This window comes from Streptomyces sp. NPDC001513, from assembly GCF_042894695.1.
GTDB lineage: Bacteria > Actinomycetota > Actinomycetes > Streptomycetales > Streptomycetaceae > Streptomyces.
The window spans coordinates 443,340-501,010 of the sequence record NZ_JBIAVU010000005.1; the positions used below are offsets into that span (position 1 = coordinate 443,340).

44 protein-coding genes and 1 tRNA gene (2 of these 45 cut by a window edge) are annotated in these 57,671 nt (G+C 72.9%); 28 read left to right on the forward strand and 17 right to left on the reverse strand.

What is annotated here, in order from left to right; translation table 11 throughout:
- The 11 genes from ACFYZ4_RS13985 to ACFYZ4_RS14035 all read left to right on the forward strand — a co-directional run.
- Positions 1–505 carry the 3' portion of a TatD family hydrolase gene (locus ACFYZ4_RS13985; RefSeq protein WP_390783986.1) on the forward strand. The gene continues 377 nt to the left of window position 1, outside the view, so the window shows 505 of its 882 coding nt (coding positions 378–882); its start codon lies beyond the left edge, outside the window; it ends in the stop codon at positions 503–505.
- Between the two features lie 507 nt (positions 506–1,012).
- Positions 1,013–2,248, forward strand: coding sequence for a ubiquitin-like domain-containing protein (locus ACFYZ4_RS13990; RefSeq protein WP_390784023.1), 1,236 nt, complete (start codon positions 1,013–1,015; stop codon positions 2,246–2,248).
- Entirely contained in the window at positions 2,245–3,165 is a 921-nt protein-coding gene (gene rsmA, locus ACFYZ4_RS13995; protein ID WP_390783987.1) for a 16S rRNA (adenine(1518)-N(6)/adenine(1519)-N(6))-dimethyltransferase RsmA, read from the forward strand. The genes ACFYZ4_RS13990 and rsmA overlap by 4 nt, the downstream gene beginning before the upstream one ends.
- Complete coding sequence (locus ACFYZ4_RS14000; protein ID WP_390783988.1) at positions 3,162–4,073, forward strand: 4-(cytidine 5'-diphospho)-2-C-methyl-D-erythritol kinase; 912 nt, start codon at positions 3,162–3,164, stop codon at positions 4,071–4,073. Before rsmA ends, ACFYZ4_RS14000 begins: the two co-directional genes overlap by 4 nt.
- A gap of 343 nt (positions 4,074–4,416) precedes the next feature.
- A complete protein-coding gene (locus tag ACFYZ4_RS14005) occupies positions 4,417–5,781 on the forward strand; it encodes an acyltransferase family protein (RefSeq protein WP_390783989.1) in 1,365 nt (454 codons plus the stop codon).
- Positions 5,782–5,834: 53 nt separating this feature from the next.
- Positions 5,835–7,643, forward strand: a complete 1,809-nt coding sequence (locus tag ACFYZ4_RS14010) for an ABC-F family ATP-binding cassette domain-containing protein (protein ID WP_351298834.1) — start codon at positions 5,835–5,837, stop codon at positions 7,641–7,643.
- Positions 7,644–7,798: 155 nt separating this feature from the next.
- On the forward strand, positions 7,799–9,466 hold the full coding sequence (locus ACFYZ4_RS14015; protein WP_390783990.1) for a PQQ-binding-like beta-propeller repeat protein: 1,668 nt from the start codon (positions 7,799–7,801) through the stop codon (positions 9,464–9,466).
- A gap of 43 nt (positions 9,467–9,509) precedes the next feature.
- Positions 9,510–11,291, forward strand: coding sequence for a PQQ-binding-like beta-propeller repeat protein (locus tag ACFYZ4_RS14020; RefSeq protein WP_390783991.1), 1,782 nt, complete (start codon positions 9,510–9,512; stop codon positions 11,289–11,291).
- A gap of 153 nt (positions 11,292–11,444) precedes the next feature.
- Entirely contained in the window at positions 11,445–12,170 is a 726-nt protein-coding gene (locus ACFYZ4_RS14025; RefSeq protein WP_351298841.1) for a LuxR C-terminal-related transcriptional regulator, read from the forward strand.
- Between the two features lie 47 nt (positions 12,171–12,217).
- Positions 12,218–13,177, forward strand: coding sequence for a UDP-glucose 4-epimerase GalE (gene galE / locus ACFYZ4_RS14030; protein ID WP_390783992.1), 960 nt, complete (start codon positions 12,218–12,220; stop codon positions 13,175–13,177).
- 480 nt (positions 13,178–13,657) lie between these two features.
- The gene (locus tag ACFYZ4_RS14035; protein WP_351298822.1) at positions 13,658–14,425 is read left to right on the forward strand and encodes a response regulator transcription factor; all 768 of its coding nucleotides are present in this window, start codon (positions 13,658–13,660) and stop codon (positions 14,423–14,425) included.
- Here the strand turns inward: ACFYZ4_RS14035 and ACFYZ4_RS14040 are convergent.
- The gene (locus ACFYZ4_RS14040) at positions 14,384–14,881 is read right to left on the reverse strand and encodes a MarR family winged helix-turn-helix transcriptional regulator (protein WP_030386194.1); all 498 of its coding nucleotides are present in this window, start codon (positions 14,879–14,881) and stop codon (positions 14,384–14,386) included. The genes ACFYZ4_RS14035 and ACFYZ4_RS14040 overlap by 42 nt on opposite strands.
- 161 nt (positions 14,882–15,042) lie before the next feature.
- On the opposite strand from ACFYZ4_RS14040, the gene ACFYZ4_RS14045 reads away from it, so the two are divergent.
- Together ACFYZ4_RS14045 and ACFYZ4_RS14050 are read left to right on the forward strand one after the other, a co-directional pair.
- Positions 15,043–15,900, forward strand: a complete 858-nt coding sequence (locus ACFYZ4_RS14045) for a trans-aconitate 2-methyltransferase (RefSeq protein ID WP_390783993.1) — start codon at positions 15,043–15,045, stop codon at positions 15,898–15,900.
- Positions 15,901–15,902: 2 nt separating this feature from the next.
- On the forward strand, positions 15,903–16,295 hold the full coding sequence (locus ACFYZ4_RS14050) for a VOC family protein (RefSeq protein WP_351298817.1): 393 nt from the start codon (positions 15,903–15,905) through the stop codon (positions 16,293–16,295).
- Positions 16,296–16,372: 77 nt separating this feature from the next.
- Here ACFYZ4_RS14050 and ACFYZ4_RS14055 read toward each other — a convergent pair whose 3' ends face one another.
- Complete coding sequence (locus ACFYZ4_RS14055) at positions 16,373–17,047, reverse strand: TetR/AcrR family transcriptional regulator (protein ID WP_030827526.1); 675 nt, start codon at positions 17,045–17,047, stop codon at positions 16,373–16,375.
- A complete protein-coding gene (locus ACFYZ4_RS14060; protein ID WP_351298814.1) occupies positions 17,044–18,024 on the reverse strand; it encodes a fatty acid desaturase in 981 nt (326 codons plus the stop codon). The genes ACFYZ4_RS14055 and ACFYZ4_RS14060 overlap by 4 nt, the downstream gene beginning before the upstream one ends.
- Positions 18,025–18,382: 358 nt before the next feature.
- On the opposite strand from ACFYZ4_RS14060, the gene ppc reads away from it, so the two are divergent.
- Positions 18,383–21,145 (forward strand): phosphoenolpyruvate carboxylase, encoded by a 2,763-nt coding sequence (gene ppc / locus ACFYZ4_RS14065; protein ID WP_351298811.1) that lies wholly within the window; start codon positions 18,383–18,385, stop codon positions 21,143–21,145.
- Positions 21,146–21,208: 63 nt separating this feature from the next.
- Here ppc and pth read toward each other — a convergent pair whose 3' ends face one another.
- The 5 genes from pth to ACFYZ4_RS14090 form a co-directional block, all read right to left on the reverse strand.
- Positions 21,209–21,799: an aminoacyl-tRNA hydrolase gene (pth, locus tag ACFYZ4_RS14070; protein WP_319729251.1), complete on the reverse strand. Its 591-nt coding sequence runs from the start codon at positions 21,797–21,799 to the stop codon at positions 21,209–21,211.
- A 99-nt stretch (positions 21,800–21,898) separates the two neighbouring features.
- Positions 21,899–22,483, reverse strand: a complete 585-nt coding sequence (locus ACFYZ4_RS14075; protein WP_390783994.1) for a 50S ribosomal protein L25/general stress protein Ctc — start codon at positions 22,481–22,483, stop codon at positions 21,899–21,901.
- Positions 22,484–22,664: 181 nt separating this feature from the next.
- Positions 22,665–23,642: a ribose-phosphate diphosphokinase gene (locus ACFYZ4_RS14080; RefSeq protein WP_030723354.1), complete on the reverse strand. Its 978-nt coding sequence runs from the start codon at positions 23,640–23,642 to the stop codon at positions 22,665–22,667.
- A 133-nt stretch (positions 23,643–23,775) separates the two neighbouring features.
- Positions 23,776–25,221 carry a bifunctional UDP-N-acetylglucosamine diphosphorylase/glucosamine-1-phosphate N-acetyltransferase GlmU gene (glmU, locus tag ACFYZ4_RS14085; RefSeq protein ID WP_390783995.1) on the reverse strand — a complete coding sequence of 482 codons (1,446 nt, stop codon included), beginning with the start codon at positions 25,219–25,221 and terminating at the stop codon, positions 23,776–23,778.
- Positions 25,222–25,396: 175 nt separating this feature from the next.
- Positions 25,397–25,468 (reverse strand) — tRNA-Gln (locus tag ACFYZ4_RS14090).
- 159 nt (positions 25,469–25,627) lie between these two features.
- Between ACFYZ4_RS14090 and ACFYZ4_RS14095 the strand changes: the two genes are divergently transcribed.
- Positions 25,628–26,944 (forward strand): sensor histidine kinase, encoded by a 1,317-nt coding sequence (locus tag ACFYZ4_RS14095; RefSeq protein ID WP_390783996.1) that lies wholly within the window; start codon positions 25,628–25,630, stop codon positions 26,942–26,944.
- Between the two features lie 700 nt (positions 26,945–27,644).
- Here ACFYZ4_RS14095 and ACFYZ4_RS14100 read toward each other — a convergent pair.
- Positions 27,645–28,154 (reverse strand): SUKH-3 domain-containing protein, encoded by a 510-nt coding sequence (locus ACFYZ4_RS14100; protein ID WP_390783997.1) that lies wholly within the window; start codon positions 28,152–28,154, stop codon positions 27,645–27,647.
- Between the two features lie 3 nt (positions 28,155–28,157).
- On the reverse strand, positions 28,158–28,736 hold the full coding sequence (locus tag ACFYZ4_RS14105) for a YwqJ-related putative deaminase (RefSeq protein WP_351292294.1): 579 nt from the start codon (positions 28,734–28,736) through the stop codon (positions 28,158–28,160).
- 230 nt (positions 28,737–28,966) lie between these two features.
- Here ACFYZ4_RS14105 and ACFYZ4_RS14110 point away from each other — a divergent pair, with 230 nt between their 5' ends.
- From ACFYZ4_RS14110 to ACFYZ4_RS14120, 3 genes are all read left to right on the forward strand, one after another.
- Positions 28,967–29,980, forward strand: coding sequence for an SMI1/KNR4 family protein (locus ACFYZ4_RS14110; RefSeq protein ID WP_351292296.1), 1,014 nt, complete (start codon positions 28,967–28,969; stop codon positions 29,978–29,980).
- Positions 29,981–29,987: 7 nt separating this feature from the next.
- Positions 29,988–32,519 carry an SUKH-4 family immunity protein gene (locus ACFYZ4_RS14115; RefSeq protein WP_390783998.1) on the forward strand — a complete coding sequence of 844 codons (2,532 nt, stop codon included), beginning with the start codon at positions 29,988–29,990 and terminating at the stop codon, positions 32,517–32,519.
- 133 nt (positions 32,520–32,652) lie between these two features.
- The gene (locus tag ACFYZ4_RS14120; protein WP_390783999.1) at positions 32,653–33,525 is read left to right on the forward strand and encodes a cellulose-binding protein; all 873 of its coding nucleotides are present in this window, start codon (positions 32,653–32,655) and stop codon (positions 33,523–33,525) included.
- 211 nt (positions 33,526–33,736) lie between these two features.
- On the opposite strand, the gene ACFYZ4_RS14125 is transcribed toward ACFYZ4_RS14120, so the two are convergent.
- Entirely contained in the window at positions 33,737–34,648 is a 912-nt protein-coding gene (locus ACFYZ4_RS14125) for an alpha/beta fold hydrolase (RefSeq protein ID WP_390784000.1), read from the reverse strand.
- Between the two features lie 81 nt (positions 34,649–34,729).
- Between ACFYZ4_RS14125 and ACFYZ4_RS14130 the strand changes: the two genes are divergently transcribed.
- Positions 34,730–35,293 carry a CGNR zinc finger domain-containing protein gene (locus ACFYZ4_RS14130; protein ID WP_390784001.1) on the forward strand — a complete coding sequence of 188 codons (564 nt, stop codon included), beginning with the start codon at positions 34,730–34,732 and terminating at the stop codon, positions 35,291–35,293.
- A gap of 555 nt (positions 35,294–35,848) precedes the next feature.
- Here ACFYZ4_RS14130 and ACFYZ4_RS14135 read toward each other — a convergent pair.
- Together ACFYZ4_RS14135 and ACFYZ4_RS14140 are read right to left on the reverse strand one after the other, a co-directional pair.
- The gene (locus ACFYZ4_RS14135) at positions 35,849–36,709 is read right to left on the reverse strand and encodes a hypothetical protein (RefSeq protein WP_351292306.1); all 861 of its coding nucleotides are present in this window, start codon (positions 36,707–36,709) and stop codon (positions 35,849–35,851) included.
- 91 nt (positions 36,710–36,800) lie between these two features.
- Complete coding sequence (locus ACFYZ4_RS14140; protein ID WP_351292360.1) at positions 36,801–38,258, reverse strand: MFS transporter; 1,458 nt, start codon at positions 38,256–38,258, stop codon at positions 36,801–36,803.
- A gap of 550 nt (positions 38,259–38,808) precedes the next feature.
- On the opposite strand from ACFYZ4_RS14140, the gene ACFYZ4_RS14145 reads away from it, so the two are divergent.
- Both ACFYZ4_RS14145 and ACFYZ4_RS14150 read left to right on the forward strand, forming a co-directional pair.
- Positions 38,809–39,585, forward strand: a complete 777-nt coding sequence (locus ACFYZ4_RS14145; protein ID WP_376620465.1) for an ABC transporter ATP-binding protein — start codon at positions 38,809–38,811, stop codon at positions 39,583–39,585.
- On the forward strand, positions 39,582–42,164 hold the full coding sequence (locus tag ACFYZ4_RS14150; protein ID WP_351292308.1) for an FtsX-like permease family protein: 2,583 nt from the start codon (positions 39,582–39,584) through the stop codon (positions 42,162–42,164). The genes ACFYZ4_RS14145 and ACFYZ4_RS14150 overlap by 4 nt, the downstream gene beginning before the upstream one ends.
- 94 nt (positions 42,165–42,258) lie before the next feature.
- On the opposite strand, the gene ACFYZ4_RS14155 is transcribed toward ACFYZ4_RS14150, so the two are convergent.
- Positions 42,259–43,698: a DUF2079 domain-containing protein gene (locus tag ACFYZ4_RS14155; RefSeq protein ID WP_351292310.1), complete on the reverse strand. Its 1,440-nt coding sequence runs from the start codon at positions 43,696–43,698 to the stop codon at positions 42,259–42,261.
- A gap of 247 nt (positions 43,699–43,945) precedes the next feature.
- On the opposite strand from ACFYZ4_RS14155, the gene mfd reads away from it, so the two are divergent.
- On the forward strand, positions 43,946–47,500 hold the full coding sequence (gene mfd, locus ACFYZ4_RS14160) for a transcription-repair coupling factor (protein ID WP_351292312.1): 3,555 nt from the start codon (positions 43,946–43,948) through the stop codon (positions 47,498–47,500).
- Between the two features lie 12 nt (positions 47,501–47,512).
- Here mfd and ACFYZ4_RS14165 read toward each other — a convergent pair whose 3' ends face one another.
- Positions 47,513–48,211: a hypothetical protein gene (locus ACFYZ4_RS14165; protein ID WP_351292314.1), complete on the reverse strand. Its 699-nt coding sequence runs from the start codon at positions 48,209–48,211 to the stop codon at positions 47,513–47,515.
- Positions 48,212–48,419: 208 nt separating this feature from the next.
- Here ACFYZ4_RS14165 and ACFYZ4_RS14170 point away from each other — a divergent pair, with 208 nt between their 5' ends.
- On the forward strand, positions 48,420–49,046 hold the full coding sequence (locus tag ACFYZ4_RS14170) for a hypothetical protein (RefSeq protein ID WP_351292316.1): 627 nt from the start codon (positions 48,420–48,422) through the stop codon (positions 49,044–49,046).
- On the forward strand, positions 49,043–50,563 hold the full coding sequence (locus tag ACFYZ4_RS14175) for a serine/threonine-protein kinase (RefSeq protein ID WP_351292318.1): 1,521 nt from the start codon (positions 49,043–49,045) through the stop codon (positions 50,561–50,563). Before ACFYZ4_RS14170 ends, ACFYZ4_RS14175 begins: the two co-directional genes overlap by 4 nt.
- On the opposite strand, the gene ACFYZ4_RS14180 is transcribed toward ACFYZ4_RS14175, so the two are convergent.
- Positions 50,551–52,905 carry a YfhO family protein gene (locus ACFYZ4_RS14180; protein ID WP_351292320.1) on the reverse strand — a complete coding sequence of 785 codons (2,355 nt, stop codon included), beginning with the start codon at positions 52,903–52,905 and terminating at the stop codon, positions 50,551–50,553. The two genes, ACFYZ4_RS14175 and ACFYZ4_RS14180, sit on opposite strands and share 13 nt — an antisense overlap.
- 177 nt (positions 52,906–53,082) lie before the next feature.
- Here ACFYZ4_RS14180 and ACFYZ4_RS14185 point away from each other — a divergent pair, with 177 nt between their 5' ends.
- Complete coding sequence (locus tag ACFYZ4_RS14185; protein ID WP_390784002.1) at positions 53,083–53,706, forward strand: SurA N-terminal domain-containing protein; 624 nt, start codon at positions 53,083–53,085, stop codon at positions 53,704–53,706.
- 28 nt (positions 53,707–53,734) lie between these two features.
- Positions 53,735–54,778 carry a nucleoside triphosphate pyrophosphohydrolase gene (locus tag ACFYZ4_RS14190; RefSeq protein ID WP_351292324.1) on the forward strand — a complete coding sequence of 348 codons (1,044 nt, stop codon included), beginning with the start codon at positions 53,735–53,737 and terminating at the stop codon, positions 54,776–54,778.
- Positions 54,779–54,817: 39 nt separating this feature from the next.
- Here ACFYZ4_RS14190 and ACFYZ4_RS14195 read toward each other — a convergent pair whose 3' ends face one another.
- Positions 54,818–56,038, reverse strand: a complete 1,221-nt coding sequence (locus ACFYZ4_RS14195; protein ID WP_390784003.1) for a globin domain-containing protein — start codon at positions 56,036–56,038, stop codon at positions 54,818–54,820.
- 121 nt (positions 56,039–56,159) lie between these two features.
- Between ACFYZ4_RS14195 and ACFYZ4_RS14200 the strand changes: the two genes are divergently transcribed.
- A complete protein-coding gene (locus tag ACFYZ4_RS14200; RefSeq protein WP_351292328.1) occupies positions 56,160–57,467 on the forward strand; it encodes a cytochrome P450 in 1,308 nt (435 codons plus the stop codon).
- Between the two features lie 70 nt (positions 57,468–57,537).
- Positions 57,538–57,671, forward strand: partial view of a transglycosylase family protein gene (locus ACFYZ4_RS14205; RefSeq protein WP_351292330.1) — the 5' end (the start) only. The gene runs 904 nt beyond the window's last position; 134 of the gene's 1,038 nt are visible here — the first part of the coding sequence; the start codon lies at positions 57,538–57,540; its stop codon lies beyond the right edge, outside the window.

The window sequence follows — 57,671 nt, forward strand, 5'->3', positions numbered from 1 at the left end:
CAAGGCGGTCGGCGAGACCGGCCTCGACTACTTCCGCACCGGCCCGGAGGGCATGGCCGCGCAGGAGCGCTCCTTCCGTGCCCACATCGAGATCGCCAAGCGGCAGGGCAAGGCGCTGGTCATCCACGACCGCGACGCCCACGCGGACGTGCTGCGCGTCCTGCGCGAGGAGGGCGCCCCGGAGCGGACCGTCTTCCACTGCTACTCCGGGGACGCCGACATGGCCCGCGAGTGCGCCGCCGCCGGGTACTACATGTCCTTCGCCGGGACCGTCACCTTCAAGAACGCCGCGCCGTTGCGCGAGGCGCTGGCCGTGGCCCCGCTGGAGCTCGTACTCGTCGAGACGGACGCGCCCTACCTGACCCCGGCGCCGTACCGCGGACGGCCCAACGCGCCGTACCTCATTCCGCTGACGGTACGGGCGATGGCCGCGGTCCGCGGCATCGACGAGGACGCGATGGCCACCGCACTGGCCGCCAACACGGCACGCGCCTTCGCCTACTGAATCCGTCGTTCCCTCGGTGATCCACCGGTGATCCACCGGCGTCCCGCCACCCCGATCCGACACGCTGGGTGTCCGTCCGGCTTTGGAGCGTGACGACTCCTCCGCTAGGGTGCCGTGCCCGAACCGGGGTGCCGGATCACCAGTGGAGCGAGCGTCGTGAGCGATACGCAGGGCAGTCACCGCCGTGGCGGTCCCGTCCCCGAGGTGTACGGGGCCGAACCCCAGGCCTGGACGGCCGGTACGGGGGAACCCGGGGACACGCTCCGGGACCCCGACCCCGACCCCGACCCCGACCCCGGAGTCCCGGCCCCCCGCCCCGGCAGCCGGCGGGCGGGGCGCCGCCGCCGGGCCGACGCCGCGACACCGGCCGAGCTCGCCGAACTGGCCGGGCTGGCCGCACTGGAGGAGCTGGCCGAGCTCGCCGACCTGGCCAGGCGCTCCGAGGCCGACACCCTGGCCGCCCCCGGCTCGGGCCGCCGCCGGGCCGCGAGCCCGGCCGGCGCCGCCGTGGCCCCTGCCCCCGCCGCCCCGGCGGTCCCGGGGACGGGCCGCCGCGCCCGAGGCCGCGGCGCGCCCGCCGACGCCCCGGTCCCGCCGCCCGGCACCGGCACCGGCCGCCGCCGCGCCGCGCGCAGCGCCCCCGCCGCACCCGGTGGGAACTGGCGGCGGATCGTTCCGCAGGCCCTGGTCGTCGCCTTCCTCGCCGGCGGCACGACCGCGTTCGTCGCCGCTGACAAGTCCGTACGGCTCACCGTGGACGGAGTCCCGAGGAACCTGCACACCTTCGCCGACGACGTCGAGGAACTGCTCGCCGCCGAAGGCCTCGGCGTCGGCCCCCACGACCTCGTCGCCCCCGCCCCCGGCGAACCCCTCGAAGACGGCGAGGAGATCGTCGTCCGCTACGGCCGCCCCCTGCGCCTGACCCTCGACGGGCAGCACCGCCAGGTGTGGACCACCGCCCGCACCGTCGAAGGCGCGCTGCGCCAGTTCGGCATCCGCGCCGAGGGCGCCTACCTCTCCGCCCCCCGCACCGCGCCCGTCCCGCGCGCCGGCCTCGCCCTGAGCGTCCGCACCGAACGCAGCGTCACCTTCATGGCAGACGGCCGCGAACGCACCATCCGCACCAACGCCGCCACCGTCCAGGAGGCCCTCGACCAGGCCGGCATCACCCTCCAGGGCCAGGACACCACCTCCGTACCCCTCGCCGCGTTCCCGCGCGACGGCCAGACCGTGACCGTGCTCCGCATCACCGGCACCCGAGAGGTCCGCGAGGAGCGCATCCCGTTCGAGACCGAGAAGGTCGACGACCCCGACCTGTTCGCCGGCACCGAGGTCGTCGAACGCGCCGGCCGGCCCGGGGCGCGCCGGGTCACCTACACCCTGCGTACGGTCAACGGGGTCCGCCAGACCCCCCGCGCCATCGCCGACGAGGTCGTCCGCGAGCCCGTCACCCAGCTCGTCAAGGTCGGCACCAAACCGCTGCCCAGCTCCGTCACCGGCGCCGACGGCCTCAACTGGGCGGCCCTCGCCCAGTGCGAGTCCGGCGGCCGCCCCTCGGCCACCGACGCCTCGGGAACGTACGGCGGCCTCTACCAGTTCGACGTCCGCACCTGGCAGGGCCTCGGCGGCAGCGGCCGCCCCCAGGACGCCTCGGGCACGGAACAGACCTACCGCGCCAAGAAGCTCTACGTGCAGCGGGGGGCGAGCCCCTGGCCCCACTGCGGCCGTAGGCTTTACCGGTGAGCACCGCAGAGCAGCAGCCCGAGAACCCCTCCTCCAGTACCCCCGGCACGCCCGACGCCCTCCTCGGGCCGGCCGACATCCGGGAGCTGGCCGCAGCACTCGGCGTACGCCCGACGAAGCAGAAGGGGCAGAACTTCGTCATCGACGCCAACACGGTCCGCCGGATCGTGCGGACCGCCGAGGTGCGCCCTGACGACGTGGTCGTCGAGGTCGGCCCGGGGCTGGGCTCGCTGACGCTCGCGCTGCTGGAGGCCGCCGACCGGGTCGTCGCCGTCGAGATCGACGACATCCTGGCCGCCGCGCTGCCCGCCACCATCGAGGCCCGCATGCCGGCGAAGATGGACCGGTTCGCGCTGGTCCACTCCGACGCGATGCTCGTGACGGAACTGCCCGGCCCGCCGCCGACCGCGCTCGTCGCGAACCTGCCGTACAACGTGGCCGTGCCCGTCCTGCTGACCATGCTCGACCGTTTCCCCACCATCGAGCGCACGCTCGTGATGGTGCAGGCGGAGGTCGCCGACCGGCTGGCCGCCGAGCCCGGCAACAAGGTCTACGGGGTCCCCTCGGTCAAGGCCAACTGGTACGCGCACGTCAAGCGCGCCGGCGCCATCGGCCGCAAGGTCTTCTGGCCCGCCCCGAACGTCGACTCCGGTCTCGTCTCGCTGGTGCGGCGCACCGAACCGATCAAGACCACCGCCTCCAAGGCGGAGGTCTTCGCGGTCGTCGACGCCGCCTTCGCGCAGCGCCGCAAGACGCTGCGCGCCGCGCTGGCCGGCTGGGCCGGCTCGGCGGCGGGCGCGGAGGCCGCGCTGGTCGCCGCCGGCATCTCGCCGCAGGCACGCGGCGAGTCCCTGACGGTGGAGGAGTTCGCCGCGATCGCCGAGCACAAGCCCGCGGCGGAGAGGCCCGCACTGTGAGCGCGCGCACGACGGGTGTGACCGTTCGGGTCCCCGCGAAGGTCAACGTGCAGCTGGCGGTGGGCGCGGCCCGGCCCGACGGCTTCCACGACCTGGCCAACGTCTTCCTCGCCGTCTCCCTGTTCGACGAGGTCACGGCCACCCCGGCCGACACGCTGACGGTGACCTGCGAGGGGCCCGACGCCGACCAGGTCCCGCTGGACCGCACCAACCTGGCGGCGCGGGCGGCCGAGATCCTCGCGGCCCGCCACGGCATCGAGCCCGCCGTCCACCTCCACATCGCGAAGAACATCCCGGTGGCGGGCGGCATGGCGGGCGGCAGCGCGGACGGTGCGGCGGCCCTGCTGGCCTGCGACACCCTGTGGGGTCTGGACACCCCGCGCGCCGAACTCCTCGACATCTGCGCGGAGCTCGGCAGCGACGTCCCCTTCAGCCTCGTCGGCGGGGCCGCGCTCGGCACGGGCCGCGGTGAGCTGCTGACCCCGGTGGCCGCGGGGGCGTTCCACTGGGTGTTCGCGGTGGCCGACGGGGGGCTGTCCACCCCGGCGGTGTTCCGCGAGTTCGACCGGCTCACCGCCGAGCGGGAGGTCCCGGCCCCCGAAGCCTCGCCGGCGCTGCTCGCGGCCCTGGCGTCGGGTGATCCGGCCGCGCTGGGCGCTGCGCTGACCAATGACCTTCAGGCGGCGGCGCTTTCCCTTCGGCCGTCCCTTGCGGACACGCTGGCGGCGGGCACCGGAGCCGGGGCGCTGGCCGCGCTGGTCTCGGGGTCGGGCCCCACGACGGCGTTCCTGGTCGCGGACCAGGAGTCGGCCGAGAAGGTGGCCGCGGCGCTGGACGCCTCGGGCACCTGCCGGGCCACGCGCGTGGCGAGCTCGCCGGCCCCGGGCGCCACGGTCCTGCCGTCCTGAACCCGCGCCGCCGCGGTCGGGGGCCAGCCCCCGACCCCCCGCGCCTCAATCGCCGGCGAGGCTGAAATACCCGGGGCTCCGCCCCGTACCCCGCGCCTCAAACGCCGGCGGGGCTGGATTTTGCCGGCGTCAGCCTGCAACTTCCGTCCCGCCGCACATTCCAGCCCCGCCGGCGTTTGAGGCGACCTTTCAGCCCCTCCGGCGTTTGAGGAGCGGGGTGCGGGGCGGAGCCCCGGTTTTGGAGCCCGCCGGCGATTGAGGCGCGCGCCGAGCCCCGGTACCTAGGCGGGAGTTGAGTATGCGCACCCTGGTGGAGCCCCGCGCCGGAGGCGACCGTGGTGGCATGACAGCCAGCGCACGCGACCTCGCCCTCGCCACCCCGCCCGGCCGGGACCGGTACGTCGACCTGTTGCGCGTCGCCTCGCTCGGCGCCGTCATCGGCGGGCACTGGCTGATGGCCGCCGTCAGTGGCGACGGGATAGGGAACCTGCTCGCCCTCCTGCCCGGCCTCCAGGTGCTCACCTGGGGGCTGCAGGTCATGCCGGTGTTCTTCTTCGTCGGCGGGTTCTCGCACGCCCTGTCCTACCGCTCCCTCGCCCGCCGCAGCGACCCCGCGGCCTCCGTCTACGCCGCCTTCCTCCGGGCCCGCCTGCGAAGGCTGTTGCGCCCGACCCTTGTCTTCGTCCTGGTGTGGGCCGCCGCCGCGCTCGCCGTGCAGCTCGCCGGGCACGGCGGCGGCCGGCTGACCGGGGCCGCGCTGCGGATGGTCACCCAGCCGTTGTGGTTCATCGGCATCTACCTGGCGATGGTCGCCTTCACCCCGCCCCTGCTGAAGCTGCACGAGCGCCACGGCTGGGCCGCCTTCGCCGCGCTGGCCGGGTCGGCCGCGCTGGTCGACGTACTGCGCTTCGCGCTCGGCGTGCCGTACGTCGAGTTCCTGAACTTCGCCCTCGTCTGGCTCGCCGTGCACCAGCTCGGCTTCCTGCGCGCCGACGGCCGGATCCGCCGGCCCGCCCTCCTCGCCGCCGCGGGTCTGGCCGGGGCCGTCCTCCTGGTGGCGTACGGCCCGTACCCGCTGTCCATGGTGGGGATGCCCGGCGAGAAGGTGTCCAACATGGCGCCGCCCACCCTCGCCCTGCTCGCGCACGGCATGTGGCTCGTCGGCGCCGTCCAGCTGCTCGCCCGGCCCGCCGCCCGCCGGCTGGAGCGCCCCCGCGTCTGGCGCGGTGTGGTCGCCGCCAACGGCGTCGCCATGACCGCCTTCCTGTGGCACCTCACCGCCATGCTCGGCGTGTACGGGGCCCAGCTCGCCCTCGGCCTGGACCTGCCGGCCCCGGCAAGCGCCGCCTGGTGGGCGCAGGTCCCCGTACGGATCCTGGCCGCGATCGCCCTGACGGCCGGCTTCGTCGCGCTGTTCCGCCGCTTCGAGGCCGCGCCGACCGCCCCGGCCGCCCCGGCCGCCCCCGCCGACTCGCGCACCGGCACGGCGGGCGGCGCCGGCGGCCTCGTCGCCGCCCTCGGCATCGCCCTGTCCCTGCTCGGCATCCTGGGCCTGTCCATGACCGGACTCGGCGGTCTGCTCGACGGCCACAGCGCCACCCTGATCGCCTTCCCGGTCACCGCTCCGGTGGCCATCGGGATGGCCCTCGCGGGCGCCCTGCTCGTGGAACGGTCAGCCCCGGCGCGGAGCGTTAGGCTGGGCAGCTGATCCACCCCCTCCCCCAGAGTCCGTCCGGGGGTACCCCACCTGGAGCGCGTCTGATGGCCGTCAATCTGGTCAATGTCGAGGCAGTCAGCAAGGTGTACGGCACACGTACCCTGCTGGACGGCATCTCCCTCGGCGTGTCCGAGGGGGACCGGATCGGCGTGGTCGGCCGCAACGGCGACGGCAAGACCACCCTCATCCGCATGCTGGCCAAGCTGGAGGAGCCCGACACCGGCCGGGTCACCCAGTCCGGTGGCCTGCGCATGGGCGTCCTCACCCAGCACGACTCCCTCGATCCCACGGCCACCATCCGCCACGAGATCATCCGGGACATGGCCGACCACGAGTGGGCCGGCAACGCCAAGATCCGCGACGTCCTCACCGGACTCTTCGGCGGCCTCGACCTGCCCGGCTTCGGCCAGGGCCTCGACACCGTCATCGGCCCGCTCTCCGGCGGCGAGCGCCGCCGCATCGCCCTCGCCAAGCTGCTCATCGCCGACCAGGACCTCCTGATCCTCGACGAGCCCACCAACCACCTCGACGTCGAGGGCATCTCCTGGCTGGCCCAGCACCTCCAGGAGCGCCGCTCCGCGCTCGTCTGCGTCACCCACGACCGCTGGTTCCTCGACCAGGTCTGCACCCGCATGTGGGACGTGCAGCGCGGTGACGTGCACGAGTACGAGGGCGGCTACAGCGACTACGTCTTCGCCCGCGCCGAGCGCGACCGCATCGCCGCCACCGAGGAGTCCAAGCGGCAGAACCTGATGCGCAAGGAGCTGGCCTGGCTGCGCCGCGGCGCCCCCGCCCGGACCTCCAAGCCCCGCTACCGCATCGAGGCCGCCAACGACCTGATCGCCGACGTGCCGCCGCCGCGCGACAAGTCCGAGCTGATGCGGTTCGCCAACGCCCGCCTCGGCAAGACCGTCTTCGACCTGGAAGACGTCGGCGTCCACGCCGGCCCCAAGGAACTGCTCAAGCACCTCACCTGGCACCTGGGCCCCGGCGACCGCGTCGGCCTCGTCGGTGTCAACGGCGCCGGCAAGACCTCCCTGCTGCGCGCGCTCGCCGAGGCCGCCCGCTCCCAGGGCGACGTACAGCCCGCCGCCGGCAAGATCACCGTGGGCAAGACCGTCAAGCTGGCCTACCTCTCGCAGGAGGTCGGCGAACTCGACCCGTCCCTGCGGGTCCTGGAGGCCGTGCAGCGCGTCCGTGACCGCGTCGACCTCGGCCAGGGCCGCGAGATGACGGCGGGCCAGCTGTGCGAGCAGTTCGGCTTCACCAAGGAGAAGCAGTGGACGCCGGTCGGCGACCTCTCCGGCGGTGAGCGGCGCCGGCTGCAGATCCTGCGCCTGCTGATGGACGAGCCCAACGTCCTCTTCCTCGACGAGCCCACCAACGACCTCGACATCGAGACGCTGACCCAGCTGGAGGACCTCCTCGACGGCTGGCCCGGCTCGATGATCGTGATCTCCCACGACCGGTTCTTCATCGAGCGCACCACCGACACGGTGATGGCACTGCTCGGCGACGCGAGCCTGCGGATGCTGCCGCGCGGCCTGGACGAGTACCTGGAGCGCCGCCGGAGGATGATCGACGCGGCCGCTCCGGCTGCCGTCCCGGCCACCGCCGCCGCGGTGGCGAAGACCGCCGCCTCGGTGGACTCCCGTGCCGCGAAGAAGGAACTCCAGAAGATCGAGCGGCAGCTGAACAAGCTCGCCGACCGCGAGGGCAACCTGCACGCCCAGATCGCCGAGAACTCCACCGACTACGACAAGGTGGCCAAGCTCGACGCGGAGCTTCGCGAACTGCTCGCGGACCGCGACGATTTGGAGATGCGCTGGCTGGAGCTGGCCGAGGAGGCCTAGATTCCAGCACCCCGCCGGGCCAACTGGCGGGATAACGACGGCATCACGGGCCGGTCCTCCCTTGGGAACAGGGGGCGGACCGGCCCGGTGTTCGAGCGCCGTCAGTGATAGAAAGGTCATCCTCCCCGACCCGCCGAAGCCGAAAGCGTGCGCTGATGACCGAGCCGCCCCAGCCGCCGAACCAGCCACCGAATCCCTCCGGTTACGGTCACCTGCCCGGCCCGCCGCAGCAGGGGTACGGCTACCCGGCGCAGGGCGAGAACCCGTACGCGCAGCAGGCCCCGTACGCGCAGCAGCCGCCCACCGTCCAGCAGCAGCCGCCGGGTTACGGCTACCCGCCGCCGCCCGGGATGCCCGGCATGCCCGGCATGCCCGGTGTGCCCGGAGCCCCCGGTGGCCCCGGCGTGCCGCCGAAGAAGAAGCGGACCGTGCTGATCGCCGCCTCGGCCGCCGCGGCCGTCCTCGCCGTGTCCGTCGTCGGCTACTTCGCCTTCTCCGGGTCCTCCGACGAGGACCCGAAGCCGCCCGTCGCGCAGGAGTCCACCGACGCCAAGCCCTCCGGCTCGCCCTCCGTGGACAACGGCGACGGCAACGGCAACGGCAACGGCACCGGCGGTGACGGGACCGACCTCAACTCCGGCCGCAAGCAGGGCGAGGACAAGGTCCTCTGGTTCAAGACCGCGAAGGTCGACGGTCCCGGCATGGGCGTCGAGTCCGCGGCCCAGTGGGTCGTCGGCGACACCGTCGTCAAGAGCGTCTGGAAGTCCCTCAACGGCTACGCGGTCACCGACGGCAAGGAGAAGTGGACGCTCTCCTTCCCCGCCGAGATCTGCTCCCTCACCCACCAGATGACCGCCGACGGCAAGACCGTCGTCCTGTTCAAGAACGGCGAGTCCGACCAGGCGGACTGCAACCAGTTGCGCATGGTCGACCTCAAGACGGGCAAGGAGGGCTGGACGAAGGAGGTGCCCAAGGAGAACTCGTTCGACCTCTTCAGCGGCGCCCACCTGAGCCTCACCGGGGACTCCGTCTCCGTCAACCGGATCACCCGCGCCAGCGTTTTCAGGGTCAGCACCGGGGACAAGCTCTTCGCGTCCCCGGCCGAGGGCTGCATGATCGGTGCCTACGTCGGCGGCAACGGCAAGATGATCAGTGTCGGCACCTGCACGGACGCCGACCGCACCGTCGAGGTCAAGGACGCCGACCCGGTCACGGGCAAGTCGACCTGGTCCTTCCGGCTCCCCAAGGGCTTCAACGTCACCAACGTCTACTCGGTGGACCCGATCGTCCTCGACCTCGGCAACGAGGAGAAGAAGCGCTCCATCGTGGTCCTCGGGCCCGACGGCAAGCAGCGCTCCACGATCTCCGGCGAAGGCTCCTTCGCGACCTGCCTCAACTCCTTCAGCCGGTCGCTCCAGAACTGCACCCCGGGCCTCGCGGACTCCGGCACGCTCTACCTGCCCACGTCGCCCGAGGCCGGCACCGGCAACGAGATCGTCGCCTTCGACCTGGCCTCCGGCAAGGTCAGGTGGCGCACCCCGGCCGGCGACAAGCGCACCCTCGTCCCGGTCGAGGTCGCGAACGGGCAGCTGATCGCCTATCGCACGGCGGAGTACGACGCGGGTGGCGAGGTCCTCTCGATCCCGGCCGGCGGCGGCACCCCCACCGCGCTCCTGCGCCACCCGTCGGGCCCGTCCACTTCGATCGAGAGCGGCTTCAGCACACCGAACGCCGACTACGTGGACGGACGGTTCTTCCTCTCCGTCACCCGCCTGCAGGCCAAGGCCACGGACGAGAAGCTCCTGATGGTCTTCGGCAAGTGACAACGCGTCCAACGAGCAGCCCAGTGAGAGGCAAGAGCAACCCATGAGTACCCCGCCGCCCCCCAGCCAGCCGCCGTCCGGCGGCTTCGGCGCGCCGCAGGACCCTCCGCCGGGCGGATTCGGCGCACCCACGCCGCCCGCCGGACCGCCCGCGCCGCCCGCCGGACCCCCCGCCCCGCCGGCCGGCCCGCCCGCGCCCGCGCAGCAGCCGGCCGCGTACGGGTACCCGCAGACCGGCCCCGGCTACGGCTACCCGCAGCAGCCCGGCACCCCGCCGCCGTTCGGCGCTCCCGGCACCCCGCCGCCCTACGGCGCTCCCGGCGCCCCGTCGTCCTTCGGCTCGGCCGGCGCCCCGGCGCCCGCCGCCCAGGGCCCGGCCGGCGGCGGCAACGACAAGCGCACCCAGCTGATGATCGTCGGCGCGGCCCTGCTGGCCATCGTCCTCATCGTCGGCGGCGGCCTCTGGTACACCTCCGGCGACGGCGACGGCGGCGGCAAGACGGACACCGCGGACAGCGGTCCCGACAAGCCGGGGGACGACAAGTCCCAGCCCGGCGCGGGCGGCAGCGAGAAGGTGCCCTCCAACGTCAAGTCGAAGGTGCTGGTCAACCAGCCGAGCCCGACCCCGGACGAGATGGTCCAGGTCCCCGGGTCCTGGCTGACCGACTCCACCTACGTCAAGTCCGACGTGTACAAGATCGTCGGCTACAACGTCGTCGACGGCGGCAAGAAGTGGGAGGTGCCCCTCCCCGGTGAGCTCTGCGGCGCCTCCCGGCACGTCACCGACAACAAGACCGCGGTGATCTTCCGCCCCACGAAGCCCACGCCGGAGGTCAAGTACCCGGCGTGCACCGAGGTCGGCGTCATCGACCTGGCCGCCGGCAAGCTCCTCTGGACCGGCCAGGCCAAGGGCGCCACCAGCGGTGACAAGCCCGTGTCCTACTACGAGGTCACCGTCAGCGGGCAGACGGTCGCCGCCGGCGGTCCCTCGGGCGGCGCGGCCTGGAGCCTCGCCGACGGCAAGTCCCTGTGGCTGCCCAAGGTCGACGGCGAAGGCTGCCGCGACGTCGGCTACGGCGGCGGCGAGGCCCTCGCCGTGATCCGCAGGTGCGGCCAGAGCTCCAACCAGACCCTGTACGCGCAGGCCCTCGACCCGAACACCGGCGCCCCGCAGTACTCGTACAAGCTCTCCGCGGGCATCGAGACCGCCGGCATCGTCTCCACCAAGCCCCTGATCGTCTCCGCCGACGTCGGCAAGACCGCCAAGAACGCCAGCGGCGTCAGCGACCTCTTCGTCATCGACAACGCGGGCCAGCTGAAGACGCACATCTCGCTCTCCTCCGGCACCTTCGGCGGTGAGTGCCACACCGAGGTCGAGCGCTGCTCCGGGATGATCGTCGGCAACGGCAAGCTCTACCTGCCCTCGTACGAGCACCAGGGCAAGGACGCCTACGGCAAGACCAACGAGCTGCTCTCCTTCGACCTGGAGACCGGCAAGCAGACCACCGACCGCGCCGACGCGGGCGAGCGGTACAAGCTGTACCCGCTGCGCATGGACGGGTCGAACGTCATCGCCTACAAGGAGCCCCCGTACGACAAGGGCGGCCAGATCGTCAGCATCGACGGCAAGACGATGAAGGAAACCGTCCTGATGGAGAACCCGTCGGACAAGACGACCCAGCGCATCGAGACGGCCTACTCGCCCAACTACCACGAGTACCGCTACCACAACGGCAAGCTGTTCCTCGCGCGCACCTCGGTCAAGAAGCCGTACTCCGCCACGTCCGACCCGGAGTTCATCTTCACCTCCTTCAGCGCGAGCTGATCCGCCCGCACGACGCACGACGCACGACGGACGGCGAGCCGCCGCAAGCCCCCGGAAGGTCCGCCTTCCGGGGGCTTCTGCGCGGTATCCCCCGCGCACCGTCGAACAAGCGTGTAGCTTGCCGGGTCAGAAGGGTGGGGGGTGGGTTCCGCAATGGGCGTACGGGTCGTGGTGGTCGACGAGCACCGGCTGCTGGCCGAGGCGCTGGCCTCTGCCCTGAAACTGCGCGGCCACCGGGTCCTGGCGGCCGCGGCCCCGGCCGCGGGCGCCGCCGAGCTGGTCATCGGACGCGCCCCCGAGGTCTGCCTGTTCGGGACGGCGAGCCCCGCCGAGGCCGGGGTCTTCGAGCCCGTGGCCCGCATCAAGCGGGAGCGCCCGCAGATCGCCGTCGTCGTCCTCGGCCCGGTGCCGAGCCCGCGCGGGATCGCGGCCGCCTTCGCCGCCGGAGCCTCCGGGTACGTGCGCCACGACGAGCGCATCGAGGGCGTGGAGCGGGCGCTGGCCAAGGCGCGGGCGGGCGAGGTGGCGATCGCCCCGCAGCTGCTGCAGGGGGCCTTCGCGGAGCTCCTGAACCCGGCCGCCCAGCCCGACGACGAGGGCAGCCGGCTGCTGCGGCTGCTGACCCCGCGCGAGGTGGAGGTGCTGGTGCGGGTCGCCGAGGGCGAGGACACCCGGCTGATCGCCGCGGGCATGGAGATCGCGCCGAGCACCGCCCGTACGCACGTGCAGCGGGTGCTGATGAAGCTGGGCGTGGGATCGCGGCTGGAGGCGGCCGCGCTGGCCGCCCGTACCGGCCTGCTGGACCGGGCGCTGCCGGTGCGGCCGTCCGCCGCCGCCGATTTCCCCGCGGGCGTCGAATCGGGTAAGCCAGTGTCCTAGCACGCGCACGCTCCCGCGCGTGCTCCCCCGCGAGAGGCAGTAGGCGAGTGAGCAAGTACCTGGTAACCGGTGGCGCCGGATACGTCGGCAGCGTGGTCGCGGCCCACCTCCTGGAGGCCGGCCACGAGGTGACCGTCCTCGACGACCTCAGCACCGGCTTCCGCGTCGGCGTCCCGGCGGGCGCCGCCTTCATCGAGGGCCGCATCCAGGACGCCGCCCGCCACCTGGACTCCTCCTACGAGGCGGTGCTGCACTTCGCGGCCTCCTCGCAGGTCGGCGAGTCCGTGGTGAACCCGGGCAAGTACTGGGAGAACAACGTCGGCGGCACGCTCGCCCTGCTCGGCGCGATGCGCGGGGCGGGCGTGCGCAAGCTGGTGTTCTCCTCCACCGCCGCCACCTACGGGGAGCCGACGGAGGGCCTGCTCACCGAGGCCTCGGTGACCGCGCCGACCAACCCGTACGGCGCCTCGAAGCTGGCCGTCGACCACATGATCGCGGGGGAGTGCGTGGCGCACGGCCTGGCCGCGGTGTCCCTGCGCTACTTCAACGTGGCCGGGGCCTACAAGGAGTTCGGCGAGCGGCACACGCCCGAGACGCACCTGATCCCGCTGGTCCTCCAGGTCGCGCTGGGCGAGCGCGAGTCGATCTCGGTGTTCGGCGAGGACTACCCGACCCCGGACGGCACCTGCGTGCGCGACTACATCCACGTCGCCGACCTGGCGGAGGCCCACCTGGCCGCTCTCAAGGCCGCCGCCGGCGGGGAGCACCTGATCTGCAACCTGGGCAACGGCAGCGGGTTCTCGGTCCGCGAGGTCGTCGAGACGGTCCGCAAGGTCACCGGCCGGGAGATCCCCGAGGTCGTCGCCCCGCGGCGGGCCGGCGACCCCGCGATGCTGGTCGCCTCCGCCCGCACGGCGCACGAGCGCCTCGGCTGGACCCCGAGCCGCTCGGACCTGACCGGCATCATCACGGACGCGTGGAACTTCGCCCGCACGCACACCGCCTGACCCACGGGTATCCCCCCGGAACACCGCTGTCCTGCGCGCCCCCCGCACCCTGTCCGGTGCGGGGGGCGCGTGCGTGTGGGCCATGCGCTGCCGCCGGGCGCTGTGCGCGGGCGCCCGGCGTGCACACGCCGGGTGAATTACCCCCCGTGCAACTGCCCGTGGCACGCGCCGGTACGGAAGCCGCCATCCGGACCGGTGGTACAGGTGATTTCAAGCCATGACAAAGGCGGTTCGGAACGCCTGCGCCGGAAAATCGCTGGGAAAACTTCTGCTATTCGGCCAACCGTGAGCGGCACCCGGCCCTACGCTGATGCGTGACACCGGTGGGGGCCGGTGTTGATTCAGGGGTCGAGACAAGTCGGGTACGACGTCCGCTCCGGGGTAGTGCAGAGGTGTCACGGCGGCGGCCGGGGCAGCTGCGGATCACCCGGTCCGGGCGCCGTACCCGCCGTCGTCCGTTCCCCTACCCTTGGGGGTTTTGTGGTTCGTATCCGGGTTCTCGTCGTCGACGATCACCGCATCTTCGCCGAATCGCTCGCAGCCGCGCTCGCGGCCGAGCCGGACGTGGACGTGTCCGCGGCCGGCAGCGGCCCCGCCGCCCTGCGCTGCCTCGAACGCGCGGTGGCCGAGGGCCGCCGCTTCGACGTCCTGCTGGTCGACGCCGATCTCGGCGCGGTCGCCGGGGCCGTGCCCGCCCAGCGGGAGTCGGGGACGGGGCCACCGCCGCCCGGCTCGGACGGGATCGCGCTGGTCGCCGGGGTGCGGGTGACCCACCCCGGGGTCCGTACGGTCGTGCTCGCCGAGCGCGACGACCCGCGCCGGGCCGCGCACGCGCTGCAGGCCGGGGCCTCGGGCTGGGTGGCGAAGGACTGCTCGCTCTCGCGGCTGCTGGCCGTGATCCGCGGGGTGCTGCGCGAGGAGACCCACCTGCCGCCCGCGCTGCTGACCGGGGTGCTCCGGGAGTTGACCGCGGCGCGCAAGCACCGGACGGACAGCGAACGGCTCGTGGAGTCGCTCACTCCGCGCGAGCACGAGGTGCTGCGCTGCATGGTGGCGGGGCTGGGACGCAAGGACGTGGCCGCGCGCCTGTTCCTGTCCCCGCACACCGTCCGCACGCACATGCAGAACGTGCTGGGCAAGCTCGGCGTGCACTCCACGCTGGCGGCGGTGGCGCTGGCCCGGCGGGCCGGCGTACGACCGGCCGACCTAGCCGGGGATGTTGTCGAACGGAGCGGTCAACTGGCGTAGCAGCCCGGCGAGATCACCGCGCTGGTTCTGCGAGAGCTGGGCCAGGATCGCCCGCTCCTGCGCCAGCAGCCCGGCGAGGGCCTGGTCCGCACGGTCCCGGCCCTCGGGGGTGAGCCGCACCAGGACCCCGCGGCGGTCGCTGGGGTCCGGGAGCCGCTCGACGAGGCCCTTCTTGGCGAGCCGGTCGATGCGGTTGGTCATGGTGCCGGAGGTGACCAGGGTCTGGGTCAGGAGCTGGCCGGGAGAGAGCTGGTAGGGCGCGCCGGCCCGGCGCAGGGACGTCAGGACGTCGAACTCCCACGGCTCCAGGCCGTGCTCGGAGAAGGCGAGCCGGCGGGCGCGGTCGAGATGGCGCGCGAGCCTGCTGACGCGGCTCAGTACCTCGAGCGGTTCCACGTCGAGGTCAGGGCGCTCCCGCCGCCATGCCGCCACCAGTCGGTCGACCTCGTCCTCCATGCGGATCAGTGTAAGGGGTCTGTCGATGTGAAGTCTCTTCATACCGAGTATCTTGATCACGAGCATCTTGACGTCGAGATATAAATCGCGCGAGCATGGGGCATGGAGGGGGCCGGAACAGATTCCGCTTCCGACCGCCCCGCCAGCAGGGAGGCTCGAACATGTATTCCGATACCGCGCACTCGGGGACCCCCACGTCCACCGCGCCCTCCGCTCCCACTTGGGATCCCCAGCAGTACCTCCGGCACGCAGGCCACCGCACACGGCCCTTCCTCGACCTCCTCAACCGGATACCCGAGCTCCCCAACCGGCCCGCCCGCATCGCCGACCTCGGCTGCGGCCCCGGCAATGTCACCGCGCTCCTCGCCGACCGCTGGCCCGGCGCCCGCATCACCGGCTTCGACCTCTCCCCGGAGATGCTCCACCGGGCCACCCAGGAGCACGCCGGCCCCACCCCCGGCGGCGGCAGCCTCGACTTCCGCCACGGGGACCTCGCCGGCTGGCTCCCCGAGGAGCCCTACGACCTGATCGTCTCCAACGCCGCCCTGCAGTGGGTCCCCGGCCACGCCGGCTCCTTCGGCGCCTGGATCAACGGCCTGCGCCCCGGCGGCACCTTCGCCTTCCAGATCCCCGGCAACTTCACCGCCCCCAGCCACGCCCTGCTCGCCGAACTGTGCGACACCCCGCGCTGGCGGTCCCGGCTCGCCGGCCACGGCGCCCGCTACATCCACCTCCTCGAACCCGCCGAATACCTTGCCCGGTTCACCGCGCTCGGCTGTGCCGCCGACGTCTGGGAGACCACCTACCACCAGCTGCTCCAGGGCCCCGACGCCGTTCTCGACTGGGTCAAGGGCACCGCCCTGCGGCCCGTCCTCACCGCCCTCGGCGACGACCGCGAAGCCGTGGACGCCTTCCTCGCCGAATACCGAGACCGGCTGCGCGTGGCCTATCCGGCCGGGCCCCGCGGCACCGTCTTCCCGTTCCGCCGGATCTTCGCCGTCGCCCGCAAGGAGGCCTGACCGTGCTCACCGCCGTCGACCACGTCCAACTCGCCGCGCCGCCGGACTCGGAGGACCGGCTCCGCGCCTTCTACACCGACGTCCTCGGCATGACCGAGATCCCCAAACCGCCCGTCCTCGCCGCGCGCGGGGGCTGCTGGTTCGCCGCCGGACCGGTCCAGCTGCACCTCGGCATCGAGGAGGACTTCCGGCCCGCCCGCAAGGCCCACCCCGGACTGCGGGTGACGGGGATCGAGGCGTACGCGAACAGACTGGAGGAACGGGGTGCCAAGGTCGTCTGGGACGACGACCTGCCCGGCCACCGCCGCTTCTACTCCGAGGACCCCGTCGGCAACCGGCTCGAATTCCTTGAAGAGCACGCCCTGGAAGCGCAGGCCCTGGAGGAGTGCGGCTGACCAGGCCCGCGCACCACACGACGGCGCCCCGCCACCGAGTGTTCGGTGACGGGGCGCCGTCGTGCGCGCCGCGCCGCTCAGCTCTTGCGGCGGCCCACCAGCTGCGGCTTCGACTCCAGCCCGTCCAGCCCGTGCCAGGCCAGGTTGACCAGGTGCGCGGCCACCTCCGCCTTCTTCGGCTTGCGGACGTCCAGCCACCACTGCCCGGTCAGCGCCACCATCCCGACCAGCGCCTGCGCGTACAGCGGCGCCAGCTTGGGATCGAAGCCCCGCGCCTTGAACTCCAGCCCCAGGATGTCCTCGACCTGCGTGGCGATGTCACTGATCAGCGAGGCGAAGGTGCCCGTCGACTGCGCCACGGGGGAGTCCCGGACCAGGATCCGGAAACCGTCCGTGTACGACTCGATGTAGTCCAGCAGCGCGAACGCCGCCTGCTCCAGCAGCTCGCGCGGATGCCCGGCCGTCAACGCCCCCGTCACCCCGTCCAGGAGCTGGCGCATCTCCCGGTCCACGACCACCGCGTACAGCCCCTCCTTGCCCCCGAAGTGCTCGTACACCACCGGCTTGGACACCCCGGCCTTCGCCGCGATCTCCTCCACCGACGTGCCTTCGAAGCCCTTCTCCGCGAACAGGGTCCGGCCGATGTCCAGCAGTTGCTGGCGCCGCTCCGCGCCGGTCATCCGCACCCGGCGGCCGCGCCGGGGCTTGTCGCTGCTGGAATTACCGCCGTCGATCGCCACGCCCCCCATCATGCCGCTTTCGCGTCGCTTTCCCGGCGCCGGGCATCGATGCGGGCCGCCGACGGCCAGCGCACGTCCGTGGCCCAGCCGAGCTGCTCGCACCAGCGGATCAGCCGCGCGCTGGAGTCGACCTGGCCGCGCAGCACACCGTGGCGCGCCGAGGTCGGATCGGCGTGGTGCAGGTTGTGCCAGGACTCCCCGCAGGAGAGCACCGCCAGCCACCACACGTTGCCGCTGCGGTCCCGGGACTTGAACGGCCGCTTGCCCACCGCGTGACAGATCGAGTTGATCGACCACGTCACGTGGTGCAGCAGCGCGACCCGGACCAGCGAGCCCCAGAAGAACGCCGTGAACGCGCCCCACCAGGACATCGTCACCAGACCGCCCACCAGCGGCGGGATCGCCAGCGACAGCATCGTCCAGAAGATGAAGTCACGCGAGATCCGCCGGATCGCCGGATCCTTGATCAGGTCGGGGGCGTACTTCTGCTGATCGGTCTGCTCCTCGTCGAAGAGCCAGCCGATGTGCGCCCACCACAGCCCCTTCATCAGCGCCGGCAGCGTCTCGCCGAACCGCCACGGCGAATGCGGGTCACCCTCGTGATCCGAGTACTTGTGGTGCTTGCGGTGGTCCGCCACCCAGCGCACCAGCGGCCCCTCCACCGCCATCGAACCCATCACGGCCAGCGCGATCCGCAGCGGCCGCTTCGCCTTGAAGGAACCGTGCGTGAAGTAACGGTGGAAACCGATGGTGATCCCGTGGCAGGCCAGGAAGTACATGAAGACCATCAGGCCCACGTCCAGCCAGCTCACCCCCCAGCCCCACGCCAGCGGGATCGCCGCCAGCAGGGCCACGAAGGGAACGGTGATGAACAGCAGCAGAGCGATCTGCTCGATGGACCGCTTGTTCTCGCCGCCGAGAGTCGCGGACGGCGCAGTTGTCTCGGAGGATGCCGAAGCACCCTCGATCAGATCGGGACTGGTGGTCATGGGTGTCCCCTGGGGGGTGAGAGAAGTCGGCAGGCTCCCTGGTTACGAACCCCGCGAACCCTACGGACCCGTAACCTACGGCATCGTAAGTATGGCAAAGCCGGGTCCCGAGGCAAGAGGAGCGCGGCCGGGGTGAAGACGCGCCCGCCGACAGGGCGCGCGCCGTCTGGTGAGACGTCTGCCCGGGCACACGCGCGGGACACCTATCCTGGTCCCGTCGGACAGCGCGGTCCGCACGGGCAGCCCGAGCTGCGCATCAGGAGCGACGATCCCCCGGACGCAGTCCGCAGGGGCATCGGAGCGCGCGGCCGGCAGCCCACCGCCCAGTAGCGCTCGAACACTGCAAGGAGCCGCACCTGTGAGCAGTGCTGACCAGGCCCCCCAGGGCCAGGCCCCCGTCACCCCGGCCGCCACCGCCAACGCGGAGCTGCGCGCGGACATCCGCCGCCTCGGCGACCTCCTCGGGGAGACCCTCGTACGCCAGGAGGGGCAGGAACTCCTCGACCTCGTCGAAAAGGTGCGCGCCCTCACCCGCACGGACGGCGAGGCCGCCGCCGAGCTGCTCGGCGACACCGACCTGGAGACCGCCGCCAAGCTCGTACGCGCCTTCTCCACCTACTTCCACCTCGCCAACGTCACCGAGCAGGTGCACCGCGGCAAGGAACTGCGCGCCCACCGTGCCGCCGAGGGCGGGCTCCTCGCCCGCACCGCCGACATGCTGAAGGACGCCGACCCCGAACACCTGCGCGAGACGGTCAAGAACCTCAACGTCCGCCCCGTCTTCACCGCGCACCCCACCGAGGCGGCCCGCCGCAGCGTCCTCAACAAGCTGCGCCGCATCGCCGCCCTGCTGGAGGAGCCCGTCACCGGCGCCGGCGACCGCCGCCGCCACGACCTGCGGCTCGCCGAGAACATCGACCTCGTCTGGCAGACCGACGAACTGCGCGTGGTCCGCCCCGAGCCCGCCGACGAGGCCCGCAACGCCATCTACTACCTCGACGAGCTGCACGCCGGCGCCGTCGGCGACGTCCTGGAAGACCTCGCCGCCGAGCTCCAGCGCGTCGGCGTCGAGATCCCCGCCGGCACCCGCCCGCTGACCTTCGGCACGTGGATCGGCGGCGACCGCGACGGCAACCCCAACGTCACCCCCGACGTCACCCGCGACGTGCTGATCCTCCAGCACGAGCACGGCATCACCGACGCCCTGGAACTCATCGACTTCCTGCGCGGCCTGCTGTCCAACTCCATCCGCTACACCGGGGCCACCGAGGAACTCCTCGCCTCCCTCCAGGCCGACCTGGAACGCCTCCCCGAGATCAGCCCGCGCTACAAGCGGCTGAACGCCGAGGAGCCGTACCGCCTGAAGGCCACCTGCGTCCGGCAGAAGCTCCTCAACACCCGCGAGCGCCTCGCCAAGGGCACCCCGCACGAGGAGGGCCGCGACTACCTCGGCACCGCCGAGCTGCTCGTCGACCTCACCCTCATCCAGACCTCCCTGCGCGAACACCGCGGCGCGCTCTTCGCCGACGGCCGCATGGACCGCACCATCCGCACCCTGGCCGCCTTCGGCCTGCAGCTCGCCACCATGGACGTACGCGAGCACGCCGACGCCCACCACCACGCGCTCGGGCAGCTCTTCGACCGCCTCGGCGAGGAGTCCTGGCGCTACGCCGACATGCCGCGCGACTACCGCGGCAAGCTCCTCGCCAAGGAGCTGCGCTCCCGCCGCCCGCTGGCCCCCACCCCGGCGCCCCTCGACGCCGCCGGGCAGAAGACCCTCGGCGTCTTCCTCGCCATCAAGGACGCCTTCGAGAAGTTCGGCCCCGAGGTCATCGAGTCCTACATCATCTCGATGTGCCAGGGCGCCGACGACGTCTTCGCCGCCGCGGTACTGGCCCGCGAGGCCGGACTCGTCGACCTGCACGGCGGCTGGGCCAAGATCGGCATCGTCCCGCTCCTGGAGACCACCGACGAGCTGCGCGCCGCCGACGTCATCCTCGACGAGATGCTCGCCGACCCCTCCTACCGGCGCCTCGTCTCCCTGCGCGGCGACGTCCAGGAGGTCATGCTCGGCTACTCCGACTCCAGCAAGTTCGGCGGCATCACCACCAGCCAGTGGGAGATCCACCGCGCCCAGCGCCGGCTGCGCGACGTGGCCCACCGCTACGGGGTGCGCCTGCGCCTCTTCCACGGCCGCGGCGGCACCGTCGGACGCGGCGGCGGCCCCTCGCACGACGCGATCCTCGCCCAGCCCTGGGGCACCCTGGAGGGCGAGATCAAGGTCACCGAGCAGGGCGAGGTCATCTCCGACAAGTACCTCGTCCCGTCGCTGGCCCGCGAGAACCTCGAACTGACCGTCGCGGCCACCCTGCAGGCCTCCGCCCTGCACACCGCGCCCCGCCAGTCCGACGAGGCCCTCGCCCGCTGGGACGCGGCCATGGACGTCGTCTCCGACGCCGCGCACGCCGCGTACCGCGCGCTCGTCGAGGACCCGGACCTGCCGTCGTACTTCTTCGCGGCGACCCCCGTCGACCAGCTCGCCGACCTCCACCTGGGCTCCCGCCCCTCGCGCCGCCCCGACTCGGGCGCGGGCCTCGACGGCCTGCGCGCCATCCCGTGGGTCTTCGGCTGGACCCAGTCCCGCCAGATCGTCCCCGGCTGGTACGGAGTCGGCTCCGGCCTGAAGGCCCTGCGCGAGGCCGGACAGCAGGACGCCCTCACCGAGATGGGCGAGCGCTGGCACTTCTTCCGCAACTTCCTGTCCAACGTCGAGATGACGCTGGCCAAGACCGACCTGCGGATCGCCCGCCACTACGTCGACACCCTCGTGCCCGACCACCTCAAGCACGTCTTCACCCGCATCGAGGCCGAGCACGAGCTCACCGTCAACGAGGTCCTGCGCATCACCGGCGGCAGCCGCCTGCTGGACTCCAACCCGGTCCTCCAGCAGACCTTCGCCGTCCGCGACGCCTACCTGGACCCCATCTCCTACCTCCAGGTCTCCCTCCTGGCCCGCCAGCGCGCGGCCGCCGCCCGCGGCGAGGAGGCCGACCCGCTCCTCGCCCGCGCCCTGCTGCTCACCGTCAACGGCGTGGCCGCGGGCCTGCGCAACACCGGCTGAGCCCCCGCGCCCGGACACGACGGAGCCCCCGCACCGGCCGGTGCGGGGGCTCCGTCGTGTCCGTCAGGAGTTGTACGTGGACTGCGCGCGCTCCAGGCCCTCCTGGATGAGGCACTCCACCGAGTCGGCGGCCCGGTCCACGAACCAGTCCAGCTCCTTGCGCTCAGTGGAGGAGAAGTCCTTCAGCACGAAGTCCGCGACCTGCATCCGGCCCGGCGGCCGGCCGATGCCGCAGCGGACCCGGTGGTAGTCCGGGCCCATCGACTTCGTCATCGACTTCAGACCGTTGTGGCCGTTGTCCCCGCCGCCCAGCTTCAGGCGCAGCGTCGGGTAGTCGATGTCCAGCTCGTCGTGGATCGCGACGATCCGGTCCAGCGGCACCTTGTAGAAGTCGCGCAGGGCCGTCACCGGGCCGCCGGAGAGGTTCATGTACGTCATCGGCTTCGCCAGCACCACCCGGCGGTTCGCCGGTCCCGGCGCGCCGATGCGGCCCTCGACCACCTGGGCCCGGGCCTTGTGCGCCTTGAACTTCCCGCCGATCCGCTCCGCCAGCAGGTCGGCCACCATGAAGCCGATGTTGTGGCGGTTGCCCGCGTACTCCGGTCCGGGGTTGCCGAGGCCGACGATCAGCCAGGGTGCCGCGTCGTCCGACATCAAAAGCTCCTTAAGGCCTTGAACGAAGACGACCGCCGTCCCGCTCCAGTGGAGCCGGACGGCGGTCGGTCAGCAACTGCTGAGGGGGGAAGGCGAGGCTCAGGCCTCGGTGCCCTCGGTGCCCTCGGCGGCCGGCTCCTCGGCCTGCGGGGCCACGACCTGCAGGACGGCGATGTCGCCGTCGACGGCCAGGGTGGTGCCCGTCGGGAGGACCAGGTCCTTGGCGTGGATGGTGGCGCCGGCCTCGAGGCCCGCGATGGAGACGGTGACCTCGGTCGGGATGTGCGTGGCCTCGGCCTCGACGGAGATGGTGTTTTGGAGGGTCTCCAGCATGTTGCCGCCGGCGGCCAGCTCGCCCTCGGTGACGATCGCGACGTCGACGGTGACCTTCTCGCCCTTCTTGACGATCAGGAAGTCGACGTGGGAGATCGAGCGCTTCAGCGGGTGCTTCTGCACGGCCTTCGGGATGACCAGCTCGGTGCCGGCGTCGCCGAGGTCCAGGGAGATCAGGACGTTCGGGGTGCGCAGCGCCAGCTGAAGGGCGTGGGCGTTGACGTTGACGTGCTTCGGGTCGGTGCCGTGGCCGTAGATGACGGCGGGGGTCAGGGCGTCGCGACGGGCCTGACGGGCGGAGCCCTTGCCGAACACGGTGCGGACCTGGGCGGAAAGCTTGACCTCGGACATGCTCACTCCTCGTGGGGTGACGAAAAAGGACGACAGTCACCCGGCCGGAACGGCCTGCTACGAAGAGCGCGTCGATAACGGAGCATCCGTACCGGAAAAAGGTACGGCCTCCCTCGCCGAGCAACTCATGGAGTGTACCCGGCAGGGGAGGCCGTACCAAAAACGATCTACCGCGGAGCGGCTACTGCTGCTCCTCGAAGAGGCTGGTGACCGAACCGTCCTCGAAGACCTCGCGCACCGCGCGCGCGATCATCGGGGCGATGGAGAGCACCGTGATCTTGTCGAGCTCCAGGTCGGACGGGTCCGGCAGGGTGTTCGTGAACACGAACTCGCTGACCTTGGAGTTCTTCAGGCGGTCGGCCGCGGGGCCCGACAGGATGCCGTGCGTGGCCGTCACGATGACGTCCTCGGCGCCGTGCGCGAACAGCGCGTCGGCCGCGGCGCAGATGGTGCCACCGGTGTCGATCATGTCGTCGACCAGGACGCAGACGCGGCCCTTGACCTCACCGACGACCTCGTGGACGGTCACCTGGTTGGCGACGTCCTTGTCGCGGCGCTTGTGCACGATGGCCAGCGGCGCGTCCAGACGGTCGCACCAGCGGTCGGCGACGCGCACGCGGCCGGCGTCCGGGGAGACGATCGTCAGCTTGGTGCGGTCCACCTTGGCGCCCACGTAGTCCGCGAGGACGTTCAGGGCCGACAGGTGGTCCACCGGGCCGTCGAAGAAGCCCTGGATCTGGTCCGTGTGCAGGTCGACCGTGAGGATGCGGTCCGCACCCGAGGTCTTCAGCAGGTCGGCGACCAGGCGGGCCGAGATCGGCTCGCGGCCCTTGTGCTTCTTGTCCTGGCGGGCGTACCCGTAGGACGGGATGATCACGGTGATGGAGCGCGCCGACGCGCGCTTCAGCGCGTCGATCATGATCAGCTGTTCCATGATCCACTTGTTGATCGGAGCCGTGTGGCTCTGGATCAGGAAGCAGTCCGCGCCGCGAGCCGACTCCTGGAAGCGAACGTAGATCTCACCGTTCGCGAAGTCGAAAGCCTTGGTCGGCACGAGGCCGACTCCCAGCTGGTGCGCGACCTCCTCGGCCAGCTCGGGGTGGGCGCGGCCGGAGAAGAGCATCAGCTTCTTCTCGCCGGTCGTCTTGATCCCGGTCACAGCACTGTCTCCTCAGACGTGTTGAAGCTGCTCGCCCCCATGTGCGTCCGTCCCGCACACGGTGAGCCAGCCGAATTGCGTGCACCTATCACGGTACGCCGTCGCGGGCGTACCTGTTTCCGGTCAGTTCACCTCAGTGGCGCTCGGAATCCTCCGAGGCAGCCGACTGCGCCGCCGTGGCGGCCGCGCTTCCCGGACGCTTGCGGGCCACCCAGCCCTCGATATTCCGCTGCTGGCCGCGGGCCACGGCCAGCGCACCGGGCGGCACATCCTTGGTGATCACGGATCCGGCCGCCGTGTAGGCGCCGTCCCCGATCGTGACGGGAGCCACAAACATGTTGTCCGACCCCGTCTTGCAGTGTGAGCCGACGGTGGTGTGGTGCTTGTGCTCACCGTCGTAGTTCACGAACACGCTCGCCGCGCCGATGTTCGTGTACTCGCCGATCGTCGCGTCGCCCACGTAGGACAGGTGCGGCACCTTGGTGCCCTCGCCGATCGTCGCGTTCTTCATCTCCACGTACGTGCCGGCCTTGGCCTTCGCGCCGAGGTTCGTGCCCGGACGCAGGTACGCGAACGGCCCCACGGTCGCCTGCGGGCCCACGACCGCGCTCTCCGCGACCGTGTTGTCCACCCGGGCGCCCGCGCCCACCGTGGTGTCCTTCAGCCGGCTGTTCGGGCCGACCTCGGCGCCCTCGGCGATGTGCGTGGCGCCCAGGAGCTGGGTGCCGGGGTGCACGAGCGCGTCCTGCCCGAAGGTGACGGTCACGTCCACGAAGGTGCTCGCCGGGTCGACGACCGTCACGCCCGCGAGCATGGCCTGCTCCAGCAGGCGCGCGTTCAGCAGCGCGCGGGCCTCGGCCAGCTGGACGCGGTTGTTGATCCCGAGGATCTGGCGGTGGTCGCTGCCGACGGCCGCGCCGACGCGGTGCCCGGCCTCGCGCAGGATGCCGAGGACGTCGGTGAGGTACTCCTCGCCCTGGCTGTTGTCGGTGCGGACCTTGCCGAGCGCGTCGGCGAGCAGGCTGCCGTCGAAGGCGAAGACGCCGGAGTTGATCTCACGGATCGCCCGCTGGGCGTCGGTGGCGTCCTTGTGTTCGACGATGGCCGTCACGGCGCCGCCGGCGTCCCGCACGATCCGTCCGTAGCCGGTGGAGTCCGGCACCTCGGCGGTGAGCACGGTGACGGCGTTGCCGTCGGCCTCGTGCGTCGCCGCGAGCCGCGCCAGCGTCTCGCCGGTCAGCAGCGGGGTGTCGCCGCAGACCACGATCACGGTCCCGTCGACCGGGCCGCCGAGCTCTTCGAGGGCCATGCGGACGGCGTGCCCGGTGCCGTTCTGCTCGTACTGGACGGCGGTGCGGACGCCGGCGTCGATGCCGGTCAGGTGCGCGGTGACCTGCTCCCGGGCGTGCCCGACGACCACGACGAGGTGGGCGGGGTCCAGCTCACGGGAGGCGGCGACCACGTGACCGACGAGCGAGCGCCCGCAGATCTCGTGCAGAACCTTGGGAGTGGCCGACTTCATGCGGGTGCCTTCACCCGCTGCGAGTACGACGACGGCTGCCGGGCGGTTGGCGCTCACGGGGATGCCCTTCGGCTTCGGGGGTGGACCCGTGAAGGATACCGGGGTGTAAAGGAGCCGAAACGAGGGCGGGTAAAGGAGGAGTCGAAACAGGGTGGGGCGGGTGAGGGAGCCGAGAGGGAGCCGAAACGAAGGCGGGTCCCGACCGATGGTCAGGACCCGAGGTGCTGCGCAGCTCCCCTGTCAGGACTCGAACCCGAACATAAGGCACCAAAAGCCTCAGTGCTGCCAATTACACCACAGGGGATGGTTAATCAGGCCGAATCGGACGGTTTGCTGATCCGATCAAGCCGACCGTCCCTACTATGCCGTACCACCCGGCCTCAATGCGACGGTACTCGTGTCCGCCGTTTCGGAGGCGGGAATTGCCGGGGCCCCCGCGGAGGGCGCCCGTACGCTGGACGGCATGACCAGTACGGGGGAAGTGGAAGGCCGCGCTGGGCCGCCGTTGTGGTGGGCGCGGCGACGGGATGCCGTGGCGGACGTGGCGCTCGCCGGGGTGTCCGCCGTGGAGTGCGCGTGGGAGGGCGTGACCTTCGCCCGTGAGGCGGGGCTGCCGACCGCGGTCGGGGTGGCGTTCGGGTTCGTGGTGGGGGCCACGCTCGTGCTGCGGCGGCGGTGGCCGATCGCCGTGGTGCTCGTGGGCATCGCCGTGGCCCCGGCCGCGATGGGGTTCCTGCTCTCGGTGGTGGGCATGTACTCGCTCGCCTCCTCCGAGGTGCCCCGGCGGATCATCGCCACCCTGGCCTCGATGTCGCTGGCCGCGACCTTCGTGGTGATGTACCTGCAGACCCGCGGGGACGTCGAGGCCGATCCGCAGCTCGTGGTCGCGCTCTCAGGATTCGTCGCGGTGGCGCTGACCGTGCCGCCCTTGCTGCTCGGGCTCTACATCGGGGCCCGGCGGCGGTTGATGGAGAGCCTGCAGGAGCGGGCGGACTCGCTGGAGCGGGAGCTGTCGTTGCTGGCGGACCGGGCGGAGGAACGGGCCGAGTGGGCCCGTACGGAGGAGCGGACCCGCATCGCGCGGGAGATGCACGACGTGGTCGCGCACCGGGTGTCGCTGATGGTGGTGCACGCGGCCGCGCTGGAGGCGGTGGCGGTCAAGGACCCGGCGCGGGCGGCGAAGAACGCGGCCCTGGTGGGTGACATGGGGCGCCAGGCGCTGACGGAACTGCGGGAGATGCTCGGCGTGCTGAGGGCTGCGCCGCAGCCGCAGCCGCAGCCGCAGCCGTCCGCGGCGCGTGCGGTCGTGGCCGCGGTGGCCGCTGTGCCGGTGGCTTCGGTCGCGCTCGTGGGGGGTGCGGGTGCGGGTGCAGGTGCGGGGGGCGAGGACGGGCCTTCGATCGACGAGCTGGAGGTGCTGGTCGGGCAGTCGCGGGAGGCCGGGATGGTCGTGGAGATGCTGGTGCAGGGCGAGGGGCCGGCCTACGCGGCGGAGGTCGAGCAGACGGCGTACCGCGTGGTGCAGGAGGCGCTGACCAACTGCCACAAGCACGCTCCGGGGGCGCGGGTCGTGGTGCGGCTCGCGCACCGGGACGGGGAGGTGGCGATGCAGGTGGAGAACGGGCCGTGCGAGGGGAAGGCGGACGGGGTCGGGCTGCCGAGCGGGGGGAACGGGCTGGTCGGAATGCGGGAGCGCGTGCTCGGGCTGGGCGGGGTCTTCGTGTCCGGCCCGACGGACGCGGGCGGCTTCAGGGTGTCGGCGGTCCTCCCGATCCGCTAGACACCGGCCCCGGCCGACTGGGCCTGGCCGGTTGGCCGCGCCACGGGTCGGCTGCGCCGCGGGTTGGCTGCGCCGCTTGGCTTCGGGTGGGCCGGTTGTGCCGAGGCCGAGCGGGTGGGGGCCGGTTGTGCCGGGGCCGGGCGCGCGCCGGGGCGTCTCCTCGGACGCCGAACGTGTCGAGGGGTCGGAGAGCTCGACCTTGTTGCGTTCGGCGCCCTGCGGGGATCACCCCGACACACACCCGACCCCGGCCCAACCGGCCCGGCTGCGCCGATCCTTCAGCCCTGCCGCACCGACTCCCGCCGGACTGCACCATTCGGCTTCGCCGCACACATTCAGCCTCGGCCGCACAAATTCAGCCTCGCCGGCGTTTGAGGCGCGGGGTCCGGGGCGGAGCCCCGATCTTTGAGCCGCACCATTCACCGGCGCCGCACCACTCCAGCCTCCGCCGCGCAATCCAGTCTCGCTGCACAATCCAGCCCGGGCTCACAATCCGGCTTCGCCGCACAATTCAGCCCCTCCGGCGTTTGAGGAGCGGGGTGCGGGGCGGAGCCCCGGTCCTTGAGCCGCACTGTCCAGCCTGGCTGCGCCATCCGGCCCCGGCTCACAATCCAGCCTCGCCGGCGTTTGAGGCGCGGGGCCGAGTCCCGGGGGCGGGGCCGCGCCGGGGAGGCGGCAGCCCCGGCAGGGAGGCTACGGGTCAGGACGTGGTGAGGCGGGTGGGTTGGAGGCCGGTGAGGAGGAGGGTGAGGGATTCGTCGAGGGTGGAGCCGAGGTACCAGTCGCCGGTGTGGTCGATGCCGTAGACGCGGCCCTCGCGGTCGAGCGCGAGGTGGGAGCCGCCGTCGGCCTCGACGCCGAGGGGGCAGAGCTGGGTGGACAGGGCCCGGCCGAGGTCGGCGAAGGTGCGGGCGAGGTGGAGGCCCGTGAGCGGGTCGAGCCGGACCGGGGTGGGGGCGATCTGGCGGCCGGGTCCGGAGGCGGTGACGGTGAGGCCGCCGAATTCGGCCCAGGCCTCGACCGCGGCGGGGAAGACGGTGTGCCGGTGTCCGGCGGGCGTGGTGTGGTCCCGGAGCGCGTCGGCCCAGTACTCGGCCTGCTTGATGTCCCAGCGGCCGGGCTCCCAGCCGGCCGTGCGCAGGGCGGAGTCCACGGCGACCGGGAAGCGGGTGGCCGAGGAGCGGTCGTAGGAGGCGGAGGTGGGGGTCATGGCCTACTCGGCTGGGTTGAGGTCGACGGGGCGTACGCCGAAGTGGGCGAGGAGGGCGTCGCAGGAGCGGCAGGGCGGTGCGTAGCTGCCGTGGAGGGGGTCGCCGTCCTCGCGGATGCGGCGCGCGGTGATCTTGGAGTGCTTGAGGGAGCGGCGGGCCTCGCTCGCGGAGAGCGGTTTGCGGGAGGCGCGCCGGGAGCGGGCCGCCTCGACGGCGGCGAGGTGGCGGGAGAGCAGTATCGCCTCGGGACACCGGCCGGTGAAACGTTCGCGCTGGCCGCTCGTGAGGGTGTCGAGGAAGTCCTGGACGAGGGGGTGGAGTACGGGGGGCTGGTCGGCCTTGCCGGCGGTGCCGGTGAGGGTCTCGCCGCGTACGGAGAGGGCGGCGGCGACGGTGGGGAGGATGCCGTCGCGGCGGAAGCGCAGGACGGGTGCGACGGGGCGGCCGTCGGTGCTGCTCCAGCGCAGGCGGGGGTCGCCGGGTGGGCCGGCCGCCTCGCCGGCCGGGCCCGCGGTGGTCGGCGTGCCCGGTGCTTCCGGGGTGGTGTCGCCCGGTTCTGTGCGTGTTGCCGTGTGGTGCATGGTCGCGCTTTCCCTCCCGTGGCGGCGGTGGTGACCGCTGTCCCGCACGCCCCCGTGCCGCGGGGACAGCCTGCCAAACGTCACCTGTCATGCGGAAGCGGGGTCGAATTTTCGTATCAATTCGGATGTTCCTGGCCCCGAGGTCGGTGCGCCGGTCGTGGGCGGGTGAGGCTCTTGCCCCAGCGCATAGGCTGTGGTGAACCAGCCAGATCCAGCAGGGGGCTACCGCCATGACGACAGGTCGGCTCGGGCAGCAGGCCGCGCCACCCAACGCCGCTTACTCGGGGCAGGTCGTGCATTTCCCGGACCCGGTCCGGGCCGCTCGGCATCCCCACGGGGTGCGGATGGACGGCAACGGGCATCCGGACTTCTCCGCGTACGCGCGTGCGGCCGTGGAGATCGCCGAGCCGCCGGAGGGCTTCGGCGTCGACGAGTTGCGGCTGACGGACTACGTGTCCGCGAACGCGGCGATGAAGGCGGCCGGACACGAGTTGTGGGACACGGTCGGGACGGTGGCGACCCCGCACGGCTGGACCTGGCACCACGTGGCGGGTTCGCGGCGCATGGAGCTGGTCCCGGTCGAGGTGAAGGCCCTGCTGCGGCACCACGCGGGGCTGGCGACGGCCCCGGTGGACCACGAGAAGCGCGGGACACGGCCGTTGCAGGAGCTGCGCCCGGTCCACATGGGGTTGCCGAAGTCGGTGGTCTCGGTGTCCGAGGAACTGGTGCAGGGGGTCGAGGAGGACCTCGGCTACCGGCTGCCGGAGGCGTACCGCTCGTTCCTGAAGGCCGCGGGCGGCTGCGCGCCGGTGGGCGCGGGCCTGGACGTGGAGCTGGGTCTGCTGGTGGACCAGCCGTTCTTCACGGTGCGTGAGGAGGCGGCGGTCAACGACCTGGTGTACGTCAACAAGTGCCTGCGGGACCACCTGACGAAGGACTACCTGTGCGTGGCCTTCGCGCAGGGCGGGCTGCTCGCCCTGAAGGTGAAGGGCGAGGCCATCGGCTCGGTCTGGTTCTCCCCGTACGACGACGCGCGCGACCAGGACGGCTGGTCGGTACAGGAGCGCGTGGAGCGGCTGTTGCTGCCGTGCGGTGCTGATTTCGACGCCTTTCTGGAGCGGCTGGCGGGCAATCCGCCGGAGCTGGAGTCGGTGGCCGGTCTGATGGTGGACGGCGGATTCGCACGCTCGGTTCCCGTGGCGGGGCCGGTTCCGTCGGTGCGTCCCGGTTCGGATGAGGGGTGACGGCGCGATGGTGACCTTTGCGCAGGCGCAGGAGCGCGCCGAGGAGTGGATCAACGGGGACGTGCCCGCGTACCAGCACCGCGAGGTGCGCGTACGGGAGTTCGGGCTCGGGTTCGTGGTGTGGGCGGAGGACCGTGCGGCGGGTCCGGTGTCCGGGGGTGGCCGGCAGCGGCTGGTCATCGCGCGGGACAGCGGCGAGGTGACGCTGTGGCCGGGGCTGCCGGTGGGTGAGGTGATCCGCCGGTACGAGGAGGAGTACGGGGCGGTCGCCGCCTCGGCCGCTTCGGAGGCTTCGGTTCCGCCGCCGCGGATCGACTCGGAGCAGACCTCGTTCATGCTGAGTCCGCCGGAGTGGCTGCAGGAGGCCGCGGACCGGGCGGGGATTCCGCGGGCGCCTGCGCCCGCGCCCGCGCCTGCGCCTGCGTCGGCTTCGGCTTCGGATTCCCTCGGCGGTGAGCCCGCCGCCGCGGCTCCGGCCCCGCCTTCGGCGCCGGTGGAAGCGGTGCCGTTGCGGCGCGGGGGCGAGATCCCGTACGAGCCGACGGCCAACGACGGCGTCCCGGCGACCGGCCCGTCCCCGTCCCCGGCCCCGGCCCCGGCCGTGGTGCCGACCGGTGCCACGCCGTGGGCGGGTACCGATGTGAACTCCGGTACGGACGACGCGTCCGTACCGCTGCCCGCGACCGTGTTCGCGCCGCCGTTGTCGGGGTCGGACCTGGAGGACAGGCCGTCCTCCGGTGTGGCTCCGGAGGCCAAGACCACGCTGATGCCGGGTGGCAGTCAGCTGCCGAGGACGGCCGTGGTGCCCGCGCTGGGCTCCCCGGCGTCCGACATCGCCGACGCGCCGACGAGCAAGGCACAGGTCTCCCGGCCGGGCCGGCCGTCGACGCCTCCCGGTGCGCCCGGTGCCCCCGGTGCGCCGGGTGCGGGCGCGGGTCAGCCGTCGACGCCGCCGGGTCCGCCCGGTGTGCCCGGGGCCCATCACGCCGCGACGATGCTCGCGGGTCCCGGCGTACCGCAGCCTCCCGGCCCGCCCGGTGCCCCCGGTGCGCCGGGGGCGGGTCAGCCTCCCGGTCCTCCCGGTCCGCCCGGCGCCCCCGGTGGCGGGCTCGACCATGCCGCGACGATGCTCGCCGGTCCCGCCGTGACCGGTCGGCCGCCCGCGCCGCCCGGCCCGCCCGGTGCCCCGGGCGCCGGCGCGCCCCAGCCGCCCGGCCCGCCCGGTCCGCCGGGGGCTCCCGGGTCGCTCGGCCGCGGGCTGGACCACGCCGCGACGATGCTGGCCGGTCCGGCCGTGACGGGTCAGCCCCCGGCGCCTCCCGGTCCGCCCGGGGCTCCCGGTGCGCCCGGTGTGCCCGGGGCCCATCACGCCGCGACGATGCTCGCGGGTCCCGGCGTACCCCAGCCTCCCGGTCCGCCGGGGGCTCCCGGCGCTCCCGGCGGCGGGCTCGACCATGCCGCGACGATGCTGGCCGGTCCCGGCGTACCGCAGCCTCCCGGCCCGCCCGGCCCGCCGCCGGGCGGACCCGTGGCGCAGCCCCCGGTCCAGGTCCCGACCGGTGCGCCCACGGTCGGCCCCGGCTACCAGGCCGTGCTGCGCTACCGCGCGCCCGACGGCTCCGAGCAGCAGCTCATCCGCCGCTCGGCGCCCGGCACCCCGCACCCGGAGTGGCAGATCCTGCACGAGCTGCGCGCCATGAACGTGCCGCCGCAGCAGGTGCTGGAGCTGCACACCGAGCTGGAGTCCTGCGAGCTGCCCGGCGGTTACTGCGCGCGGATGATCCGCGAGACCTGGCCGCAGGTGCGGATCACCAGCGTGGCCCCGTACGGGAAGGACCACGCGGGCCGCCAGGCCGGCATGCGGCACCTGCTCACCCATCAGGGCGAGCTGCACCAGGTGGCGGACGGTCCGGCGCGCCCCGCGCCGGTGCGGGCGCCCCTGCCGCAGGTCCCGCTGCAGCCGGCGATCCCGCTGGAGGCGATCGCGCAGGAACTGACGGGGGCGTTCGGTCCGCAGGGCGTGTTCCGCTTCGACCAGCGGGCGGTGTCCCGCCAGGGCGTGCCGGAGATCGTGGCGCAGACGCTGATGTGGTCGGGGCTGCCCGTCGACTTCGGGCCGTTCTTCTGGGCGCAGGCGGTGCCGGGTCAGCCGGTGCCGACGCTCGCCGAGATGGCCGCGCAGCGGCAGGTGCAGCCGGCTTCGGACGCGGGCTCGTACCTCGTGGTCGGCAGCGACTTCGGCAAGGCGCTCTGCGTGCAGTACGGGACCGCGCACATCGTGGCCGTGCCGGTCGAGGGCGGTCCGGGAGGTGCTCCGGTGCCGCCGCAGTTCGTGAACTCGAGCCTGCCGCAGTTCGTGCGTTCCCTGGCGATGCTGGGTCACATGTGGCGGCTGCGCCAGCATCTGACGCCGGAGCAGGCCGGCCGGTGGACCGTCGATTTCCAGGCGAATCTGGCCGGGCTCGACAGTGCGGCGCTGGCGTCGCCGGAGAGCTGGTGGTCGGTGCTGCTGGAGCAGATGTGGGACGGACTGCTCTGAGGTCGCCCTGATCGGGTGACCGGTGGAATGGCCGGGTCGGGACCCTCGGAGGGGGTCTCGGCCCGGCCATTCGGGCTTCTGGGATCAAATGGCGCATCCTTGACGGGAATCCCCGCGAGAGAGGCGCATCAGGATGAGTGCACCCATTGCGACCGTGCGCGGTCGCGGCTACCGCATGGAAGAAGTCGACCGGTATCTCGCCCGGCTCTCCGGGAGCCGCGACGACGCCTGGGAGCGGGTGGCACGGCTGACGGTCCTGGCCAAGCAGATGGAGTCGGAGGCGGCGCGGCTGCGGGAGGCGGTGGCCGGGCTCGCCCCGCAGACGTACGACGAACTGGGCGAGCGGGCCCGGCGGATCCTGCTGCTGGCGGAGGAGGAGGCGGACGCCGTACGGATGGACGCGCGGGCGGACGCGTTCGCGACGCAGGGCGCGGCCGAGGCGCGGGCCGACCGGGCGGCGGATCTGGCGCGGGGCGACGCGGAGGCGGTGCGCGAGCAGACGGAGGTCCGGGTCCGGCAGGGCCTGCTGCGGGCGCAGCGGGAGGCCGACGACGTACGGGCGGAGGCCCGGGACGACGCGGCGGCCTGGCGGGCGGAGGCGACGGCCGCGCTCGCGGAGACGCGGCGGCGGGCGGACACGACGCTGGCGGAGCGCGAGCAGGAGCAGGCGGAGCGGTGGGAGGCGGCCGAGCGGAGCCTCGCGGAGCGGGAGGCGGAGCTGGAGGCGCGCCACGCCGAGCTGGAGCGGTACGCGGAGGCCCGCCTGGCGGAGGCCCGGCGGGGGTTCGCGGAGGCGGAGGAGTCGGCGCGGCACGGCCAGGAGGACGCGGAGGCGCGGGCCGCGGAGCTGGTGGCGGCGGCGCGGGTGCGGGAGGAGCGGGCGGGGCGGGAGACGGAACGCGTCCTGCGGGAGCACGGGGAGACCGGGGACGAGATGCGGGCCCACATGGACCACGTCCGCTCCAGCCTCGCCGCCCTGACGGGCCGAGCCCCTGCGGAGGGCTGACGCGCACGGGCCGGCGCGCCGCCGTTGCTGGGGGCCGGCCCCGGAGCCCCGCCACTTTCAGCCCCTCCGGCGTTTGAGGAGCGGGGTCTGGGGCGGAGCCCCAGGAAACGGTGAAAGGGCGGGGCGGGGAGCAGCTCCGCGCAGCGGCGCCGTAGCCGGGGCCGGCCCCGGACCCTCCCCCAGACTCCGTCCGGGGGGACCCCCCCCCGCCTCAAACGCCGGCGAGGCTGGAGGCGGCGGGGCCCGCAGGGGTCAGGTCGGTGAGGAAGTCCTCGATCAAGGGGGCGATCTGCGGGAGGTGGGTTTCGAGAGCGAAATGGCCCGCGCCCTCGAAGACGTGGACGGCGGCGTCCGGGACGTCCTGGAGGTAGGCCTTGGCGCCCGCCGGGGTGAAGAAGGGGTCGCCCGCGCCCCAGACGACCAGCACCGGCACCCCCGCACTCCGCAGCCACGCCTGCCAGGCGGGGTAGTGCGCGAAGTTCGAGCCGTAGTCGAAGGCCAGGTCGGCCTGGGCGTCGGCGCGCCCCGGCAGGCCGAGGTGGTGCACGTCGAGGGTCAGGCTGTCGGGGGAGATCAGGCCGGTGTCGGCGACGCCGGTCTCGTACTGGAAGCGGGTGCCCTCCAGGGTGAAGAGGCCGCGGATCCGCTCCTCGTTGCCGGGGACCTCGCGCCGGAGCCCGGCGAACTCGCGGGCCGCGTCGGAGAGGCCCTCCTCGTACGCGTTGCCGTTCTGGACGATCAGGCCGGTCACCCGCTCCGGGCGGCGCGTGGCGAGCCGCAGTCCGACGGGGGCGCCGAAGTCGAAGACGTACAGGGCGTAGCGGTCGAGTCCGAGGGCGTCGGTGAAGCTCTCCACGATGTCGGCGAGCCGGTCGAAGGTGTACGTGAACCCGGCCGGGGCCTCGGTCCGGCCGAAGCCGGGGTAGTCGGGGGCGATCAGGCGGTACGGGGTGTCGCCGAGGGCGTCCATCAGGCGGGCGAACTGGTACGAGGCGGTGGGGAAGCCGTGCAGGAGCAGCAGGACGGGGCCGTCGGCGGGGCCGCTCTCGCGGTAGGCGACGCGGACTCCGTCCACGTCGACGGTGCGGTGCTGGATGGTCGGGATGGTGCGGCGAGCGGTCATCACATGCCTCCTGCGGCTTCGTTTCCATTAGTCTTGCCGGTGATCGCTAATGGGTCAAGTGGTTGCAGTAGCATTAGTTGGGTGACAGTGACCTTCCCGCTCAACGGTGAGCCCCTCGCGCTGGACCTCCTCAACACCCGTACCGCCGAAGGCGACCTCGTCGCCGACCCGGCGGGCCTCGCGGCCTGGCTGGACGTGCAGGCCGGGCGGCTGACCCCGGTCGGCGCGGTGGGCGCGGCCGAGGTGGCCGCCGTACGGGCCGTACGCGAGGCCGCGCGCCCGGCGCTCGACGCGGCCCGGCGCGGGGAGCGGCCCCCGGCCGGGGCGCTGGCCGCGCTGAACGGGGCGCTGGGCGCCGCGCCGTCCCACCGGGTGCTGGCCTGGACGCGGGAGGACGGTACGACCGCGCCCGCGCACCGCTCGGCCGATCCGGCCCCGCGGCTCGCCGCCGAACTGGCCGAGGCGGTCGCGGAGCTCCTGACGGATCCCCGGGTGGGTCAGGTCCGCGCGTGCGAGGCGCACGACTGCGTGCTGCTCTTCCTGCCGGCCCACCCCCGCCGCCGCTGGTGCGTCGCCTCGGCATGCGGCAATCGGGCCCGCGTGGCCCGCTACTACGCCCGCCACAAGGGGCAGTCGGACGAGTGACGGGCCGGTCCTGGCCGGAAGCCGAGCAGGTCGGGCGGGGTGGCTGCGCCGCTTGGGCCGGGTGAGGGGGTGGGCCGGTTGTGCCGGGGCCGGGCCGGTTGGCTGCGCCGCTCGGGCCGGGCTTTGGGTGGTGGCCGGTTGTGCCGGGGCCGGGCGCGCGCCGGGGTGTCTCCTCGGACGCCGAACGTGTCGAGGGGTCGGAGTGCGGAGCCTTGTTGCGTTCGGCGCCCTGCGGGGATCACCCCGACACACCCCCGACCCCGCCCCAACCGGCCAGGCTGCTACCCCTGTCGCGCCAACTCCAGCCTGGCGCACCATTCGGCTTCGCCGCGCAAATTCAGCCTCGCCGGCGTTTGAGGCGCGGGTTCGGGCGGAGCCCGGCGGGGTCCGGGGCGGAGCCCCGATCTTTGAGCCGCGCCAGCCAATCCGGCCGCACCACTCCAGCCCTGCTGCACCATCCGGCCTCGCCGCACAAGTTCAGCCCCTCCGGCGTTTGAGGAGTGGGGTGCAGGGCGGAGCCCCGGCAGCGGAGCCATGCCGCGGGAAAGAGACGGCCTAGCCGGCCGGCTGCTTTGGGGTCGGTGTGGGCCGGGGGGTGTAGAGGTACGGGTCGCTGTGGAGGCCGCGGGCTGTGACCGTTATCGCGAAGGGGGCGGTCTTGCCCTGGGGGAGCGGGGCGCTCAGGGTGCCCGTCGCGGGGTCGAGGAAGGCCGGGGCGGCGGCGCCGTCCACGCTCACCTGGGCCGGGGTGCCGGCGGGGCCGGGGCCGAAGCCGCCGCCCTCGACGGTGAGCAGGCCGTCGGCCACCGAGACGTCGGTGATCACCGGGTTGGCTCGGACGGCCATCTTGTTCACCAGGTAGGCCCCCGCCGGGGCGCCCGTCAGGGCCCACATCTCGGCGGGCAGCCGGGGGAGCCCGGCGCCGACGTCCGCCAGGAAGAACAGCACCACGTACAGCATCGTGACCGCGCTGAGCGCGACGTACTGGAGGTCGACGAGGTCCGTGCGCCCGCTGTCGTTGGCGATCAGCTCCCGCAGCGGCCGTCGCCCCGACGTGGTCGGTTTCGCGGCCGGCTTGGCCAGCGTGCCGTTCTCCACGCGCAGGCCGACGACCGTCTTCGCCGCGATCAGCGCCACGTACGGGCCGCCGAGCAGCGGCAGGTACACCGTGGTCAGCTGGGACAGGGGGCCGTCGGCGTCCCGGAAGTACGCGACGCCGCCGCCCGCGGTGAGCCCGTACGCGAGGATCGCGAGCAGCAGCCAGACGAGGATCACCGTCCAGGCCAGGGCGAGGGCCGTGGAGGTGGAGAGCCGGCCGTCGCGGCCGGTGACGAACGCCGGGCTGCGGCGCAGCCGCAGGCCGATCGGACCGGCCAGCGCGGCCAGCAACAGCAGTGCGCACAGTGCGGATGCCATGTCGTCCCCCCCCGGATGACGGTGCTGCGTACGAGGGTCTCCCACTGGCCCGGCCATGACAAGTTGGGCCGGGCGCCCGGCCGTTGCCCCGCTACTCCTCGCGCAGCTCCGGCAGGACCGGGAACCTGCGCGGTGCCACCAGCAGCAGGACCAGCAGCGCGGCCACGGCGGCCGCGCTCGCACCGAGGAAGATGTGCTCCACGGCGGCGGCGACGGCCTCGCGCAGGTAGTCGGCGGCGGCCACCGGGAGCAGCCCGGGCCGCTCCAGTGCCTTCGCCACGTCGTCGAGGTGGTCCGGGAGCCCCGGTACGGGCGCGTCGGCCAGGCGGGCGGCGATGGTGGCGTTGGCCACGGCCGCGAGCAGGGCGGCGCCCACGCTCTGGCCGACCTGCCGGCAGAAGAGCACCGAGGCCGTGGTGGTCCCGCGCTCGGCCCAGCCCACCGTGGACTGGACCCCGACGATCAGCGGGAGCTGGAAGAGGCCGAGGGCGCCGCCCAGCAGCAGCAGGATCAGCGCGGGCTGCCAGGGCCGGGCGGGGTGCGGCAGCAGGGTGAAGGAGAACAGGATCACCGCGGCGAGGCCGATCCCGACGGCCGCGGTGTTCCGGAAGCCGATGCGCCGGTAGACGTGCTGGCTGAGGGCGGCGCTGATGGGCCAGCTCAGGGTCATCACCGACATCACCAGCCCGGCGCTGACGGGCCCGAGGCCGAGCACGGACTGGGCGTACGTCGGCATGAAGACCATCGGGGCGACCATCAGCAGCCCGAGCGCGGCCAGGGCCAGGTTGACGGCGGCGATGGTGCGCCGCCGCCAGACCCAGCCCGGCAGTATCGGTTCCTCGGCCCGGCGTTCCACCACGACCACCACCGCGGCCAGCACCGCGCTCGCGCCGAGCAGCCCCAGCGACGGTGCGGACAGCCACGGCCAGGCGACCCCGCCCTGGACGAGCGCGAAGAGCAGCAGCCCGCCGCAGGCGAAGACGGCCAGGGCGCCCGCCCAGTCGACGGGACCCCGGCGCCCGGGGGACCGTACGGGCTCCACCAGGTGACGGGTGATCATCCACAGGGCGAGGGCGGCCAGCGGCAGGTTGAGCAGGAAGATCCAACGCCAGTGCGCGTACGAGGCGAGGAGCCCGCCGAGCGCCGGACCGGCCACGGCCGCGGTGGCCCAGACGCTGGACATCCGGGCCTGGATCCTCGGGCGTTCCTTCAACGGGTACAGGTCGGCGGCCAGGGTCTGGACCGTGCCCTGGAGGGCGCCGCCGCCCAGGCCCTGGACGATCCGGAAGGCGATGAGGGCGGCCATGTTCCAGGCGAGGGCGCACAGCAGCGAGCCGACGAGGAAGAGGCCGATGCCGAAGAGGAGGACGGGCTTGCGGCCGAAGGTGTCGGACAGCTTCCCGTAGACGGGCAGGGTGACGGTGACGGCCAGCAGATAGCCGGAGAAGAGCCAGGAGAAGACGGAGAAACCGCCGAGGTCGCCGACGATCTGCGGCACGGCGGTGGCGACGATGGTGCTGTCGAGGGCGACGAGGGCCATGCCGAGCATCAGCGAGGCGACCACGGGGGCCGGCGGCCTGCCGCCGGCCTTCCGGGCGGCTCCAGCGCCGGCCGCGGCTCCAGCGCCCGCCGCGTCCCCACCGCCCGCCGCACCGGCCGGGGCCTGGGAGCCCGTGGCCGAAACGGCCGCCCCCGCCGTCCCCGGCGCGTGGTCCGCACGCCCCTCGGGTATGCCGTCCTGGCCTCCGCCCGTGCTCTCCGCTGCGGCCACCGAGATTCCTTCCCCCTGCACGTAACTGCGGGGAACACCTTCTCACCGCCCCCGCGTCCCGCGGTATCCCCCAGGCCTGCTCCCCCGAAGGGCGGACATCCCCTAGGGGTCCCTCCACACAACGGGCCAGGGGCGGTTCCTCCCGGCGGAGGAGGTGAGGGCCCCCGGCGTCTCCTTAACTGGAACATACGGACCGGGAGGTGGGGGGTGGGGATAACCCCCGGGTGGATACGGCGATGGGCACCAGCGTGCCGACGCCCCCACCCGCCGCAGACTTCATGACGACGACGCACACAGGCGAAAAGGGAGAACGACCGTGACAACGGCTATGACCGAAACCAGGCACGGGGGTACTGGAGGGCATGAAGCCGTCGCGGCCCGGGCGCGGAAGCTCGTCAAGGCGTACGGCTCGGGGGAGACGCGCGTCGTCGCCCTCGACGACGTGGACGTGGACATCATGCGCGGCCAGTTCACCGCGATCATGGGCCCCTCCGGCTCCGGCAAGTCCACGCTGATGCACTGCCTCGCCGGTCTCGACACGGTGACCAGCGGGCAGATCCACCTGGACGACACCGAGATCACCGGGCTGAAGGACAAGAAGCTCACGCAGCTGCGCCGCGACCGGATCGGCTTCATCTTCCAGGCCTTCAACCTGCTGCCCACGCTCAACGCCCTCGAGAACATCACGCTCCCCATGGACATCGCGGGCCGCAAGCCCGACGCGGAGTGGCTGAACCGGGTCGTGGAGACCGTCGGCCTCGCCGGCCGGCTCAAGCACCGCCCGACCGAGCTCTCCGGCGGCCAGCAGCAGCGCGTGGCGGTCGCCCGCGCCCTCGCCGCCCGCCCGCAGATCATCTTCGGTGACGAGCCGACCGGAAACCTGGACTCCCGCGCCGGCGCGGAGGTCCTCGGCTTCCTGCGCCGTTCGGTGGACGAGCTGGGCCAGACCATCGTCATGGTCACCCACGACCCGGTCGCCGCCTCCTACGCGGACCGCGTCATCTTCCTGGCCGACGGCCGGATCGTCGACGAGATGTACGGGCCCACCGCCGACCAGGTCCTGGACCGCATGAAGGACTTCGACGCGCGCGGGCGGACCTCATGAGCACCGTCCTGAAGACCTCGCGGCGCAACTTCGTCGCACACAAGGGGCGGATGGCGCTCTCCGCCGTCGCGGTCCTGCTCTCCGTCGCCTTCGTCTGCGGCACTCTGGTGTTCACCGACACCATGAACACCACCTTCGACAAGCTGTTCGCCGTCACCAACTCCAATGTGACCGTCAGCCCGAAGGAGGCCAAGGGCGGGGAGGAGACCCCCGACCGCGGCAAGCCCGAGATGCTCGCGGGCTCGGCCGTCGAGCAGATCAAGAAGGCCGAGGGCGTCAAGAGCGCCGAGGGCGGCGTCGTCTCGATGTCCGTCACCGTGGTCAACTCCAAGAACGAGAACATGGGCTCGACCACCGGTGCCCCGACCATCGCGGGCAACTGGAGCGACAACGAGCTCAAGTCGATGAAGATCACCTCGGGTCAGGCGCCGCGCGGCCCCACCGAGGTGATGGTCGACGCCGACACCGCGAAGAAGCACGGTCTGGGGCTCGGTGACGAGCTGCGCACCATCGCCATCACCGGCGACATCCGCGCCAGGATCAGCGGTATCGCCACCTTCACCGTGACCAACCCGGGCGCGGCCATCGTCTACTTCGACACGGCCACCTCGCAGCAGGCCCTGCTCGGCTCCGCCGGCTCCTTCACGCACGTCAACGTCACCGCCAAGGACGGCGTGAGCGACGAGCAGCTCAAGCAGAACGTCGCCGCCGCCGTCGGCGCGGACACGTACAAGCTGCAGACCGCCAAGGAAGCCGCGGACGCCAACCGCAAGGACGTCGGCTCCTTCCTGAACGTCATGAAGTACGTGATGCTCGGCTTCGCCGGCATCGCCTTCCTCGTCGGCATCTTCCTGATCTTCAACACCTTCTCCATGCTGGTCGCCCAGCGCACCCGCGAGATCGGCCTGATGCGTGCCATCGGCGCCGACAGCGGACAGGTCCTCAAGTCCGTGGTCGTCGAGGCCTTCCTGCTCGGCGTCGTCGGCTCGGTCCTCGGTGTCGGCGCGGGCGTGGGCCTGGCCGTCGGCCTGATGAAGCTCATGGGCCAGATGGGCATGCACCTGTCCACCGACGACCTGACCGTCGCCTGGACCACCCCGGTCGTCGGCATCGTCCTCGGTGTCCTCGTCACCGTCGTCTCCGCCTACGTCCCGGCCCGCCGCGCCGGCAAGGTCTCCCCGATGGCCGCGCTGCGCGAGTCCGGCACCCCGGGCGACAAGAAGGCCGGCCGCATCCGCGCCGCCCTCGGCCTGGTCCTCACCGGCATCGGCGCCGCGGGGCTCTTCCTCGCCGCGGCCGCCGAGAAGGCCGGCCCCGGATCGCTGTGGCTGGCCCTGGGCGTCGTCTTCAGCCTCATCGGCTTCATCGTGATCGGCCCGCTGCTCGCCGCGGGCGTGGTGCGGGTGCTCTCCGGCGTCGTGCTGCGGCCCTTCGGGTCGGTGGGCCGGCTCGCCGAGCGCAACGCCCTGCGCAACCCGCGCCGCACCGGCGCCACCGCCGCCGCGCTGATGATCGGCCTCGCGCTGGTCGCCTGCCTGTCGGTGGTCGGCTCCTCGATGGTGGCCTCCGCCACCGACGAGCTCGACAAGTCCGTCGGCGCGGACTACATCATCAACTCCGAGACCGGGCAGCCCATGCTGCCGCAGGCCGAGCAGGCGCTGCGCGCCACCGCGGGCCTGGACCACGTCACCGCCTACCGCGAGGTGCCGGCCAAGGTCACCGCCCCCGACGGCGCCACCGAAGAGGTGGGCCTCGGCGCCACCGACCCGACGTACGCCCAGGACATCCGGCGCAAGATGGTCGCCGGCGAGCACGCGGCGGCGTACGGCAAGGACTCCATGTCGGTGGGCTCGGAGTACGCGACCCAGCACGGCATCAAGCTCGGTGACGAGCTGACGGTCGCCTTCACCGGCGGCAACACGGTCAAGCTGAAGGTCGCGGCGATCACCAGCGACGGCGGCAACATCGACAAGACCATGAAGTACATCAGCACCGAGGTCGCCCGGGCGAACGTCCCGGCCGACCGGCTGCCGCTGCCCTTCATGCTGCTGGCCAGCGCGAAGGACGGGCAGTCCGACGCCGCCGCGTACAAGGCGGTCAAGGCGGCGATGGCGGAGTACCCGCAGTACGCGGTGCGCAACCAGGCCGACTACAAGCAGTCCCTCAAGGACCAGGTCGGCCAGCTGCTCAACATGGTCTACGGGCTCCTCGGCCTCGCCATCATCGTCGCGGTCCTGGGCGTCGTGAACACCCTGGCCCTGTCGGTGGTCGAGCGGACCCGCGAGATCGGCCTGATGCGCGCCATCGGCCTCTCCCGCCGCCAGCTGCGCCGCATGATCCGCCTGGAGTCGGTGGTCATCGCCCTCTTCGGCGCCCTGCTCGGCCTCGGCCTGGGCATGGGCTGGGGCGCCAGCGCCCAGCAGCTGCTGGCGCTCCAGGGCCTGAAGGTCCTGGAGATCCCGTGGCCGACGATCATCGGGGTGTTCGCCGCCTCGGCCTTCGTGGGCCTGTTCGCCGCACTGGTCCCGGCCTTCCGGGCAGGGCGGATGAACGTCCTGAACGCGATCGCGAGCGAGTAACCGCTGCGCGTTCGTACGGGGGAGCGCGCCGGCCCGGGACCTTTGGTTCCGGGCCGGCGCCTTGTGGTCGGTACAGCCGCTCGTCAGCCGCTCGTCATCCGCGCTGCATCAGGACGATCCCGGCGGCCTCGCCCACCACGGTGTACCGCTCACCGGGGTGCAGCTGGCCGGCGTAGACGACGGGGTCCTCGCCGGCCCACTTGGAGGAGTTGTCGATGGTGATCCAGTCGGGGACCACGCCCTTGCTGCCGCCGATCCACAGGACGCGGCAGCGGGAGGTCAGCCGCGTCAGCGGGGTGGTGTCGGCCTCCACGGTGGCCCCGTCGGGGATCCGGTCGAGGAGCCGCTCGACGGCCGTGACGCGGTCGGGCTTCTCGTACGTACGCGCTTCCGTGAGCTTGGCGGTCGGCATGGCCGTCGCGGCCAGGGCGAGGCCGGCGGCGAGGACGGCGGTGGGCAGCTGGAGGGAGTAGGCGCGCAGCCGGGGCCGCTCGCTGCGCCGGAACGTGTCGATGGCGTCGACGAGGGCGAGCGAGACGACGGGCATGAGCACGGCGCTGTAGTGCCAGTCGGTGGACCAGTAGTGGTCGTCCCCGGACAGGAACCGCCAGCCGAGGGTGGGGGCGGCGACCAGCAGCAGCGGTGAGCGCAGGGCGAGCAGTCCGGTGGTGGGGATCAGCACCCATCCCAGGGTGGCGAGCTTGGTGCCGGTGCCGGCGAACGGGCCGCCGCCGTCGATCTTGTGCCAGTAGCCGTAGCCCTCGGTGGCGAAGGCCGGTATGAAGACGGTGAACACCAGGACGGCGAAGACGGCGCCGAAGGCGGCGACGCCGAGCGCGGTCCACGCGGTCCGGCGGTCGGTGGTCCAGGCCCGCCAGGCCACGACCACGGCCAGGGCGGCGAGCGTGAAGCCGAGGTCCTCCTTGACGAGGACCAGCGGCAGCGCCCACAGCAGCGCGGCCCGCCAACGCCGGGCGAGCACCGCCTCCAGCGAGAAGGCCAGCAGCGGCATGGCGAAGGCGATCTCGTGGAAGTCGAACTCCACGGCCCGCTGGACGCCCCAGGACAGCCCGTACGCGATGCCGATCGCGACGCCGCGGGCCCGGCCCAGGAGCCGTCCGGCCGCCCTGGTGACGGGGACGGCGGACAGCGCGAACAGCGCGGCCTGCACGACGAGCAGGGTGAGCGGGCCGGGGAAGAGCCGGTACACGGGGGCGGCGAGCGCGATGATCGGGCTGAAGTGGTCGCCGAGGATGTTGGCGCCCGGCCCCTTCAGGTCCGCGACGGGCTCCTGCAGGTGCGCGTACGCGCGGATCGCCTGCTCGAAGATGCCCAGGTCCCAGGAGGCCCAGTCCATCCGCCGGAACCGCCCGACGGAGAGGACGAGGTAGACGAGGAACAGGCCGCCGGCGACCGCGTACGGTCCGGCCCACCGGTTCCCGACGGGCTTCGACCGCACCGGTTTCGCCCGCACCGGGTCCGGCGGCGCCGGATCCGCCACGGTTTCCGGCCGGACTATGGCATCGCTCGTCACGGCCTTCGTGCCCCCTCGGCGAGCTCTGACGTCAGTACCTCGACATCGTAGAGGGGCTCGAACACGCCCCCGGTTGCGTCCCGGGGCCCTTCGGTCCGGGCCCGTGCGGGCGCCGGGCCGTCACCCGCACGGGCGACCTGAATCCCGCGCGCGTGGCGGCGGGGCGCGTCGTAGGGTGGGAACCCCCGGCCCGTGCGACGTGTCGGGTCCTTCGCGTTGCCCCCTCACCGGACGGAAAGCCTCCTTCATGAGCCTGCACGGACTGCTCGACGCCGTCACCCGGGACCCCGCCCTCGCCGAGGCGGTCACCGCGGCCGGGGACGGCAACCGCATGCACGTGGACCTGGTCGGCCCCGCCGCCGCGCGGCCCTTCGCGATCGCCGCGCTGGCCCGGCGGACCGAGCGGACGGTGCTCGCGGTCACCGCCACCGGGCGCGAGGCCGAGGACCTGGCCGCCGCGCTGCGCTCGCTGCTGCCGCCCGACGAGGTGGTGGACTATCCGTCCTGGGAGACGCTCCCGCACGAGCGGCTCAGCCCGCGCAGCGACACCATGGGCCGCCGGCTCGCCGTACTGCGCCGCCTGGTGCACCCCAGCAAGGACGATCCGGCGGCCGGACCGGTGAGCGTGCTCGTCGCCCCCATCCGGTCCGTGCTCCAGCCGCAGGTCAAGGGCCTCGGGGAGCTGGTCCCGGTCAGCCTGCGCCAGGGCGGGAGCGCCGACCTCGGGGAGATCACGGCGGCGCTGGCCGCCGCCGCGTACGCACGCGTCGAGCTCGTCGAGAAGCGCGGGGAGTTCGCCGTGCGCGGCGGCATCCTCGACGTGTTCCCGCCCACCGAGGAACACCCGCTGCGCGTCGAGTTCTGGGGCGACGAGGTCGAGGAGATCCGCTACTTCAAGGTCGCCGACCAGCGCTCCCTGGAGGTCGCCGAGCACGGGCTGTGGGCCCCGCCCTGCCGCGAGCTGCTGCTGACCGACGCCGTACGGGAGCGGGCCGCGGCCCTCGCCGAGGCCCATCCCGAGCTCGGCGAACTGCTGAACAAGATCGCCGAGGGGATCGCCGTCGAGGGCATGGAGTCCCTGGCCCCGGTCCTCGTCGACGACATGGAGCTGCTGATCGACGTCCTGCCGGCCGGGGCGATGGCCGTGGTCTGCGACCCCGAGCGGGTCCGCACCCGGGCCGCCGACCTCGTCGCGACGAGCCAGGAGTTCCTGATGGCCTCCTGGGCGGCCTCCGCGGGCGGCGGCGAGGCCCCCATCGACGTCGGCGCGGCCTCGCTGCGCGGGATCGCGGACGTCCGCGACCGGGCCCGCGAGCTGAACATGATGTGGTGGTCGGTCTCCCCCTTCGCCGCCGACGAGGCGGTGGGCGGGGCTGTGACATCAGCCGGCGAGCCGGCGGTCCTGAAGCTCGGCATGCACGCGCCGGAGGCCTACCGCGGCGACACCGCCCGGGCGCTGGCCGACACCAAGGGCTGGATCGCCGACGGCTGGCAGACCGTCTACCTCACCGAGGGCCACGGACCGGCCGCCCGGACCGTCGAGGTGCTCGGCGGCGAGGGCATCCCGGCCCGGCTGGAGGCCGAGCTCCGCACCCTGGAGCCGTCGATCGTCCACGTCGCCTGCGGCTCGATCGACAACGGTTTCGTCGACCCGGCCCTGAAGCTCGCCGTCCTCACCGAGACGGACCTGACCGGCCAGCGCACCGCCACCAAGGACCTGGGCCGGATGCCGACCCGGCGCCGCAAGACGATCGACCCGCTGACCCTGGAGGCCGGCGACTACATCGTCCACGAGCAGCACGGCGTGGGCCGCTACGTCGAGATGGTCCAGCGGACCGTGCAGGGCGCCACGCGCGAGTACCTGCTGGTGGAGTACGCGCCGGCCAAGCGCGGCCAGCCGGGCGACCGTCTCTACATCCCCACCGACCAGCTGGAGCAGGTCACCAAGTACGTCGGCGGCGAGGCCCCGACCCTGCACCGGCTCGGCGGCGCCGACTGGACCAAGACCAAGGCGCGCGCGAAGAAGGCGGTCAAGGAGATCGCCGCCGACCTCATCAAGCTCTACAGCGCCCGCATGGCGGCCCCCGGCCACACCTTCGGCCCGGACACCCCCTGGCAGCGCGAGCTGGAGGACGCCTTCCCGTACGCGGAGACGCCCGACCAGCTCACCACCATCGCCGAGGTCAAGGAGGACATGGAGAAGTCCGTCCCCATGGACCGGCTGATCTGCGGCGACGTCGGCTACGGCAAGACCGAGATCGCGGTCCGGGCGGCCTTCAAGGCCGTCCAGGACGGCAAGCAGGTCGCCGTCCTCGTCCCGACGACCCTCCTCGTGCAGCAGCACTTCGGCACCTTCTCCGAGCGGTACGCGCAGTTCCCCGTCATCGTGAAGGCGCTGTCCCGCTTCCAGAGCGAGACGGAGTCGAAGGCCACCCTGGAGGGGCTGAAGGAGGGCTCGGTCGACATCGTCATCGGCACGCACCGGCTCTTCTCGCAGGAGACGAAGTTCAAGGACCTGGGCCTGGTCATCGTCGACGAGGAGCAGCGCTTCGGCGTGGAGCACAAGGAGCAGCTGAAGAAGCTCCGCGCCAACGTCGACGTGCTCACCATGTCCGCGACCCCCATCCCGCGCACCCTGGAGATGGCGGTCACCGGCATCCGCGAGATGTCGACGATCACCACCCCGCCGGAGGAGCGGCACCCGGTCCTCACCTTCGTCGGCCCGTACGAGGAGAAGCAGATCGGCGCGGCCATCCGCCGCGAACTGCTGCGCGAGGGCCAGTGCTTCTACATCCACAACCGGGTCGAGTCCATCGACCGGGCGGCCGCCAAGCTGCGCGAGATCGTGCCCGAGGCGCGGATCGCGACGGCGCACGGCCAGATGTCGGAGCAGGCCCTGGAGCAGGTCGTCGTGGACTTCTGGGAGAAGAAGTTCGACGTGCTCGTCTCGACGACGATCGTCGAGTCCGGCATCGACATCTCCAACGCGAACACCCTGATCGTGGAGCGCGGCGACAACTTCGGCCTGTCCCAGCTGCACCAGCTGCGCGGCCGCGTCGGCCGTGGCCGCGAGCGCGGGTACGCGTACTTCCTGTACCCGCCGGAGAAGCCGCTCACGGAGACCGCCCACGAGCGCCTGGCCACCATCGCCCAGCACACCGAGATGGGCGCGGGCATGTACGTGGCGATGAAGGACCTGGAGATCCGCGGCGCGGGCAACCTGCTCGGCGGCGAGCAGTCCGGTCACATCGCGGGCGTCGGCTTCGACCTCTACATCCGCATGGTCGGCGAGGCGGTGGCCGACTACCGGGCCGCCGTCGAAGGCGGGGTGGAGGAGGAGCCGCCGCTGGAGGTCAAGATCGAGCTGCCGGTCGACGCGCACGTCCCGCACGACTACGCGCCCGGCGAGCGGCTGCGCCTGCAGGCGTACCGGTCCATCGCCTCCGCCAACTCCGAGGCGGACATCAAGGCCGTGCGGGAGGAACTCACCGACCGCTACGGCAAGCTGCCCGAGCCCGTGGAGAACCTGCTGCTGGTGGCCGGTCTGCGGATGCTCGCCCGCGCCTGCGGGGTCGGGGACATCACCCTCCAGGGCAACAACATCCGCTTCGGGCCGGTGGAACTGCGCGAGTCGCAGGAGCTGCGCCTCAAGCGGCTCTACCCCGGGACGGTGCTCAAGCCCGCCACCTCGCAGGTACTGGTCCCGCGCCCGAAGGCGGGCAAGATCGGCGGCAAGCCGGTGGTCGGCCGGGAACTGCTGGCCTGGACGGGCGAGTTCCTCACCACCATCCTCGGCTCCTAGCCGGAGCACACGTCAGTCGACCTCGTAGACGTCCGCCTCGGCCGGAACGTCCACCTGCACCGGCTGGTTGATGCCGGTGTAGGCGAGGTCGATCCCCTCCGGGCCGGCCGCGGTCACCTTGAGGAGGTACGGCTCGCCCTTGGCGGCCACGCGGAAGACGTGCTTGGGCGCGGTGATCGTCACCGCCTCCTGGCCGTCGACCTCGGTCAGCCCGTCCTGCTGTGAGCCCAGGAAGCCGTAGAACGACTTCAGCATGCCGTCCCGGTCGCACAGGTCGGCCAGTCCCTTCAGCACGGGGTCCGATGCCTCCTTGCGCATCCACCGGGTCGTGGCGTCCTTGAACAGCTGGTCCGCCTCCTCCTTGGGAAGGCCCTCCGTCTGGGTGCGGGCGAAGGCCTCGTCGCTCTGGACGAACACGTGGTCCCGGGTGCGGATCACCTTGAGGTAGCCGGTCGAGAGCGACATCGTGCCCTTGCACTCGCCCGTCTTGCTGATCGAAAGGTTCACCTGCGTCGCCACGCCCTTGGCCAGCGTCTTCCCGCTGACGGTGAACGAGGACGCGCTGCGCAGCGCCGTCACGGACTTGTCCAGCGACTGGGCGTTCGGCACGTCGGGGAACGCCCGGGGCGGCTTGGTCACGCAGCCGGAGAGCCCGAGTGCCGTGACACCCGCGAGTGCGACGGCGGCGGTCAGGCGGTGAGCGGTGTGCACGGTGACTCTCTTCATCGGGGAGCGGGACGGAAGGAGAGTACGGGGCAACCCGGCGGAGGCCGGGGGCGGGAGGGGTTCGTGCTGCGGGCCGCCGCCGGGCGCCGTGCAGCGACCGTGCAACGGTTGCGCGCATCCCCTCACTCCTGGCCGGGAACGCTGTATACCCTCAGACCCGAAACTTCTTCCGCACGGCCCGTCAGGAGCAGCGATGCACGGCCCCGGCCTTCCGCCGCAGCACGCCCCCCAGTCCACCGACGGGGGTGTGGTGGCACTGCGCGTGGTGTTCATGCTGCTGCCCATCCTGAGCTGCGGCTTCCTCGCCTGGGGCTCGATGCTGCGGCTCGCCCTGGTGACCCGCAAGTCCCGCGACTGGGTGCTGCTGGTGGTCACCGGCGCGCTCGCCGTGCTGTGGATGACGCTGATCCAGCTCGACCCGACGCCCGACGTCAACGGCTGGCAGGGCAACCTCGGGGCCGGTGGCTCGATCTTCACCGGCTTCGCCATCTGCGTGTACTTCCTCGTCGCGGACATCAAGCACCACGAGGCCCGGCGCACCGCACTGCCCGCCTACGGGTACCCGTCCGCGCCCTACGCCCACCCGCAGCAGGCCTCGCCCGCCTACGGGTACCCGCACGCCCAGACGCCCGTGCCCCAGCAGCCCGCCGCCGCGCCGGTCCCGCCGCAGGCGCCGCCGCAGCCGACCCCGCCCCCGCGCATCGGGCAGGTCCGCGCCGAACTCGACGAGCTCAGCGAACTGCTGCGCAAGCAGACCCCGCCGCCCGGCGGCCCCTACCAGGACCCGAACCAGACCGCGATCCAGGACCCGAATCAGTGACGGACCGGCTCATCGGAGACCGCTACCAGCTGGCCTCCATCCTGGGGCAGGGCGGCATGGGCCAGGTCTGGACCGCGTACGACAAGCGCCTGGACCGCCGCGTCGCCGTCAAGCTGCTGCGCCCCGACAAGGTCGCCGGCCCCGGCACCGTCGCCGAGGAACTGCGCCGCCGCTTCGTGCGCGAGTGCCGGGTGACCGCGCAGGTCGACCACCCCGGCCTGGTCACCGTGCACGACGCCGGCAGCGACGGCGACGAGCTCTTCCTCGTCATGGGCTACGTCGAGGGCACCGACCTCGCCGACCACCTCGCCGAGCACGGCCCCTACCCCTGGCAGTGGGCGGTCGCCGTCGTCGCGCAGCTGTGCTCGGTGCTCTCCGCCGTGCACGCGGTGCCGATCGTCCACCGCGACCTCAAGCCGCGCAACGTGATGGTCCGCCCGGACGGCACCGTGCTCGTCCTGGACCTCGGCGTGGCCTCGGTGATGGACACCGACACCACCCGCCTCACCAGCACCGGCACCCCCATCGGCAGCCCCGCGTACATGGCGCCCGAGCAGGCGATGAGCGGCGCGGTCGGCCCGTACACCGACCTCTACGCCCTGGGCGTGCTGCTCTACGAACTCCTCAGCGGCAACGTCCCCTTCGCGGGCTCCACCGCCCTCGGCGTGCTCCACCGCCACCTGTACGAGCCCCCCGCCCTGGTCCGGCCCAAGCGCCCGGAGGTCCCGCAGGAGCTGGAGACGCTCCTGATGCGCCTGCTCGCCAAGGACCCGCAGGACCGGCCCGCCTCCGCCCAGGCCGTCTACGAGGCCCTCGCCCCGCTGCTGCCCGCCAGCGGCAGCCGGGCACCCGCCGGCCCGCTCGATCCGACCCGCCCCTTCCTGCGCCCGCACGCCCCCTGGCCGGACCGGGCCACCGTGATCCCGCCGCAGCCGACCTCACCGCCCACCCCGGTCCCGACGCCCGCCCGGCCCGACATCCCCGGCGCCGTCGACGAGGCCCGCAAGCTCCTGGACCAGGGTCGGCTCACCCAGGCCGGGGACATCCTCGGCGGCATCCTCCCGGCGGCGGCCGCCGAGCACGGGGAGCACTCCCCGGTGGTCCGCTCCCTGCGCAAGCAGTACGCCGCCACGCTGATGGACGACGGCCAGTACCGCCGCGCCCTGCCGGAACTGCGCCGCCTCGCCGACGAGTTCCCGGCCGGCGACCCGCAGTCCCTGCGCTTCCGCTACGACGCGGCCCAGTGCCTGGAGCAGCTCGGCGAACCGGCCGCCGCCCTGGCGGAGTACCGCTCGCTGCTCCCGCTCTTCGAGAACCACTACGCCAACCCGGACCCGGGCCTGCCGCTGGAGGTCCGCCGCCGGATCGCGCACCTGCTGCTCTCCCTCGGCGACCGGCAGGCGGCCCACGAGACCCTGGCCCGGCTGCTGTTCGACGCGGACCGCCTGCACGGTCCGGCGCACCCCTTCCCGTCCGAGATCCGCCGCACCCTGCAGTGGCTCGGTCAGATGCGCTGACGCCGCCGGAGCACCAGGGCGGTCAGCACCACGAGGGCGAGCCCCGCCGCCGCCGCGCCGGGGACCAGCCCCGGCGGGCGGAACGAGCAGCTGAGCGTGGTGGTGCGGCCGTCCAGGGGCAGGGCCACCAGTCCCAGATGGGCCGCGGCCGGGCGGCCGTTGCACGTCCAGCCGGCGATCGCGGGCACGGAGAGGACCGCCGTGCCCGTGGCCCCCGAGGGCAGTTCGGCCCGGATCCGCGAGGAGCCGACGTGCAGGGAGGTCGCCGCCGTGGCGCGCAGGACGGCCACCGCGCTGTCGAGGCGGGCCCGGTCCAGGCAGGACAGGGTCCACCGCGCCGGCGGTGACGCGTCGAAGACCAGGGCCGAGGAGGCCCCGCGGGAGACGCCCATCGGCTGCAGGGCCGCCCGGTTGCGGGGGGCGTTGCCGTTCAGGCGGAAGGCGGGCCCGTCCGCGAGGCGGGCCGTGGCGTTGTACTCCGGCGCCCACAGGTAGGCCTCCGTGCCCGCGCGGCAGACACCCGGCGCGAGCGGGTCCTCGTACACCCGGGCGCCCAGGAGCAGTTCCTGGTTGGCGAAGGGGGAGTCGCCGTAGGAGAGGGGCGCGCCGGGCGGGCGGGTCGTCACCAGCGGGGGGACCTCGGCGCGGCGGACCGTGCCGTCGGGCTGCAGCCGCGCGCCCACCGCGAACAGGGCGTCCGTCACCGGGTTGTCGATGCTCTGGACGTTGCGTCCGCGCGAGGTCCAGCCGGCCCCGAGGGCCACCATCGTGTGCGTGAACACCTCCGGGGTGTGGCTGCTGTAGTACGAGCCGCCCTCCCCGCCCAGCAGCATCGGGTCGTTGCCCGACAGGGCGGGCCGGCTCGGGTCGGTGCGGTACGCCGGCCAGCCCTCGGCGCCGGCCAGCGCCTCGGCGCGCGCGGTGTGGGCCGCCCCCCAGGACGGGTAGTCGTCGAGCCCGCCCAGCTTCCCCTTGTGCCCGTACGCGGTCGTCGCGGCCGCCTGCGCCAGCAGGACCACGGCCAGCAGCCCGGCGGCCGGGAGCGCCAGCCGGCGGTGGCGCAGCGCCCACCAGGCGGCGCCCGCCAGTGCCAGCCCGCCCGCGAACAGCGCGTACCCCCAGTCGGTCCCCAGCGTGCTCCCGCGCGACCAGAGCACGGCGGCCGTGAGCAGGCCCGCCCCCGCCGCCAGGGCCGGCGGCCTCGGCAGGCCGGCCGCCAGCCCGGTCCAGGCGGCGATCACGGCGATCCCGGCGAGCACGAAGGTCTGCCGGTACGGGCTGCCGTTCGGGGTGGCGAACAGGTGCCAGGCCAGGTGGGTCGGGGCCCACTGGAGCGAGAGCGCGACGGCCACCGTCAGCCCCGCCCACCAAAGCCGGGCGCGCACCGGCACCGCCCGGTGGAAGGGCAGCGCGGCCACCAGGAGCAGGGTCCCGGTGCCCACGAAGACGGCGGGGGAGGAGAAGGAGTACGTCGCGGGCAGCAGCCGGGCGAAGAGGTCCGCCCAGGACACCGGCCGGAACTCCTTGACCCACCCCGGGTAGGCCTGGCCCGAGCTGAGGAAGAGGGGGACGAGCACCGGAGCCGCGAGCAGGATCCCGAGCAGGGTCGTCCCGGCCGCCCGCGCGATCACCGCCGTCCGGGTCCGCAGCCCCTCCCGGGTCAGCACCACCCGTACCACCAGCACCAGCGCCGCACCCAGCGTCGCCATGTAGGCGGTGTAGAAGTTCGCCGTCCAGCAGACGGCGACGACCAGCGGCGCGAGCACGAGCCGGCGCCCGCGCAGGGCCCATTCGCCGGTCAGGCACAGCAGCGGGAAGGCGATCAGCCCGTCCAGCCACATCGGGTTGTAGGAGGCCTCGATCACCGACCAGCCGCACAACGCGTACGAGGCCCCGAGCAGCCCCGCCGCCCACCACGGGCCGCGGCGCTGGGTGCGCAGCAGCCAGGCCGTCGCCGCCGCCGCGACCGTCATCTTGAGCACGGTCACGACGTACACCGCGAGGTCTATGTCCGCGCGCGGGAACAGCCCGACGAGCACGGAGAGCGGGCTCGTCAGATAGGTGCCCAGGTCGGGCAGGAAGCTGGTCCCGTACCCGGACTGCCAGTTGAACAGCAGTCCGCCCTCCGCACGGCCGTGCAGCAGGTCCCACAGGTGCGCGTGGAACGGCACGAACTGATTGCCGAGGTCGTTGATGCTGCGGTGGCGCGGTCCGTACGGGAAGACGCGGGCGGCGGCGTCCCCCGCACACACGGCCACCGCCGTGAGCAGGGCGGCGAGCGCCGAGCCGGACAGGCTCAGGCGGCGCGGCGAGCGGTGCGGTGAGCGGTGCGGTGTCGACATGGTGGGCCGACCCTGGCACCACCGGGGGACCGAAGGATGGCCGCCAGATGAACGCGCACCCCGACACCTCGGGAATCGTTGGTCGAACCGGTGGCTCGGACCACCCTGACTGCATACCATCGATCACCGCACGGCCCTTGTGCACCGACGCACAATCTCCCGGCCCTGGAGGCTCCTTTGCACCGTCGCACAGCGCTCTCCGTCTCCACCGCCCTGCTCCTGGCGGCGCCCCTGCTGTCCGCCTGCTCGGGCGAGGCCCGGCCCGGCACCGCGGCCGTCGTCGGCGGCGAACGGATCACCACCTCCGCCCTCCAGGCCCAGGTCAACGACGTCCGCGTGGCGCAGAACCGGACCGGGCAGGCCGCCGCCGAGCTCATCGCGAGCACCCCCAACCTGGAGCGCCAGAAGCTCGACTCGATGCTCCAGAGCCACGTCATCGACAAGATGGCCGAGACCGCCGGCGTCTCCGTCTCCGTCAAGGAGATCGAGGACGAACGGCAGGCCTACGTGGAGGAGAACAAGGGGGCCGAACAGTTCGAGGCGCTGCTCCTGCAGAAGGGCGCCATGGCCCCCGGCCAGGTCGACCGCTTCCTGCGGGACCGGGTCCTGCTGACCAAGCTGACCGCGAAGTACGGCCAGGGGAAGCTGGAGGAGCCCGCCCGTGCCGCCGCGACGGCCCTGCACATCGAGGTCAACCCGCGGTACGGCGCCTGGGACGTCAAGCAGATCAGGCTCGGCGCCGGGGAGACCCCCTGGATCACCCAGCGGACCCAGCCCGAGCAGGCACCCGCCGGAGCCTGACGCGCCCGGCCGGAGGTAGGTTCGGAGGGTGACCGAGCACTCCGAGCCCACCGCCGCCGAGCCCACGGGCCGCATCGTCCTGCTGACCACCAGCCACCGGGTCGCCCCCGGCGTGCTGTCCTGGCCGGCGTGGCAGACCCTGCACGCCGCGGACCGGGTGCTGTGCGCCGACCCCGGCCACCCGCAGCTGCCGTACCTGCGGGAGGCCGGCATCGAGGTCGCCTTCGGGACCCCGGACGCGCACGAGCTGGTCGAGGCCTGCGCGGGCGGCCGCACCGTCGTGCTGCTCCCGGGCGGGGAGGGCGACCAGCGGCTCACCGACGGGCTGGCCCGGCTGGCCGGCTCCGGCCGGATCTCGATGCCCGACCTGGAGCTGCTGCCCGGCTCGTACGACCTGCCCGGCGCGCGCCTGCTCGACCTGGTCCAGGTGATGGACCGGGTCCGGCGCGAGTGCCCGTGGACCTCGCGGCAGACCCACAAGGGCCTGGCCAAGTACGCGATCGAGGAGGCGTACGAGCTCGTCGAGGCCATCGAGGACGGGGACCGGGAGGAGCTGCGCGAGGAGCTCGGCGACGTCCTGCTCCAGGTGGTCTTCCACGCGCGGATCGCGGAGGAGGGCGGCGGCGCCACCGAGGACGGGGAGGGCGGGGAGGACGCCGGGGACGGCGTCGGGGCGTTCTCCATCGACGACGTGGCCGGGGCCCTCGTGGAGAAGCTGATCCGCCGGCACCCGCACGTCTTCGGCGACGCCGAGGCCGAGACCCCGGAGGACGTGAACGCGCACTGGCAGCGCACCAAGGCGGTCGAGAAGCAGCGGGAGTCGGTCACCGACGGGATCCCGGTGGGCCAGCCCGGTCTGGCGCTCGCGGCCAAGCTCGCGGGCCGGGTCCGTACGGGCGGCGTGCCCGTGGAGCTGCCCCGCGGCGAGGGCATCGGGTACGAACTGCTGGCACTGGCGGCACGCGCCGAGGCGGAGGGGACCGACCCCGAGACCGCGCTGCGCGCGGCGGCCCGCGTCTACCGGGACGCGATCCGCGCCGCCGAGGGCGTCGGCGAGCAGCCCGGGCGGTAGCCCCGGACGGTGGCCCCGGACGGTGGTCCCGGGCGGCGTTCAGTCGTTCCCGTACTCCCGGGGCGCGCGGGCCGCGGGGTTGTGCCAGTGCGGCGCGGGGCGGTTCAGGAACCACTCGCCGAAGCCGACCGGGCGGCCCCCGGGCCCCTGGCCCTTGTCGGCGGCGGGTACGGCGTCGTGGAAGAGGCGGCCGGGCCGGGCGCCCAGCTCCTGGAGGAGGTGGACGGTCTCCTCGATGAACTGCGGCGGGCCGCTGAGGTAGACGTCCTGGTCCGGCCACAGGCCGCGGTGGCCGAGCGCCGTCGCGAGCCGGTCGGTGGCCTGGTTGCGGTGCTGCCCGGGGGCGGGCGTGATGTAGGTGACGCCGAGCCAGCGGCAGGAGGCGGCGTACGTGTCGATGAGCGGGCGGTCGTAGAGGTGCGCGCCGTCCCGCGCCACCACGAAGAGCCGTACGTCCTGATCGGGAGGGTGTTCCGCGAGGTCCTCCAGCATCGCCCGGATCGGCGCCCAGCCGGTGCCGGCGGCGATGAGGCTGACCGGGCGGCCGGCGCGGCGGAAGGTCAGCTGCCCGCCGGCGGCGCCGAGCCGCAGGACCTCGCCGGGCAGTGTCTCGCCGACCAGCGCGGTGCTGAGGCGCCCCTGGTCGATGCGGCTGACGTGGAGGTCGACGGTGCCGTCGGGGCGGGGGGCGTTGCCCAGGGAGTAGGTGCGCCACGTCGCCGGGACCCGCTCGCTGCACACGCTCGTGTACTGGCCCGGTACATAGGGGAAGGGGGCGTGCGGCCGCAGGGTCAGCACCCCGATGTCCTGCCCGTACCGGAGGTGGCGCACGACCTCCGCGTCCCACCACGGCGGGTCCTTGCTCGCGTCGGCGCCGGCCGTCATCGTGTCGGCGATCACCTGGTAGGCCTCGGCCCAGGCCTTCTCCACCTGTGGGGTCCAGGCCTCTCCGGAGGTCGCGGCGAGCGCGGCGAGGAGGCTGGAGCCCACGGCCACGTAGTGCTCGGGGCGGGCCAGGAACTTGCGGTGGTCGCGCCCGAGGTCGCGGAGATAGGGGAGGAGGCTCTCGTCGTCGAGGTGGGCGATGACGTGGGTGAGCGCGGCGAAGACGCGGTCCCGCTGCCGTTCCATGTCCTCGGAGGAGGCCGGGAAGAGGTCACGGATTCCGGGGTTGTGCCAGAAGAGGTGGGAGTAGAAGAACTTGACCGCGTGCTCGGCCCGTCTCTCCACCACCGCGAAACTGCTTTTCAAGATCCTCACATCCACAAAACCGAAAGTAGGAACGCCGGGGAAGGTGAGGTCAAGCGATGGCCGATCTACGGACAGCCGCGACGAACGGGCCATATGGGATGCCGGTCCCGCGCCGGGATACGGTCGTGACGTGCATGAGCAGACCCCCGCAGAACCCGCCGACACCCCTTCCGCCGAGGGCCCGACCCTCTTCGACTGGGAGTTCGCGACCGACCCCTACCCGGCCTACGCCTGGCTGCGCGAGCACGCGCCGGTGCACCGCACCAAGCTCCCCAGCGGGGTCGACGCCTGGCTGGTCACCCGGTACGCCGACGCCCGCCAGGCCCTCGCCGACCAGCGGTTGAGCAAGAATCCGGCGCACCACGCGGAACCGGCGCACGCCAAGGGCAAGACCGGGATCCCGGGGGAGCGCAAGGCGGAGCTGATGACGCACCTGCTCAACATCGACCCGCCGGACCACACCCGGCTGCGGCGGCTGGTGTCGAAGGCGTTCACCCCGCGCCGGGTCGCCGAGTTCACCCCGCGGGTGCAGGCGCTCACCGACCACCTGATCGACGCCTTCGCGGCGAAGGGGGAGGCGGACCTCATCCACGAGTTCGCCTTCCCGCTGCCCATCTACGCCATCTGCGAGATGCTCGGCGTGCCGCGCGAGGACCAGGACGACTTCCGCGACTGGGCCGGGATGATGATCCGCCACGGCGGCGGCCCGCGCGGCGGCGTCGCCCGCTCGGTGAAGCAGATGCGGACCTATCTCGGTGAACTCATCCACCGTAAAAGGGATGATCTGGGCAATGACCTCATCTCGGACCTGATCCGGGCGAGCGACCACGGCGACCACCTCACCGAGGCCGAGGCCACCGCCATGGCCTTCATCCTCCTCTTCGCCGGCTTCGAGACGACCGTGAACCTCATCGGCAACGGGGTCCACTCCCTCTTCATGAACCCCGGCCAGCGCGAGCGCCTCCAGCGCTCCCTCGCCGCCGGCGAGACCGGTCTGCTGGCCACCGGTGTCGAGGAACTCCTGCGCTACGACGGCCCCGTGGAGCTGGCGACCTGGCGGTTCGCCACCGAGCCGCTGACCCTCGCCGGGCAGCGGATCGAGGCCGGGGACCCGGTCCTGGTCGTCCTCGCGGCCGCCGACCGCGACCCCGAGCGGTTCGCGGAACCGGATACCCTCGACCTCTCCCGGACCGACAACCAGCACCTCGGGTACGGGCACGGCATCCACTACTGCCTGGGCGCCCCGCTCGCGCGACTCGAAGGACAGACGGCGCTCGCGACCCTGCTGACCCGCCTGCCCGATCTGGAACTGGCTGTTCCGCCCCAAGACCTGCGCTGGCGTGGGGGGTTGATCATGCGAGGGCTACGTACTCTTCCCGTCCGGTTCACGGCTCAAAACACTTGCGCGGCTTCTGATGAAAAGTCAGATCCCGCTTGAACTTGTGACAATCGTTCGAAGGCCGCTAGGTTCTGCCGTTACCCCGCTGTTATGCGAAAGGTGCACCCTCATGCGTTCCGGGAACGGCCGCCACAGACGCCCCCGCCAGGTCCCCGCGCTGGTAGTCACAGCCGGAGTCACTGGCTCCGCGTTGGCCCTGCCGCTGCTAGCCGCCACCAATGCCACCGCTGCCGACACCGCGAC

What these genes read in the sequence shown, in the direction of transcription:
- ACFYZ4_RS14005 (WP_390783989.1), top strand. Translation starts at nt 4,417, where the DNA reads ATGACAGCCAGCGCACGCGACCTCGCCCTCGCCACCCCGCCCGGCCGG.
- ACFYZ4_RS14010 (WP_351298834.1), top strand. Translation starts at nt 5,835, where the DNA reads ATGGCCGTCAATCTGGTCAATGTCGAGGCAGTCAGCAAGGTGTACGGC.
- ACFYZ4_RS14015 (WP_390783990.1), top strand. Translation starts at nt 7,799, where the DNA reads ATGACCGAGCCGCCCCAGCCGCCGAACCAGCCACCGAATCCCTCCGGT.
- ACFYZ4_RS14020 (WP_390783991.1), top strand. Translation starts at nt 9,510, where the DNA reads ATGAGTACCCCGCCGCCCCCCAGCCAGCCGCCGTCCGGCGGCTTCGGC.
- ACFYZ4_RS14025 (WP_351298841.1), top strand. Translation starts at nt 11,445, where the DNA reads ATGGGCGTACGGGTCGTGGTGGTCGACGAGCACCGGCTGCTGGCCGAG.
- ACFYZ4_RS14040 (WP_030386194.1), bottom strand. Translation starts at nt 14,881, where the DNA reads ATGGAGGACGAGGTCGACCGACTGGTGGCGGCATGGCGGCGGGAGCGC.
- ACFYZ4_RS14045 (WP_390783993.1), top strand. Translation starts at nt 15,043, where the DNA reads ATGTATTCCGATACCGCGCACTCGGGGACCCCCACGTCCACCGCGCCC.
- ACFYZ4_RS14055 (WP_030827526.1), bottom strand. Translation starts at nt 17,047, where the DNA reads ATGATGGGGGGCGTGGCGATCGACGGCGGTAATTCCAGCAGCGACAAG.
- ACFYZ4_RS14060 (WP_351298814.1), bottom strand. Translation starts at nt 18,024, where the DNA reads ATGACCACCAGTCCCGATCTGATCGAGGGTGCTTCGGCATCCTCCGAG.
- pth (WP_319729251.1), bottom strand. Translation starts at nt 21,799, where the DNA reads ATGTCGGACGACGCGGCACCCTGGCTGATCGTCGGCCTCGGCAACCCC.
- ACFYZ4_RS14075 (WP_390783994.1), bottom strand. Translation starts at nt 22,483, where the DNA reads ATGTCCGAGGTCAAGCTTTCCGCCCAGGTCCGCACCGTGTTCGGCAAG.
- ACFYZ4_RS14095 (WP_390783996.1), top strand. Translation starts at nt 25,628, where the DNA reads ATGACCAGTACGGGGGAAGTGGAAGGCCGCGCTGGGCCGCCGTTGTGG.
- ACFYZ4_RS14100 (WP_390783997.1), bottom strand. Translation starts at nt 28,154, where the DNA reads ATGACCCCCACCTCCGCCTCCTACGACCGCTCCTCGGCCACCCGCTTC.
- ACFYZ4_RS14105 (WP_351292294.1), bottom strand. Translation starts at nt 28,736, where the DNA reads ATGCACCACACGGCAACACGCACAGAACCGGGCGACACCACCCCGGAA.
- ACFYZ4_RS14110 (WP_351292296.1), top strand. Translation starts at nt 28,967, where the DNA reads ATGACGACAGGTCGGCTCGGGCAGCAGGCCGCGCCACCCAACGCCGCT.
- ACFYZ4_RS14115 (WP_390783998.1), top strand. Translation starts at nt 29,988, where the DNA reads ATGGTGACCTTTGCGCAGGCGCAGGAGCGCGCCGAGGAGTGGATCAAC.
- ACFYZ4_RS14120 (WP_390783999.1), top strand. Translation starts at nt 32,653, where the DNA reads ATGAGTGCACCCATTGCGACCGTGCGCGGTCGCGGCTACCGCATGGAA.
- ACFYZ4_RS14125 (WP_390784000.1), bottom strand. Translation starts at nt 34,648, where the DNA reads ATGACCGCTCGCCGCACCATCCCGACCATCCAGCACCGCACCGTCGAC.
- ACFYZ4_RS14135 (WP_351292306.1), bottom strand. Translation starts at nt 36,709, where the DNA reads ATGGCATCCGCACTGTGCGCACTGCTGTTGCTGGCCGCGCTGGCCGGT.
- ACFYZ4_RS14140 (WP_351292360.1), bottom strand. Translation starts at nt 38,258, where the DNA reads ATGCTCGGCATGGCCCTCGTCGCCCTCGACAGCACCATCGTCGCCACC.
- ACFYZ4_RS14145 (WP_376620465.1), top strand. Translation starts at nt 38,809, where the DNA reads ATGACCGAAACCAGGCACGGGGGTACTGGAGGGCATGAAGCCGTCGCG.
- ACFYZ4_RS14150 (WP_351292308.1), top strand. Translation starts at nt 39,582, where the DNA reads ATGAGCACCGTCCTGAAGACCTCGCGGCGCAACTTCGTCGCACACAAG.
- mfd (WP_351292312.1), top strand. Translation starts at nt 43,946, where the DNA reads ATGAGCCTGCACGGACTGCTCGACGCCGTCACCCGGGACCCCGCCCTC.
- ACFYZ4_RS14170 (WP_351292316.1), top strand. Translation starts at nt 48,420, where the DNA reads ATGCACGGCCCCGGCCTTCCGCCGCAGCACGCCCCCCAGTCCACCGAC.
- ACFYZ4_RS14180 (WP_351292320.1), bottom strand. Translation starts at nt 52,905, where the DNA reads ATGTCGACACCGCACCGCTCACCGCACCGCTCGCCGCGCCGCCTGAGC.